Origin of the sequence: Blautia sp. DFI.3.45 (assembly GCF_020593505.1) — a bacterium.
Taxonomy (GTDB): Bacteria; Bacillota; Clostridia; order Lachnospirales; family Lachnospiraceae; genus Blautia_A; species Blautia_A wexlerae.
Genome location: NZ_JAJDMI010000009.1, coordinates 1 through 57,671 on the forward strand (window position 1 = coordinate 1; position 57,671 = coordinate 57,671).

Here is a 57,671-nt window from a genome sequence, read left to right on the forward strand (position 1 = left end):
TTCCTTGTTTTGGTTCAAGGTTACGAACGAGCACCGCGAGTTTCGCAATTACCTAAATCATAGTTAAATTTAATTAGTTCCCATATCTATCACATAAATCATATTTTTCAAAGAATTAAAAATCTCAATATTCGTAAGAAACAATAATCTTTCTGCAAAAATCACAATTATAGGCAGCTATGCGGTCTCCAGATATCCTTGCTGCCAACTCTGGATCCGTATTTAACCGCAAACTCTCAGAGCCTTCTTTCCACTCCAGTCCTGCCCCTGCACCAACCGCATGCAACTGACCCTTTCGCATTTTTCCTTCACAATATGGACATCTCATATTCACGTCATCTCCTTTAAGTAATTAAAACTCCTCTTGTTCCCGAGAATTATCCTGTTCCTAGATAGATTGTATATCTCCTTTCGCATATGTCTTTCGCCTAAATGTTCTTTTCTATTTTTCTCGTTTCTTACGTTCTTTCATCAATAAAACAAATTGAACGGTCCATATTACACACGCTGCCAGACACCCAACTCCACTATATAAAAAATCTATGGCTGCCCCGGCTACAAATGGCAGTGCCATCCACATCATCCGATTTCCATATACTCTGCACATTTCTTTTTCATCATACTGTTTTCGTTCTTCCTTAGATTTCATATTATAGCCAGACAAAAATGCAGCGGCCTTTCCATTTGATTTTACAAAGCAGATTCCGAATAAAAACATAATCACTGCCATTCCCAAATCAAAGATAACACAGATTATCATTGCAGACACCTCACTTCCCACTCTGGCTATCAAATAAAAAAAGCCAAACACAACAGTAAAACTTATTATGTTTGGCTAGGTCAACTTGTTATTTTTTTATCACTTCTTATAGTTTTATTATACTATATATTTCTCTATAGTAAAACAATTTTTTATATTATTTTTTATTTTAATATTATATTTCTACTATCATCAATTTTTCAGATATTTTCAACGCATAAACAATGCTATTAGCTATAATATTTCCATAAAATTCATCATAGGTTTGTGTAAACGCAAAGAAACGGCGGCTCTGAAATCAAAGCCGCCGTTCCAAATTGTCTGCTTTTTTCTTTTGCCGTCGTGCGGCAGATAAGCAATTCATTCTATTTTGAACTTCTTTTATGCTACCTGATGTCTGCGATAGGAATGAATCGCCAAGAATGTAAACACAAATAATTCAATTCCTGCCGAAATCAAAATAACATGCGGTGTCCAGAAACTCGTTCCACCGATATTCAGATAATTGAAATCTGCAAGCTGAGAAAGGAAATTGTTCTGCATACCAATTCCGGCAGATGGAAGTATGGTAGAGAGCCATGTTGCTCCCATCGCCACATAAGCAAAAAGCGGCATGAGAAGAACTACAATAGAGATCAGCAGAACTGTCAATGTGTCTTTACATTTTGCAGACAGGAACAACGTACAGCTAACCGTTGCTAATACAGAAAGTAAGCCCGCTGCTGCGAGAATGATCTGCAACTGCCCCAGATTGATGTTTGGCAGATTAATGATAGAGTATCGCATCTGAAACGATGTTTTTAAGCAATCCGTCCCGAACGCTGCATCTAAAATCAGAATGTGTACCGTGATCCCGACAAGGAAAGTAACAACGAAAAGTGTAAATGCCGCCAGAATTTTGGTAATTGCTAATTGTTTATGCCCGTATTTGGTGGTTCGCAGGATGCTGTCACCGCCCGTTTGATATTCTCCGGCGAAAGTAGGTGCTGCGATTGCCACACACAAAATAGCAAGGAACAAAATATAAAACTCAATGTAATCAAATGCATCTTTAGAAATTCCAGAATGAAGATAAAATGGCGTATCAAGTTCTGAATATTTTTCAAGAGCTTTCTGCTGTGCGGTTTCGTTTTCTCTTTGCTCATTCCGCATGACATCCTGTAAATGTTCTGCGCACTTTTCATAATAGGCTCCGTCAATGTCATTCGGGTCAATATCCATTAAATCAGCACCAATGCCTGTTAATGGATCAGCAAACGCTTCGGACAGACCCATCAGCAAGTGACGGAACGGGACGATTTTTTCAATATATACAGTCAGAGGAAAGCCATCTTCCTCGGGCGACCCATATTCTCGAACGCAGCTTTGATAAGTTTCCAAAGCCGATTTGATCCTATCCGGGGTCACTTCACCAGCGGATGTTTTATATAAATCTTGTTTGTACTTGATAGCTGCCAAGCCATCTAATTCTGTAACCGTGCCATCTTCAGTCGGTCATTTTTTGCGGACAGTTCATACATGCTATCCTTTTCTGTTCTCTGCTCCTGCGTTTGCTCTCGTTTGATTTCTCCCTCCGTATCTTCTTGGCACAAGCAGGACAATACCTTGATGCACCAGAGCCCGGGACATATTCAACGCCGCACACCGTACAATTTTTAGCGGGCATTGCTGCCCACCGTTTTGTAGGTATGATATGTAATTCATCGACAAAGCCGATGAATTTATAGTAAATCTTGATTTCCTGCTTCACTGTTCCGTCTGCCATCTTCTCACGCTCCGAAACAAGTATCTTGTCTATGAGTGCGTTTATAACTGTTGCATCCAGTTCTTTTAAGCCTTGATAATTTCGGATAAGGGCGAGGAAGTCACGGATTCCCCGTGATTTCTCGTAGCTTTCATTAAGAGTTTCCGTCACCTCTTTCAGCCTTGCTTCAATTTCAAGCTGCTCTTTCTGGTATTTCCCCGACATCATCTCAAAATTCCGCTCGGTAATACGCTCCATGACCTTATCCTCGTAGAGAGAGGAAAACAGCCTGTCCAGTTCCGCAAGGCGTTTGTTCAGCTTCTTACGTTCTTTCTCTAATGCTTTCGCCCTGCTCTGGTCTGTTTCCGTGAGCCGCTTTTCTATGGCCCTGACCGCCTTTTCATCATTCACTGCCATATCCGCAAAACAGTTGATGTCGGCAAGAACGGCATTGAATAAATCCCTTGCTTCTATATTGTGGGCACTACACTCGCTTCTTCCGTTTCTTGCATAATTATTACATGAATACTGTACACAGTCGATAATCTCTGGGCGTTTCCTCCTGTGTACGTTCATTGCCCGCAGAGCACATCCGCAGTCCACACACTTGATAACGCCTGCAAAAATATTTACAAATCCTCCCTTGTTCTGTGGAAGCCTACGACTTGTAATAAGCTGTTGGACAATATCAAATTCCTCCTGCGTGACTATTCCCTCATGGGTATTGGGTATCACTTCCCATTCTTCGGGCAGCTTAGAGGGGCGTTTCTTGCTTTTCATATTGGCGGCAATCCGTTTGTAGCCTACAAGATTTCCCGCATATATCGGGCTTCTTAAAATGCTCCTCACGCTGTTCCCACTCCAAATATAGCGTTTGTCCTCGTTCCCCTCAAAATGACGTTCAAAGCCTGTTTCGCCACGCTCCGCCGCATAAGCGGCAGGGCGTAGGATATGCTGTTTATTAAGATGTCTGCAAATTTTGGCAACTCCATTCCCTTTTAATGCAAGGTCGAATATCTCTTTTACAACATGTGCCACTTTATCATCTATCAGCAGATGGTTGTGGTCGGCAGGGTCTTTGATATAGCCATAAGGGGCGGTAGTTCCCATGAATTTCCCCTGTTGAAACCTCGCCCGATATGCCGATTTTATCTTAACAGATATGTCAGCGGCATACATTTCGTTTAAAATGTTGCGGAAAGGCGTGATGTCCATAGCAGATTTATTCAAGGTATCTACGCCGTCATTGACCGCTATATACCTCACGTTATGCTCTGGGAAGAAAACTTCCAGATATAACCCACAATCAAGATAGTTTCTCCCCAGACGGGATAAATCTTTCGTAATCACGCAGTTTATCAGACCGCTTTCAATGTCTTTTATCATATTCTGGAAACTTGGTCTTTGGAAATTTGTACCAGAATAACCATCGTCCACATACGTTTTTGCTATGTGCCATCCCTGCTTTTTCACATAATCCGTGAGGATGGATTTCTGTGTCGCAATGCTCGCACTCTCGTTATCCGTACCATCGTCTTTAGATAAGCGGCAATAAATGCCGACTAAATAGATTTTCTTTTCTTCTTTGATTCCTGCCATACTGTAAAACCTCCGTATCTGTCCTATCTGTTTTCATGTCCCATTGCGTACATTCTAAGCGGACAGCCCCTCATTGTCGAAGGTGTCGCCCTCGGCAATCTTCTTCCGAATATCCTCGGAGATAATCGGGACAAACGCTTCTGTAACGGTCTGTGTGCCGACATATTCACGGCTGATTATCATCTGCACTGGTGCTTTTGGCACGATACGCTTTCTCTTTTTATCTGCTTTCTTATCCTCGCCCATACTTAAATCTTCCTTTCCAGACAGGGCAGGGAAGAGTTTGGAAATGTCCCCGCCCTGCCAATCAGATACCATTAATCCTCGCTGTTTAATTCTTTCTGTAATGCTTTAAGGAGTGCCGCCGCTTCATCAGCGTTCAGCGTGATTCCCTTGCCGCACTTTTCACGGTTCGGGGAAAAGCTGCGGATGTCATACTTCGGCTCTTTCCCATTCCATGAAATGAGATTGATTTCCTTTGTGTAGCCACTGTCGCCCGTAGACAATACTGCGATTTCCTTTACGATTTCATACTGGATTTCTCTCATTCTCCATACCTCAACTCTCTGTATTTACTTCCCGAAAAAAGAAGATTAGCGGCTGTCACGGTTGCGTTTCCTCTGCAACTCACGCTCCAAAAGTTTGATGATGGTTTCCTCCATCTGCTTCGGCGTTGTGTTCTTCGGAAAGTATTTTTTCAGCTTGCTTGTGTTGATTTTCAAGGTTTCTTTCTGGTTGCCCTTTTCCTCCGTCATAATCGCAAATATCGTATCCATGTCAAGCCGCCCGCTCTGGCTTAACTGTTTCATCCGCTGTGCCTGTGAGAGTGAGGGCGTTGCTTCTTCGCTCTCCATCGTGGCAAAGAGGTTTTCCTGCTCGTCTTTCTTCAAGAAGGACAGTTCCACCGCAGGCGTGAGGGCGATTTTCCCCTCGTCCACCATCTGCAAAATCGGCGGTATCAGTTCCGTCAGGCGGATAAAACGCTGCACGGTCATCCTGCCCACGCCGAAGCCCTGTGCCACCTTGTCGTCCGTCCGCAACTTCGTCACAACTTGTGACGAGGTTAAGTCTGTGCGGAAACCCTGCCGCTTCATGGCTTCGGATTTCATCTTGTAAGCAAACGCCCGCTCCGATGGCAGGATATTCTCACGCTGCAAATTGCTGTCTACAAGGGTGATGATGGCTCGGTCACGGTCTAAGGGCAGGACAAACGCAGGCACGGTATTTATCCCTGCAAGTTCAGAAGCACGGACACGCCGCTGTCCTGCAATCACTTCATAACCGTCCCCGTCCTCTTTCGGGCGTGTGATTATCGGCGTGACAATGCCAAATTCCTTGATGCTTTCCGCTAACTCTGACAGTGTTTCATCTTCTGCCACATGAAACGGATTGTCGGGGAACGGGTACAAGTCTTTGGTCTTTAACACCTTAAAATCCTGTTTCTTCATTCACATATCTACCTTTCTTTCGCTCTGCTTCTATGATTTTTCTGCAATTCTTCCAACACTTCGGGCAGTATTTTTGACAGCAGCCGCCCCATCTGCTCGTTGGTTCTCTGCAATTCAAATATCTTCTGATTCGCTTTCTGCACCTTTAGTTCCTGCTCGTACTTTTCATCACGCATACGCCCCGCATAGTCTGATTCCTGCCCAATTCTCTCTTTCAAACTGTCGATATACGCCTGCTGTTTCCCGATTTCCTTAGAGAATTTCTCCACGTCTGGCAGCCATGCAGAGAGTAAATCTAACGCTTTATCCCTTTTCTTCCCTGCGTTAAAGGCGTTGATGTCGGATAGGGCAGACACGATTTCTTCATACTGTTTATCAAGCCTGCCGCCTAATTTATAGAGCCATGTGGGGACGTGTTTCCGCTTGGTTTCCATTGAGGACTGCCCCCGTTCAAGCTGATTCCACCGTGAGGACATCCGCTCATGGTAGGCGGTCTGCCACTCGGATAATGATTTCTGGTTGCCTAAGATAGCTTTCGCTGACAGCTTATTGTCTGGCGTAATCGGCACAAAGCAGAGGTGCATATGGGGCGTTCTCTCGTCCATATGGACGACAGCGGAGAGGATATTCTGCTTTCCAACACGCTCCGAAATGAAGTCAAGAGCCGTCTGGAAATACGCTTTTTGTTCTTCGGGCGGTAACTGGTTCATAAATTCTGGTGAAGCTGTGATGAGCGTTTCCACCATCATCACGCTGTCTTTCCTTGTCCTGCACCCCGCTTCGGCTACCATGCGGTTAATCTCTTTCTTGTAGGTGTACTTTGGTGGTGCTATGAGATGGTAATTGTTTTTAGAGCGTTCCATATCTATATCTGGGTTGCTTTTGTAGGCTTCTTTCTTCCGCTCGTTGTGGCGTTCACAAGCCGCAACGCCGCCCGCTTTTCGTTTCTGGAAACGCAGGATTGCATAAGGTATAGGCGGATTCCTCCTTTCTTTCGGCGGGTGACCGTCCTTTGGGGTGACAGCGGTGACGGTGGTGACAGCAGTTTTGGGATACCCCCTGCCGACTGCCGCAACTGTCACCCTCACCCCCTGCATGACGGTCATGTCGATGATGACGGTGTTTTTGGGATACCCCCCTCGCAAGAGCCGTCACCGTCATGCCGCCATTCTTTTATCCGAAGCCGTAAGGCGTAGGATAGCAGGGCACAGCCCTGCCTTAAGGGAGTCCAGAGGGAACGTCTGGCACACGACTTTGCAGGGCAAAGTGTAGTGTGTTACACCCTGTAAACGCAGTCGGAAAAATCGGAATGATTTTTCTGACCGCAGGGGTGGTTTTACACGACCGAAAAGGGCGAGTAAATCTCACGCCTGCATTTTGCGTTTACGGGGTGTTCTCCCGTAGGGATGACAGCGGCAGGGTATCCTAAAATCACTGTCACCACCGTCACTGCTGTCACCCGCAGGGCAGAGCCGCCAGCTTTACATGGCTTTAAGCGTCAATGACAGTAACAGGGGGGTATCCTAATATCGCTGTCACCACCATCACCGCTGTCACCCGCCCTCCTTGCAAGGGCAATCCGCCTGCCGTCTTTCCTGCGGCTGTACTGGTAGCAGATACGGTTCTCGCTTAAAAATGTGGTGCGGTATTCATTCAGCCATTTCGTAATCACCGTGGGTATGGTTTCCGTTTCCCCCATAGCGGCTAACAGTTCCGTTGCCGTGCCTATCCATTCTTCCTTATCCCTCATAAAATCCACCAACCGAAAAAGGACATCTGGTATCGTTTCTTTCGCAAGCTGCTCCTGCGTTTTCCGCTCCACAAGCTCCCAACGGCAATCACGGAAACGCAGCGTGTATTCCTGATAAGGCGTGTCCCTGCCCGTCACATACAGCTTGGCGGTGTCAGACGCACGTTTCTCCTTTTCCAGAACAAAGGTAGCGTCCGCACTCCCCGTTAATCCTGTCGTCCCAGACACCTTGTTGAACACGTCGCTGTCATTCTGCTTTCGGATGTGGTGTACGACAATGACCGCCAGAGAGTGCCTGTCGGCAAAGTCTTTGATGAGGGAGATGTCCCCATAGTCGCTTGCATAGGCATTGTCTTTTGAAGCTGTACGGACTTTCTGCAAGGTATCAATGACAATGAGCCTGCTGTCTGGGTAATCTTTCAGATAATCTTCAAGCTGCACGATAAGACCGTCTGACAGCTTGCAGCTTGCCACGGCAAAGTGGAGCCGCCCGCTTGCTTCGTCCGTCAAACGAAATAACCTGTCCTGTATGCGGCAGAACGTGTCCTCAAGGCAGAGGTAAAGCACATCGCCCTCCATTGTCGGCATATCCCATAAAGGGATTCCCTGCGACACGCATAAGCATAGCTTCAGCATGAGCCAGCTTTTGCCTATCTTCTGTGAGCCGCAGAACAGCGATAAGCCTGTCGGGATAAGGCTGTCCACCACAAAGGATGGTTTCTCAAGCGGTTCATAAAGGAGCGTTTCGGCGTTGACTGTCTGTAACTTCTGCATGGCTTTCCTCCTTTCGGGCGGTGTCTTTGTTTTCGTTGCACATAGGCGTTGACCTCCTTAAAAATAGATTTACTCCCACGGAAAAAAGTGAGAGTATGTAATGCCGCCAATCCCACACAAATAAAAAACAGATTTCTTTTTCGGGCGGTGTCGGTCACGGTTGGAGATATTTCTTCAATTTCCGCCTTTACTTTCTCCTTTGCAATCGCAACAGATTTCTGTATTGCCGAAGCGGTGCAATGCTCCATAGCGGCGATTTGGTAAAAATTGAACTCATACTCGTAGTAGAGCAGGAAACGCCGCCTTTGTATCTCTGGAAGGCTCCCAACCGCCTTATAGAGCGTTTCATTCCGTTCTTCCTCAACCATGCGTTCATCAAGGCTCTTAGGCACACGCAACGCCCGTCTGTAAAGGGTTTCGTCCCATACCTCGTTAAACTCCCTGTGCCGCTCGTCCCATTAGAAAAGATTCCTGTTCCTGCGCTCCATCTGCCGAAACTCCATAAAGAACTGTTCCGACACTTCCAACTCGTGGGATTTGCCCTGCCCGTCCTTAAAGCTGATAAAATACCTTGTGCCGCTTTCCGTGGATTCCTCCCGAAGCGTGTATGCCTTAACCCTGTATGCCATCCTGTTGTCCTCCTGCAAAAAATGAGTGAGGGGATTTCCATCCCTCACCCAGTAGCCCGCAGGATGGCAGGCTGTTTTAGAAGCTATAAAATTTTCCGCAGCTTCTTCCGCAGATGGTCTAACCTCGCATAGATGGCACCAGTCGTCAAATGCACAAGCGGGGCAATCTCCTTTGTGGAATACCCCTGCATTTTCAGCAGGACGATTTTCAAGGTACGCCCGTCCACCGTGACTAATACTTGATAGAGATTTTCGCTCTCAATCTCTTCCAGTAACTCCGCAACCGTACCCACTTCCGCCTGCCGCTCCCTGCCTGCCATGTCCTCAAGATATTCCGCAACGTCATTCGTCCATCGGTAAAACCGCCTGTTGGAATTGAAGTCTGCCCTGTCCGCCATGCGTATCTGCTCAATGGTCGCTTCATCAACGCCGCACTCACGCAGCAGCTTTTCCTCCGCTTCTTTCCAGATACGCCATTTCCTGTCCTCCCGTCCGTGGTTGTATGCCATTCTTACTTCCTCCAATCAGAATTGATTGAGAGGGCAGAGAAAAGCCCCCTCATCTTCCCAAAGGAAAAAACAAGGGGGCTGAACGCCTTAAATTTTAATTTTCTATTATCTTTCTTAGTTTTATTAGGATTCTGGCTTTGCGTTTGTTTACAACGCTCTGGGTTATGCCCAACCTCGCCCCGACTTCACGCTCGGAAAGTCCGTCAAAAAAGATTGCCTGTATCAGCTCCTGTTCACTATCCGACAGCAAAGGCAGGGCGGCTTTCAGCCTGTCCACCATGACCGCATTGACAACGGTTTCTGCAATGTCCACCGCTTCATCAGTGATAAAGTCCAGAGGATTCCCCTCGCTGTCCGTAAATCCGTCGAGAGATAGCAGTCTATTCTTTGTATCTAATTTTTGCAGATAACGCCACCGTTCCTTGTCACGGTAGAAGTCTGTGTATTGCTCCCTCACGACTTCAAGCAGACAGCCTTGAATGGGGATAAACAGCTTGTCCATATAGGTCTGGTCGGATTCCCTGCAACGGCAGAACTCCGTGTAGGATAATTCCACATAGCCGCCACTTTCTCTGATATATACCTTTCTTGGTGCATATTTCACCATAAATACCTCCCATCTGAATTTTTGAAATGTAAAAAATCCAGATGGAGAGGCGGAGAACGACACCGCATATCAGAAACAGCCCTACGGCACTTTCCAACAAAAATCGACAAAAGAAAAACCGCAAAGGCTCTGTGACCTTTACGGTTATAGGAAATAGTAATTCTATTGTATGGAGATTGTACTTCTACTTTCAAGGTGAGAAGTACCGTTGCACTGGCAGAAATTTTTTTAACTGGTTTCCTGCCGTTCTCTGATATGCTATGTATTGATAAATTTTGCTTCGTATGAGCAGATAGATAACTGCCCGAAAAAAGGACATAAAAAAATCCCTCCAAATTTAAAAACAAATTCAGAGGGTAATTTAGGGTATAACAAAATAACCCACCCGAATATCGTTTTTTTTATTTGGTGAGTTTGTTCTTTCAAATACGAAACAAAAAGAGCCGATGATTCGTGAATTGTTCCACAATTTCATCGGCTCTGCGTCTTAAGCGTCTGGCTCTTTGATGACAGTTATCTTCAAGTTGTCAACTTTAATCAATCTTTCTTGTCTGCATTTTGGACAATAAAGGGGATAATTCTCCAAAACAGTGTCCTTCCTAATTTTATTACGGGTTTTGCTCCCACAAACAGGACACAATATCCATTCGCATTTCATCATAATTAGTCTCTAATCCTTTCAAATCTCATTTTATATGACTTTTGCAAGCTGTTAAGCTAACTTGTGGAACATATGCCGAACCTTATCTATACGGCTATTCGGGCGGCGGGGTTGGCAAATAAATTTACCAATAGCTGGCTGGTATCCTTTTAACTCTGTCAAGCAGACTCCCTGCCCATTTGTGAAATAAGTTAAATCGTTCCTGTATTCTTGAATACATCTAGCAGGGATTTCTCCTTTCAGAATGACCTCGTCATTCTTTATCTGAGTACTTACAATATCTGCACAATACCTTGGAGCATCATGATACGCCCGTGAGAGATATTCCTGCGGTGCATAAATTTCAAAGTGGAGATATGGCTCTAATAGTTCTGTCCCTGCTTTTTTTAAAGCCTGCTCCAATACGATAGGGGAAAGCAGCCGAAAGTCTGCGGGGGTACTTACAGGACTATAATACAATCCATATTCAAAACAGATTTTACAGTCTGTCACTTTCCATCCATACAGCCCCTGCTCGCAGCCATAAAGAACCCCCTCCATAACCGCATTTTGGAACGATTGATTTAAATATCCAAGTGAAACTCTGCTTTCATACTGCACTCCGCTTCCAATAGGGAGCGGCTCTATGGACAACCCGACAGAAGCCCAGAAAGGATTTGGCGGGACTTCTATGTGGATGGTATATTCTGCTTTTCTAAGCGGTCTTTCCATATATATAACAGTAGGCTCTTTTATTTCTGCCTCCACATGATATTTTTCCTCAAGGATGGCACAAATGACTTCCATCTGCACATTCCCCAAAAAAGAAAGTATAATCTCATGCGTTGTAGTATCCACATAATATTTTAAAAGAGGGTCGCCATCTGAAATTTCTGTAAGTGCCCCAAGCAATATTTCCCGCTGTTCAGATTTCTTTACTGCAATCGTTGTTTGGAGCATAGGGAGAGGATTTTCAATAAATTTTCTCTGCGGCAACAGTATTTCGTTCCCCAAAATACTGTTTAGCTGCAAAACATCATTTGGTAAAATTACAATATCACCAGAGCAGGCTGTATCGGATGAATATAATTCACCGTTTGTCGGAACACACATCTCTGTGATTTTTATTTTCTCTTTTTCAGATATTCTAATAACATCCCTCAAATGCAATGTTCCGCTATATATACGCACATAAACAAAACGCCGCCTTTTCTCTGAATATTCAATCTTAAAAACCTGCCCGCATAGTTCAGATTGACCTTCAGGCGTTGATGAATAAAATTTACTGGCAATTACTTCTATAAGCTGCCGAATCCCCAGATTGTTTTTAGCGCTTCCGTGATAAACGGGAAATAACGTTCCGTTTTGGAATCTCCTGTTTTCTTCCTGTTCCAGTTCTGACATTTTAAACGGTTTCCCTGACATATATTTCTCTAATAGTTCATCGTTTCCCATAATTACCGCATCCCACTGTTCCATATCGTCATTGTCCGTTACATTTATATGGGGATGCTGCCCAACCTTTTGCTTCACTATAATTTCCGAAGAAAGCTTTGCTTTCATTTCCCGATATACCATTGGCAAATCAATCCCCTCTTGGTCAATTTTATTGATGAAAAAAATTGTCGGAATCTTCATTATCTGTAGTGCATGAAACAGTATACGGGTCTGTGCCTGTATGCCATCCTTTGCAGAAACTAATAATACTGCTCCGTCTAATACGGATAAAGAACGGTATACTTCCGCCAAAAAATCCATATGGCCTGGCGTATCTATAATGTTGACTTTTACATCCTCCCACTGAAAAGATGTCACTGCTGTCTGGATAGTGATTCCCCTTTGACGCTCCAAATTCATTGTATCTGTCCTTGTTGTGCCTTCATCTACGCTCCCTAGTTCTGCAATTGCACCACTGGTATACAATAAACTTTCCGTTAATGTTGTCTTTCCTGCGTCAACGTGAGCCAGAATGCCTAAGTTAATTATTTTCATGTGATTTTCCTCCTATCAACACCCAAAAAAGGGCATAAAAATACCCAGTGATAAATACTCCTATCACTGGGTAAATAACTCCAATAGCCCCAAAACACTTATATGTTTTCGGGCATATAAAATTACATGATAAAAGTATTCTTAAACTGGGTACAAAAAACTAAGCCCCATATTAAAAGTGAAACGGGACTGCTACTTTTTGTTCCCACTATCAAATTGACAGTTTATTTAAGAATACCTTGCCGCATATTTATTAACTCCTTGTATAATACTGAATCTAATTATATTCCTTAACCCTTTATTTGTCAAGCTGACAAACTAAAGCAGAAAAAGCGGCAGGATTTCCCCCTGCCACTAATCATCTGTTTATGCAAAAATAATTTCCTTTTCCACAATCTCCCTCGCACAAGCCCTTATGTTATTGAGGCATCCTGTCCATTCTAAGGCGTTTTCTGCCTTTAGCTGTTCCGTTATGCCCTGTGCCTGTTTCATACCCTCTATGAGCCTTTCAAAGCGTTCCTGTGCCTGTCTGTTGATGTCGGCAAGGTAGGCGTTTAGCCTGCCGCTTGTAAGAAGATTGGTGTATGTAACTTTACGGTACTGTTTTAGATAATCTAAATGCCGTTGCCCCCAGATGCCTATTGCCTGTTCTTCTTCGGCGGGTACAGTTAAGCACGGTATCAAATAATCCCCTTGCCTTTCGTATTTGCCGCCCAGTTCCTCAAATAATGATTTTGCCATTGTCTGTTACCTCCACATTCTTTTTTATTTTGAATGTCCGCAAAATCCGTCCTACATCGTTTGGACGGTTAATACCCTCATATGAAATAGGCAGGTATGCCATGGCTACGGAAAGCAAAAGTGCGATTGCAAGTAAAATCAGGGTGCGCCGTGACTTCAAAATACGTTTTAGTTCAAGTCTAAAGAGCCGCATATTATCTGTCCTCCTTTTCCAAGTCTGTCTGCGGGAACAACCACAGATACAGATCTTCCAATCGTGGCTCCGTTGTAACAGACCCATCAATTTCCGAATGTTCGGACAGATAACGAATAGAAACCTGATTGTGATCTTCGCCTCGCTGATTGATAATGCGCAGCCGCATTTCACATTCCGGCAGCTTTGAGGCCGGAATTATGCAATTCCAAACCTTGCCTTCAATCTGCTTGACAAGTTCTGCGGTAGTTCCGACATCAACAATTTCTCCGGCTTTCATAATTGCGTTGCGCGTAGAAATATATTCTATGTCAGATACGATATGGGTGGAAATCAACACGATTCGATCATGCGAAAACTCGGAAATGAAATTCCGCAGACGCACGCGCTCTCCGGGATCAAGTCCTGCTGTCGGTTCGTCCATGACAAGTATCTCTGGGTCGTTTAACATAGCCTGCGCAATACCAACACGACGCTTCATGCCGCCTGACAGATTGGAGATTTTTTTCTTTTTCACATCGGAGAGCGAAAAAATGTCCAACAAATGATTGATCTTTTGGGTGGTTGCCCTTGTAGGAATATCTTTCAGCGCAGCCACATACTCCAAATAATCTTTGACCGTAAAATCCCGGTGATACCCAAAGTCCTGCGGCAGAAAGCCAAACTTGCTTCGGTAAACTTCACCCAACTCTCGAATGTTTTTTCCGTCATAGTAAACTGCTCCGCTGGTTGGTTTCATAATATCAGCAATCATGCGCATGAGCGTGGTTTTCCCTGCGCCATTCGCCCCCAAAAGTCCCCAAACGCCGGGAGTCAATGTCAGATTGACATCATTTACTGCTGTTTTGTTTTTGAACTGCTTGCTTAAATGCTCTATTTTCAGTTCCATGCTTACACTCCTTTCTTTTGCTTCGGCTGAACAATAAAAAGCCCTTGTTCGATAATCATTGTACCGAACAAAGGCTTTTCAATCTCAAAAATCACACGCTTAAATTCCTAAGTAATTCCTAAGATCACAGTCTTATTTTCCTAAGCGGAAAGGGGTAATGTAATCACAAAGTCTATGGTTTCGTTTTGACTGGATGCAGTAATCGTTCCACCGTGTAAATGTATAATTTCTTCCGCAATAGAAAGACCAAGCCCCGCACCACCTGTATTAGAAAGCCGGGCATCATCCAAGCGATTGAATTTTTCAAATATACTGTTAAGCTGTTCCTCCGGGATTGTTTCCCCACGATTTTCAAAAGTGATCTGAATATCATGTTCTAACCGTTTAGCGGATATAGTGATCTCTGTCTGCGGGTAGCTATATGACGCTGCATTTCGTAAAAGGTTACTGAAAACTCTCGCCAGTTTTTCAGGGTCAGCGTTCACGGATAAGTTATCCTCCGCAGTAAATATCGCTGTATTGCCATTTGCGGAGAGTGTCGGATATATTTCATCTATTACCTGCGCAATCAGACAATGTAAATCCACAGGTTCTTTTTTGATAATAACCGTATGTGCATTGTACTTGGTAATTTCAAAAAGTTCATTGATGAGCTTTTCAAGGCGTTCTGCCTTATTCAACGCAACTTTTACATACTTTTCCTTTTGCTGTTCAGGCATGTCAGGGGCTTCATGGAGCAGGCTCAAATAGCCGATTACCGTTGTGAGAGGAGTGCGTATATCATGTGCCAGATACATAATAATTTCATTTTTCTTCTCTTCTGCCTGCTTTGCAGCCCGTTTGCTCAACAGAACAGACATTTTGATTTGATTAAGTTGTGCCTCCAATTCTTTCAGTGGGTCAGGCAATGATACGGTATGATTGTTCTGCTCATAGACCGTTTGGGTCGCATCAATTACTTCATCCAGATAGCCCCACGGCTTTTTCCAATAGTAATTGAAAATACATACAAAGCCGATCATCAGATACAAAATAAAAAACAGATCGAGTCGCCAGTAGAGCCATGCAAAAATACCGTTGTCAAATTTTGAAAAGATGTAGTCCAAGATAAGGGTCAAACCATATCCAACAACGGTATAAACCAGCAATGATAGGTATAAGCGCACTTTAAGGCGCTTTTCTGTTGTCATTTCTTTCTTCGACATGAGAATACACCTCCTACCGATTAGCAAACAGAAGAAGGCCAAGCAGGCCAATCACGACAACACTTACTATGCCTGCCAGAATGGAAAACAGTCTGTTTGCTTTTATTCTATTTCCGATTAACCGAGCTGCCATCGAATATACAGCAAGCCCCAAAAGACCACCTGCCGTATTTGTGAGTACATCAGTAATATCAGAACGTCCGACTGCTAAGATATACTGCATAGTTTCAAATAAAAAACTTGTTCCGGCAATCAGCATAAACTTCACATATAATTTTGTTCTTGGCAGAAGCATTTGAAGATAAATGCCCATAGGAACAAAAATCAAGAAATTTTCGAGTACCTCTGTTAAGTGAAATGCTGCGCCAACTTCTTTGTCATAGTGAAAAGGAATAAGGTTTATACTTCTTACTTTATCCAGATCACTGATTGAAAACTGTAGTTTGAACAGTATGATCCAAACCAGAAGTGCCAGATAAATTAAGAATAAAATGGTTACGAAGCAATTTGATTTTCTCTTCATAGCATACTCCTTTCGCTTAAATTTTGTAACCAACACCCCAAATCGTTTTAATATACTGCGGAGTATCGGAAGTATCTTTCAGTTTCTCACGCAGATGCCGGATATGCACAGTAATTGTGCTGCTGTTTTTAGAGTAGTATTCATCTTTCCAAACTGCATGAAACAGTTCCTCAATGCTTACAACATTCCCAGCACTTTCCAAAAGAACCTGGAGGATAGAAAATTCTGTCGGTGTCAGAGAAACCGGCTCACCGTCTAACAGACATTCATGGGTCTGCACATTCAGGCACAATTTGTTATAGGAAAATTCCGATGGAACTTTCTCTGTGATGATACCGGACGAATATTTCTTGTAACGTCTTAACTGTGCTTTCACTCTGGCAACTACTTCAAGTGGGCGAAAAGGTTTTGTCACATAATCGTCCGCTCCCAATGTCAGCCCCGTTATTTTATCCGTTTCCTCAATTTTAGCCGTTAGCATGATAATTGGATAAATGTATTTCTTTCGGATAAGCTGGCAAAGTGAAAAACCGTTCATATCCGGGAGCATAATATCCAGAATGGCAAGATCAATGTCGCCGCTTTCAATACACGACATGGCATCCGTTGCGCAGTAAAATTTATAAACGATGTAATTTTCGTTTTTCAAGTAGACCTCCAACAGATCCGCTATATCTTGCTCGTCATCTATAATCAGTATCTTTTCAGACATATTTTCAACTCTCCTTTTTACTTGTACTCGATTAAGTATAACAAATACAGCATCTAAATTCACAATGGATTGCATGCGAAATTATTAAGATTTTCCTAACTTTTTTCATGCTAATATGATAATGCACATTAGCATATTAGCATGAAAGTAATCACAAATAACACCCATGAACAAATTTAATTATAACAATGTCCCTTTGCAAATGCTTGTTTTATTGCTTTCATTATGGAATACTATCGAAAATAGACATTTTTTTGTGCAAAACCACGAACTTGTCCATTTATAAGAAAAAGAATAAATTATTAGGGATATTTTTGATTTCTGCACGTCTAATAGATGTAAAGAAAATGCTGGCTGGCAAAAAAAGAGGTGGTGTTTAAATGACAAAGGAACAACTTGGATCTCTGATCCTGGATTCAGAAAGACAATTATACTCAACTGCAAAAACAATTTTATTTAGTGACTATGACTGTGCAGATGCTATTCAGGAAACAATTGTGAAGGCTTTTTCCAACGTCGGTACATTAAAAAACGATAACTATGCCCGGACCTGGTTAATCCGTATCTTAATCAACGAATGTTACAGCCTTGTGCGTAAATCCAGTAAATTTATCCCATTGGAAAATCTGGCTGACAGACAGGAACCGGAATCAGAAAAAACAAAGAATTACAGTGAATTGTATACAGCCGTAAATTCCTTAAAAGAGGAACTGCGTTTACCCGTTATTCTATACTACATAGAAGATTTCAGTGTAAAAGAAATCGCCCAGATCCTTGAAATATCGGAAGGTGCCGTTCAAAAGAGACTTGCAAGGGCAAGAGGAAAATTAAGGCAGGAATTACAGGAGGTGTCAATATGAGATTAGAAGATATGAAAAACGATATTCCCGAAACACCGGATTTTATCCATAATATGATTCAAAATGAGGTGGCAAAGCAGCTGACGGATAATAAAGTTGCGAATCTGCGAAGAAGAAAACGATGGACAGCTCCGAAAGTTGCCGCAGTGGCAGCTGCGTGTGTGCTGGCAGTTTCCACGGCAGTATATGCAGGAGTAAATCTGTATCACTGGTTTTTGGAAAAACAGGGTTCTTATGGTGTTTCAGTCAAAATTGATGCTGGTGATGCAGCAAAGAAGACCGTACTTCCAGATGAGGTCCCAGAGGTAAATCTGTCTACTAAATATGTTCCGGAGGGCATGAGCTGGATTGACGAGTACCATCTCCAATATCCTGAGCATGGCATGACTGGCGGGTTCAGTTTTTCATTTGTCCTGTTGGATAAAAATGATCTGGGACAGGTAGTACAGGATCAGAATGTTATTGATAGTGAAGAGCGTACATTTGGGAAATACCAGGGGATATATCTCAAATATAATAGCATTACCGAAAGCGGGGCTCTTAACCAGAGAATTTATCTTGTCTGCCCGGATTTATATCGTGTGCTTATGATCTACATCGGAGATGATGTGCCAAAGGATGAAGCCATAAAAGTTGCAGAGAATCTGGCGATTGAGGGAAACACGACTATGGTAAAGACCGCCGGATTGCCTACATGGAGCGGAGAGATGATATCTGAAAAGACAGAAGCTGATAATGATGAAATAAGTACTTCTGTAAATGAGAAAAAACTGCCCATTTACCAAATTGGTGACACCTTTGATCTGGATGTGATTGGTGAAAACACAAATGGTGAATATCTGGAAAAAACGATTTCTGCAAAGGTAGATTCTGTTCAAATTTCTGATACTCTTCAGCTTCTCGATCCGGACAAAATACCACAAGAATGGGCGGAAGCCATTGATGCTGATGGAAAGCTATCTACAAACACATTGAATTATGTGAAATCGGGCGACGGAATCGATTCCCTGGATGAAATTGTGAAGTCAGAGGAAGTGAATCAGAAACTGGTCTATGTTACAGTTACCTATATCAATCATTCAAATGAGGAAATCGACCATATGCTTTATCTTGGTGCTTTACTGACCCTGACTAAGGAAAATGGAAAAGTGCAGCTTTACATTCCAACAGAACAGGCCGGCGATGGCTATGACTACATTAGTTGGACCGGTGTGGCAAAGACTGGAGAAATGGTATATTATAGTGTCTCTGAAAATTATGGCAACGGTGGAAACTATATTTCCTCTATAAAACCAGGCGAAAGTGTACAACTGAACATGGCCTGGATCGTAAATGAAAGCGACCTCAAAAATCTGTATCTGAATGTGACTGGAGACGGAGCTTCATATGAGTTCTCTGAATATATACTGAAAAAGGGACTAGTAGATATTCGCAAATAATATGCTATCGTTTATGATTCCATTTTTTTATATGTCATATATGAAAAAGCGTTTTTCGATTCCTTTTGGTTTCGAAAAACGCTTTCTTTTATTCTGTATAGATGTTCCCATTCTCATCCGTCCAGGTACCGTCACCATTGTCTGTGTATCCGACCCCATCTGCGTCACAATAATAATAATCTCCGTTTGTTGTTTCTATTACATTAACAGTACCGTTACTGCCCTGAAGTTCATGCTGTTCCAGTTGGTTTCCGAAATGATAACCTTCGTCATTCCAGGTACGATATGAATTTCCATTGGCATCTGCCCAGTTTCCATCTCCCTGATAACTGTATCGGCTCCCATAATCATCAGAATAGGTCCCATCTCCGTTATCGTAAAGAACTCTGGATTCTTCATCTCCTCCACCCGGTGCTACAATTGATGCTACACCGGAAGTAGTAGTGAATCCACTGGTATATGGTACGCCTGCTGGCAGATTTTCATAAGATGAAACAGACCCGTTGTTGTCAGAGGTAATTCCATCATCGGTCGTTTCACTTACCTGTCCGCTGTTTTCCATGGCAGGTTCATCATTTGTTTCCGCATCCGCTTTTTCCTCTTCGTCTACAGAATCCTCTGTATCTGTATTCTCTGTCACTCCTCCTTCGTCCTGTGTTTCAGCAGCTTTCTGCATAGTTACCATTTCAGAAAACGGTGCATAATCCGGTACATTATTTTTCTCTGGATCTGCATTTTTTTCAATACCAGACTTCTCCGTCTCTACTGAAACTGTATCTGTCCCGGCAGAGACATTAAATACCAGATTACCGCCTGCAAGCAGCAGCGTCACAAGAATTCCCGGAAGAATTCCTTTGCGGAGTTTCCGAATGTTCACCATATACAGAATCCGATCTTTAAACACCATTTCGCTGTCATTAAGACTTGCTGTCACATATGGAATCTGATTTTCCATGGCCACTGTCCTGAGAAGCAGCTGTCGATATAATTTATGTTCCTTTTTATTAACTCTGCGAACAACCGCTGTATCACACAGATTCTCAATATCCTTATCCGCTTCTTTCAGCATGATAAGAAGAAAGGGATTGAACCAGTATATCGATGCACAGATTCGAAGGAGCATCTTATACCAGAGATCCCGATGGCAATAATGTGTAAGTTCATGGTAAAAGATAAGTTTTCTTTCTTCTGCTGAATACCCGGTTGCTGGTAGATACAATTTTGTATGTAAAAGTCCTGCAAGAAGCGGCGTGGTAAGACCTGCGTTTTGCCTGAGCTCCGGTATTCTGCGTACGTGCTTCTTTTGACACGCTGCACGGTACATCTGAATACTCACCGTATCACTTACCTGCAGACTCATCCGTTCCAGATTCCTTATAGAAAAATAATATGCCAGCAATTCTCCTGTCAGTTTAAGTACCGCTACGCTCAGCCAGACAACAGCAAAAATCACAGCCACAATTCCCAGCCATTTATCTGATTCATACCTGACAGTTCTCTTTTGTTCCGGGATTTCTGTCAGATTTTTCATGTCATTGCTCGCAGATGATACGGTTTCTGTTACCTTCTGACTTCCCTCTGATCTGACTGCGTAATCCGTTATCTTCGGGTTTTGCGTATTCTGTTGACTGCTTTTAAGTACTTTGAAATCCACCAGTGCCAGATTCGCCGGAAGGCGCACCGGAACACAAAGGCTTATCGTAATTAACAGCCAGATAAAGTACTTCCATCTCGCTGATACACGTCCTTTAAACAGAGTCGCAAGCACTTTTACCAGTAAAATTACTACTGCTGCAATAATGTTCAGTTTCAGAATGTGCAGAACAAGAACCTCCATAATTCGCTATTCCTCCCTGTCCTCCAGGTTCTTAAGAAATTCACTGAGATCCTGGACTTCTTCCGAGCTGATTTTCTTTCCATGATAAAGTGAAGTTACAAACTTTTTTAGTGAATTCCCATAAAGTTTCTCAAGAACACTCTGGCTTTCATGTGCCTGATAATCTGACTGCGAAACCAGAGGTGTATACAGATTCATTTTTCCCTGTTTCGTCACTTCCACGAAATTTTTGTTCTCCAATCTGGTCAGCAATGACAAAATTGTTGTTGATGCAAGCTTTTTCTTCATATTGATCACTTTCTCAATCTCCGGTCTGGTCATCGGCGGAGTATTATTCCAAAGAACGAGCATAATATCCAGCTCTGATTCCGGAAGCCTCTGGTAAGTTTTTTTCACTCTTTCATACCTCCTGTTACATATTTTCTACAAATGTAGGAATAATTCTATTTTACCACGGTTCACGGAAATGGCAAGGGCTTTTGCACAATTTGCAAATACCCTTGCCATTCCTGCAGCTACTGACCACTATCAATCTATTTCTGTATAACTGTTGCCATTTTCATCACTCCATGTCCCGTCTCCGTTGTCCGTAAATCCTGTACCATTTTCGTCCTGGAAATAATAATCACCATTTGTAGTTTCCGTAACCGTCACAGTATTACCGTTTGCATCCTGAAGATCATGCTGCTCCAATGTATGTCCCAGATGATGAGTGTCATCATTCAGAGCTGAGTAGGTATTTCCATTTTCGTCGGTATAAGTTTCATCCCCATTATCGGTATAGTTCATTCCATCATCTCCACGATATTCACAAGAATAATCTTTGTGAAGAATGTAATTAATCTCAATGGTATTTCCATCACTGTCAACTAATGTCATTGGTGAAGTAGTAAGGATATCGGAATCATCATTGCTGTCCGAGGATTTTGTAGAAGCATTTTCTTCTGTATCGGAGGAATCTGAATCTCCTCCTGACTTCTGACTGTCAGTATCTGTAGTTGCCTTATCAGAAGAATCATCGGTCTGGTTTTCGTTCTCCTGTCTGGTAAGTGAAGGATTCCCAGGATAAGAAATATATTCTACGAATTTTCTGACGTCACTGATGTCATCTGCATCTTTTGCATATCCCACTGCCATATACAGGCTGTTTTCCTCTGAATAAATTGTCTGATAGCAGGCATCGTATGTGTCATTGCATTTGGCAATCCCTGTTTTGACATCCTCCAGTGAGTATTTATAGATATTTACATAATCATTTCCGTTCGTATAGCTTGCATAGGTACCTTCCGTATCTGCTTTTTCCCATTCAGATCCAGCCGGCGGCTGTGTATAGAAATCGTTATTTCCCGCTGCCATAACCGTTGCAGCTGAAAAAATCCCAAGTGTTGCTACCGTCATAAGTGTCATAAATTTTGTCTTCATCGTGGATTCTCCTAGAATTTTATTTTCTACATCTGTAGAAGTTAATTGTATTCTACAACTGTAGAATACAATTGTCAATTCTTTTTTTATATATCCTTTTATTTCTTTTATCATCTTTTATTTTAATAAATTTGCGTATAATCATTCCGGTAAGTCTCTGCTCCTCTGCATATGTTTTCAGCTTATCCTTCGTAACTTCATCCTTTGTATACGTCAGATTACGATTAACCTGCTGGGCACTTTCAATTGCACGCATTAAACCTTTTGTTTGGGATGCTTCATTATATCTGTTATAAATATAACATTGTTCTTTCACATATTTCAGAGTCTCGTCCATTTGCCTGGCAACTGCTTTTATGTCAGTTTTTACAGAATAAACTATAGTTATCAGAAACAGAATCAGTCCTGTAGTAATAATGATGATTTGAGTCTGCCCTCTGGACAGTTTAGTTATTTTCAATTTTGTCCACCTCCAGATATCCACTGGTTTCGGGAAGATATTTTTTTAGAATTTTCTCTTCACTTCCATCTTTTCTCATTTCTTTAAAGATTTCTGTGAGTTTTTCCGGAAGTTCACTATCCGTGTTTTTAGGAAAAGCTACCCCGATTCCTGTAGTCAGGATAGCTTCGTCCAGGATTCTTATCTTTGCCCCGTAATCTTTTATATACTGTTGTATGGAAGTTTCATGAGCTGCTATGGCATCAACATAACCTTTTCCAAGAGAGGTAAAAAGCAGTTTTCGGTTTTCTAAGCTATACACATCTTTTACCAATGGAATAGAAAGATTCGTCCTGTCAAGAAAGATATCCTCAGGCTTCGTGGAAGCCTGTACTGCGATTACTTTTCCCGACAGATCACTAAGCTTCTTTATATTGCTGTTTTTATTGACTGCAACGACCTGCCGGCTCACCATATATGGACCAGCCCACTTATAATCATTCTCCCGACCATCCATGGAAAAGCGCCCCCATAAACAGTCTATCTCCTTATTTTCCAGATCTTTATCTTTATCATCCCATACAATCTTTGTAAATACCGGCTTATAACCAAGGCGTCCCAGAGCTTCATTTGCAATGTCAACATCAATCCCTGCCGGTTCTCCATTTTCATCGGAATAATTAAAAGGTGGAAAATCGTCACTTCCAATGATTATCTCTAGCATATTTTCCTGTGAAGATGTACTTTTCTGTGTTGTAACTGAACATCCTGATATCAGTAATACCCCAAAAGCAAACAAAAACGGTATTACTGCCATGTATTTAGATTTCATGCTATGGTACCTCAACAATTTTCTCTGATTTTTTTTGATTTTACGTCATTATAATAACTCTGTTCATACTGAATTTACATAACAAAACATGCACAAAATTTTATATTTTTTACAAAGAACAGGTGATTTTTCAAGTGGGTCATGTTATGTAAATTTCACTCAGAGTGGTGCTCCATCACTTTCACTCTGAAACTCCATCTTCATTTTTACTTGTGCCAGTTTTATTTCCGGTACTCCTTCAGAAATGGACATAAAAAGCGCCATAGGTTTTTTCCAATGCCTATGGCGTGTAAATAATTTTCTACTCTGCGGATACCTTGTTTATGATTGTCTGCCTGAACAGGCATCTATGCCAACAGATTTCTCTATACTTTTGAAATTTTATGATACTCTTTTTTCTCTGGAAAATACAAAACTATACAATAAGTTAAATCGTCTGCGTTAACTTCCATTCGCCCATCCATCTGCTCCATCATAATAGAAATATTCTGCAACCCAATCCCTGTTTTTTGATGCTCAGAATCAAACCTAGTAATACTATTTTGAATACTGATCCCTACTTCTTCATTCCCATAACAAAGCTGTATACATACCTCATTTTCATGTTTTCCATATTTTTCAATATTAGAAATAATATTATTCATAATTCTGCCAATAAAATCTGTATTTATACATACAGATATCTGTCTCCACTCCAACCGATCTGTATTTACTTTAAATCCTTCATATTCCAGTAAAGCACACAGTTCAGAAAGATAATCTCCAAAAGCACACATAATATCTTCTGCAGGTTCCAGTTCTATGTGGTGTCGTGAATTTACAAAAAAATATTCAAACATCTGCTCCGACAAATCTCTGATCTGAAGTACACGATCAAAGGCTTTATTTATATATTCCTGAGTAACCGCACCTTCTTTTTGCTGCTTTTTTAGAATCTCAAGATATGCCATCAAACCAGTCAGAGGAGTACGCAGATCATGTGACATTCCTAACACCAGCTTCTCCTGTGCACTCTTCAGGTCATACTCTATCTGCTCTTTTTTCACCAATGTTTGTCTCATATGTTCCAGTCCACTGGCTAACTGTGCAATTTCATCTGTTCCCTGAACAGTTACATTCCCCTGCAAATTTCCTCTGCTGATTATATTTACCTCTTTCATAAGGCATTGTATATATTTTACATTCTCATACATTCCGGATACAACAATTCCAATACACGCCGCGACTCCAAGTACAACAGAAAAGACCATCAATATGTTAAAATATTTATCCGCTGTTCCTTCATATATATATACATCTGCCGTTCCATCCTTAAATGAAATTCTGTGGTACATTCTCCATGTCAGATTTGGTATTTCTCTGCTGCCATACATAATTTTTCCGTTGTAGGAAATATCAAACAACAGCCATTTTCCCCTTGAAATCGTGAAGTCATCAATATTTCGTTCTGTACCCCATTTTTTTAACATTTTATAATCAGATGCACTCAACTTATTTTGTGTGACATATTCCTGAAGTTCTTCTGCACGTTCTGTCTCTTCAGCATAAACATATCCTGTACGAAAGAAAAAGCGTTGCAGTAACCCCTTTCCCCCGAAATATGTCACGCTTAACACTAATAAACCTGCTAATAACCCCTGCATAAGATAGCAAATTATCTTGCCTGTCAAACTATTTCCGCAAATTTTATCCAAGGCGATATCCCTTTCCCCATACGGTTTGAATCATCTTTGGCTTTTGTGGATCATCTTCGATTTTCATTCGTAATCTTCGGATATGCACCATAACAGTATTTCCAGATGAATATAAGAACGGCTCCTCCCACAAACTCTCATAAAGATTTTTTACCGAGAATACCTTTTTCGGGTTTTCCATCATAAGCAATAAGATTCTGTATTCCATTTCTCTGAGACTGATTTCCTTTTCATTGCGGAATACCTCATTACATTGAGTATTCACTTTTACTTTTCCATATTCAATCCAATGTTCTTTTGTCTTCTCACCTTGTAATGTCTGACTATATACATGATATCTTCGTAGTAACGCTTTAACCCGGGCAAGAAGTTCCGCATACGAAAATGGTTTCACGAGATAGTCATCACCTCCTGCCATAAGTCCGAGTAATTTATCAGATTCCTGACTTTTGGCTGTCAGAAACAACACTGGAACATGTGAGATTTTTCGAATTTCTTCACAAGTTTTTATCCCGGATATTCCCGGCATCATAATATCAAGAATAACAAGGTCAATATCATCTGATACTTTTTTCAAACACTGATATCCATCCTCTGCTTCCTGAACAATATATCCCTCACCTTCAAGAAGTATCCTCACTCCTTCTCTAATTGCTGCATCATCTTCTACAACCAAAATATGATTATCCATTTTCATCCTTTCGTCTTCTAAACTGCATATACCCATATTTGCTGACATTGAGAAATCAGGGTCGTATATTCCCATTTTTTTGAACTGTTTGTATAGCTGAATGGATCGTTTACAGAAAATTTCTTTCTGGAATAATCATAAATAACAATAAAATGCCCTGAATTTGTAAAATCTCCGGGACCCATAGCACAGATTATCAGATTTCCATCTTTAAGTCTGTCGGCCATTTCCTGTTCTCCCAGCATATCAAATTGCGAAGCAATTACACCGTAATCCAAAGCAGCTTCTCTCATGAATTTCCAGGATGTTCCAATACCATCCACATAATATCCCTCGTTCATGGATTTTTGCGCAAGCACAGGTGGTATTGCCTCTGTATTTCTGGTTAAACTGTATATTACCATTGCCATGCACGTCGGACCACATCCGGAAATTCCTATATCACTTGTTCCATAAGGTTCATATCCCCATCTTTTATCCCATTGAATAAATAAAGGAACTTTTTTCTTCTGTTCCTCAAATGTAAGTCCTTCAGAAGACTTCTTGTGTACATCATTGTATCCTTCGACAAATTCCAGCATTTCCGGATTCCTTTTTAAATCCTCTAAAAGAATATCCGGATAATTTTCTGTATGTAAAAATATCTTCTTCCACTCTGCACTTTCCATTATCTGTTTTTTGTAAGCGTCTGTCAATATAATACCCTCTTCAGTTTTTTTCGCTCTTACTGTCACAACTATCCATGCTGCCAGAATTAAAATCAGAAGAATAATTTTACTACAACTTTTTCCCATATGTTTTTTTCTTTTTTTCATCATAAATCACCATTAATATGATCCCGGTAAATCCTGCCATTGTTGGAATTGAAGCTGTAAACCCTACCGAACCATTAATTCCTGTAAGCAACATATTTTTACTGTTTACTGTATACATCCATATTGCAGGAAAGTTCTGTGCCACATCAATATGAAAAATCTGGCTTTCTCCTGATAGAATATTATACAGACAATGAATCATAACCGAAGACCATATAGAACCTGTCTGCTCTGTAACAAGTGCCAATGCAATTCCTGCAATTTCAACAGAAATAATCATCATAATTACTTTTTTTATATCAGAAGTATCAATCCCATCAAAATGATAAACAGCGAATAAAAAACTTGAAACAAACACTGCACATTTCTTTCCAAAAGTATTCTGAAGCAATCTTAAAATCATACCACGAAAGACAATTTCTTCTGTTACTGCCGCTTTAATACCTGATGATAAAATAGAAATTGTAACTACATCTATGATTTCTTTATATGTAAGGTTTCCTTTTTCAAGTGTTCCCTTTGTAAAAAATATATAAAAAAGGCATATTAATACCGGCATTAATACCGCTGTTATACACCACTTTTTTTTCGGAAGCGGCATTCCTAAAAACAAATCCTGCATTTGAATTCTTATAATATACTTCGTATATAAATATATCATGGTCAGCAGGCTCAAAATCGCAAATGTCACATATAGAATTCTCACATATGGATTCTTCTCACATATCCCATATGCAAATGCTATACTAAATTCATCCGTAAGCTGAATAAGAATGAATGCTATTGCAATATGGAACGTACATTTTATTTTCATAAATGCTCCTTTACTTTTCTCCTCATGTATTATTTTCTAAGAGTTATCTCTTAGAATGTACTTATACAATAACATTTAATTCTTACCTGTTCATTTAACTGTACCTTAACTATTCTTAACTATCTTCAAGCAGATGCAAGGCCTATGACGAAAGCTTTGCCTTAGAAGCTATAGCATCATCCATGGTCATGTTCCCCATAAAATTTGTTTTTCATGTCTACCATCCGAATGCGTCCCGGATCAAAGCCCCGGTTTCTCCGTCTATATAAAACAATTCCTGTTCTTCTGGTGAATCCTTCCATTGGTAGGGACAGCAAAAACTCCATACAGGTCTGTAAACAATTCCATCTGCAGTTTCATCAATATAATATTTCAGGCGGATTTTCGTAACTGGAATCGTGATTGGTTCTGTTTTCTCCGTCGTGTCCTCTTCCGTAAAAAATCCGATTTTTCCTTCTTTTACATATTGTTCCACCGATTTCATAATTTCTTCCATGGGAAGCATAGTAACTGTTTCTTTCTCTTTCACCTGAAGCGGGATTGGTATTTTGAAATAGCAGTCTTCAGGCTTGAGACCAAATCCTGTGCTTCCCTGATAATGATACTGAGAAAGTCCACCTGCCGGTATTCCATTCAACAGAACTTCTATGTCGTAATAATCATATCCTTCCGTCATGTCGCTAATTGGTTTTCTTACAGAAGTTCCAGATAAATCAGCTTTGGAAAACAGTTGATTTATAATATTTAATTTCTCATCTTCCGTATTCTCGCCTAAAAATCCCAGATCTTTTTCACTTAATCCATCACACTCTATCATCCCATCCGAAATAAATAACTGCAGTCCTTTTTCTTTATTTTCCCAGACCGTTTCATCTGTTACAGATTTTTCCCATCCATCTTTCCCGCCAAACCAGGAGCAGATGTCTTTCTCTGATATATTGCATTTTTTCAGAACTCCCTTTGAAACGTCATCAGTATTTCCGGTAATATCAGCTTCTATTGTAAGGGTTCCTGATTTCCCTGGCAGAGAAGCTGTTACATGGTTTTCCTTTACCTGCAACATTGTTTTCTCCGGATCATATTTTTCATTTACACTCGTAGTATTTGACGAACTTTCCAAATCTGTTGTGTTCTGCGTACTCTCACCCGAAGATGGTTCTACTCCGGTGTCAGCAGCCTGCAATTTCCCTTCTTTTCTATATTTTTCAATGATATCCTTTACTTCATCCTTTAATGGAAGGGTTAACGTAAGAGTCTGAGGCGTATATCCTCTGTAAACGTCCTCCGCAGGAAGTGCATAAGAAACCTTTCCTTCTGAATCTGTAAAAGAACCAATTTTAAAAATCTTTTCGTAAGCTTCAGTGTCTTTCCAGGTATAATAAATCTTACCGTCATAAACAGGATATGCCTGAATAGTCATGGAAAGTTCTACTTCAGAATCTTCTTTTAATATTTTCTCAATCAAAGCGTCATCATACAAAGTAATATGCCCATAATAAAGATCTTCTCCTTCTATTTTATTTAAAGAAGCCAGTGCATCTTTTCCATTCACCGTTGCATGATCACGGCAAGTGATCATATAATTCTTTGCCTCATTGGAAGGTTCTCCGAGAAAACTTAAACCGCCGCCATCAAAATACGCTTCTTTAACAGTCAGCATGGACTGATTCCAATCGACCGTCTCGGGAGTTATTGGATAAGAAGTAATATTTTCCACATTTTCTGCAGTTGACTCAGGTTCTGTGACAACCATTTGAGCTGCCTCCTGTTCAGCGACCCCCTGTTGTTCAAGTTCTTTATACAGTCGTCCGATATTTGTTGCAAGTACGCCAGTACTAACTCCTAATATAGCAGCTACCGGAAGAAGAATCCGAATTATTTTTTTCTTATTTCCTGAATTTTTCGTTCTTTCTCCATTTGTTTTTTTACTTAAAGCCCCCGTTGTTTTCTCGTCTGGGGAATTTAAAATTCCGCTCAGAACATCTTCCATGGCTTTATCAATATTTTCCGGTATTGCAGTTTCTTCTTTTAAAATCCTTCTGATTTCTTTCATATAGTCTCACCTCCTGATCACCTTTTTTAATTTTGCTCTTGCCCGGGAAAGTTTGGTTGATACGGTATTGCTGTTCATTTCAAGAAGGGCACTGATTTCCTTAACTGAAAACTCATCAAAATAATAGAGTTCCACGATTTTCCTACTTTCTTCATCCAGGCATAAAAGCAATTGTTTCCATTCACAGAGATTCAGTTCTTCACAATGTACACCTTCTGCAAAATCATCCAGTTCTGCTGCATGGTTCTTTTGGCGGAGAATGTCCTTGCACTCATTTATAAGGATCCGCATCAGCCAGGTTTTAAAATACTTCGATTCTCTCAGTCTCTGTATATTTTCATAGCAGGATAGGATTGTATTTTGCAGGGCATCTGCAATGTCCTGCTCATCCCGAAGATAAATCCAGGCAGTCTTATACAGGCTCTGCTTATTCATCCGGATTAATCTGACAAATGCTTCTTTATCTCCATTTTTAGCCTCTGTTATTAAAGCATCCATAAAGTACCTCCTTTTCTTCTTATAATTATTAGACTTGAAAAACAGCCATTTGCTTTCAAGAAAAAATTTTTATAAAAAACGCCATAGGTTTTCGATACCTATGGCGTGTAGATATAGGGAAAAGCTGCCTTTTTTATCGGCAGTGGAGTGTTTTCTGTTATTGCATATTGTTGAATTGGTATAATTACTATTCCTCTTCTTCCACATCAGTAATAACATCTAATTTTTCTCAAAAAAGCCCCAAAATAGAACGTATAGTTTGTTTCTATACACTCTATCTCAAATTTGCTATTAAATGCAGCTCTGTTTTGTCTTCATAGTCTGCAAGTACATATTTCTCCTACAAGGGCCGCTTTTGCATCATTTCCCAATTTAAACGGCATTTCAAAAGTTTCCATTCGTTTTTCCTTAAAAAATAAAATAAAAAGCACTACCGTTTTTAGCGATAATGCTTTCCATATTCTTATCCGAGAAAGAATAACACAATTGAAAGAACAAGAGGGATTATCCAAGCTAAAACGGAAATTGCTACCTTCCAAAACGTCTTTCTTTTAAGTTTTATTAGATGACGATATGAATTTTCGATAATCTCATACACTCTATGATATTGATTATACGCCGCCTCAAATTCGTTGTATGCGTCTTCCACATCTTCAACCATACCTTCCTTTTGCTTAGCAAGTATTAACTGCTTTTTTGCTTTAGATACGGTTTCACAAAGATCTGACCAAAATTCTCCATTATCTACAACAGTTAAATCTGTAAAGCGATATTTATGTACAAAATTTTCATAATAATCACTGTACGCAAGGCACAGATACTTATAGCAATCCAGTACACAACGCTTCATATGACTCTTGGCTTTTCCTATATTCTTTTGAATTAGTTCCTCATTTGTAATTTCATAGCATTTTGCTATATGACTCATAATAGCCCTGACTTCATTTAAGATTTCTATCGGAAATTCATTTTCCATTACCTCCAATTGAGCTACATAAGGTTTTACCGTTTGTTGGTACTGTTTATAAATATCAGCTATTTGTTTTTGATATTCTTCCTTAAACACTGGTGTACTATTGGTACTTTCTGACATTATTTAATCCTCGACAATCCTGCATTTACTTTATCCATTGTTTTAATACGTCTTCTGGACAATAAAGGATTTCCACGTCCCACTTTCCTGTGATCCACCTTATTAGAAAATACCAATTTTCTGTTGTTCTTTTTTTGGATATACGAAATCTCGTCATCATAGTCCATATCTACAATTTCCCGATATTTCTTTCCCAGCATCTTTTCAAGTATTTTTTGTGATGAACTGTTAATCTTATACATATCAATCTCCACACTTCTTTACAAATTTTACTTTCCTGTTTCTATATTTATGTCCATACACGTATCTAAGTGTCTAAAACCAATAGATTGGTTTCATTATAGGAGTTCTTGGTATTACTGTCAAGAAACTTTCCTGTTTCACAGAGATTTCACTTTTAGTTTTTTGGTTCATGCATTTTTATAAAAAATTTATCGTGTATATGGTTCGGTGTCTTTTCCGTCATATACAAATACTTTTATATCCGTATTTTCACCAACATCAGCATGAATACCTACCGTGTGTTCTTTATCTGTAACGTTCAGAAAAGAATAGCAGCCACCCGCAGGAATACTGCCAGATACGAGTTCCTGTTTTCCTTCGCAGAGCAGATGCACAATAATGTTAAAATCGTTTCTGTTCTGAACCGTCAACACGCCTGTTTTGGATAAAATTTTTGCATCGGAATATGTAATTACATAAGAATCAGGCGTTGACTCTTCCGCACAGGTTACAGAACAATCCCACTGTATCGCGGCATTTGCTTTTCGACAGGCTTCTGAAGAGTTATATCTTGAAAACATAATCATTGTACTTATAGCAACAATACTAATAATGCCCAACACTATTGTCACTTTTTTCTTCACAACCATCACCTCCACACAAAATTCAATTTGTTGCCCATATAATATCATATCTTCTCTTCAATTACATTACCTAATTTTAATACACGGCATAATTTCCTCCGGCAGATTATAAACATATTAATTAAAGCTGTCTGGCAAAACACAAAGGACAATGAAGAACAGGAGCCAACAGCATTACAACTTAGCTCCTGTCCTGTACATCTTGAATATAGAATTAGTAAAAACAAATTATCGGGACATCATACTGAATAAGGCTGTAAAGCTGTCCGGCATTTTCCGGGGGAAGATTGATGCATCCATGAGAACCACCTGTAAGATATCTGTCACCACCAAAGTACGGCTGCCAGTCTGCATCATGAAATCCAATTCCTCCATTGAATGGCATCCAGTACGTTACCGGCTGTTCATAAGAATATGTTCCATTTGCTGTCATTTCACCTCGCAGCACAGACGGACTGCTCTTTGAATCCAGTGTGAATATTCCAGGGGGTGTTTTTCTATCCGGATCACCTGGCAGTCCGGATACGATTTCTGATTGAAAAATAATATTTCCATTCTGATAATACCACATATACTGCTCTGTAAGATCTACCTCTATATATGTATCTCCGAGATCATTGATCCCATGTGCATTTGCTCTCATAGAATATACCGGTTCCCTGGTTGTCTGGGTTCCTGATTGAATTTCCTGCATGAGCTGTGCTGCTTCCTTGTCCTGATCAATCTTCCATCCATAGGCTGAGCCATATACATACACAATCCTTCCGCTTGTGGTCTCAAATTGTCTTTCAGTGCCAACTGTATCATGATCTGCTGCAAGCTGTGCCACATAATCCACTACATGCTGCCTGAAGGCTCCATCATCCGGAAGCAGCTGCCCTTTCTCGTCAAACTGCAGCCAGTTTTTGATGGTATTCCCGTCAAGTGTTACCGTTTCATCTCCAAATGTATATGTGATATTTGCTTTTGCCAGGCTATTATACATATTTACCATATTCTGAAGTTCTGAACTATCTCTCGTCACATCTGCTTCCTTATAAGCCTTTGGATTGCTTCCCAGATCTACATCTGCCGCCTCATTATCAATTGCTCCGCTTATCATCTGATAAGCTTCCCTGGCATTTAATTCACTGCCTTCTGTCTCTGGCACAATAGTAAATTCTGAATTAGAAAAACTTACATACGCATTTTCCGGTGCTATCTGATTCTCTTTTTTGGCACAATTTAGTAAACTTACCTGTTCCTCCAGCTTTTCCCGACTGAAAACAGTCTCTTCTTGAACCATATAATTTTTCGTTTCAAAAAAACCTCTGATCCATTCCCATGGTTTCTGAGTCTTCAGCAGCTGAAGGATTTCCCCGCTGGATACATATTGATAATCAATGTCTTTACCTGTAATAGTCTGAGGTTCCTGCATCCTTGCACTTACCTGAATAACATAGTTATCCTTTTTCCCTGCAATCTCCTGCTCAACTTCATAAGCTGTCTTATTTGAACTGTCAATTCCATTGATAGTCGTACCCAAAAAGAAGTGATATGAGTAATAATAAGATATACCTGCATACACACAACAGCTCATAACCAAAATCGTCACTATAAGCATTACAACTATTTTCATCATTTTGTTTTTCTTTTTGTCTGAAGATACAGTAGATCTGAATTCAGACTTGTCTATCGGCACATAAGTAATTGTTCCGGGTCTTGCCGATTTTGAAGTTCTTATTGATTGCCCCATCACTTCTTTTTGTCTCATATCTTATTCATCTTTCTTTTATATCAACTAGTTTTTTACATTGTCATTGTCAAAATGCAATGTCTTATGGTACTTCGCATTCTCCTCCAGAAGTTTTTTCCATTTTTGTCCATCCTCTTTCGTAGGATTATCAAAATTCTGCTGGCCTTTCAGCTCATCCATATACTGGACATAATCCAGAAAATAAATGTCTACCGTAGAAATATCTCTGTCCTGAATTGCGAAGTTATTACAGTTTCCAGTAGACTCATTGTACGGAAGTGTGTTTCCATTGGCATCAAGAGCTACCATAAAGCAATCACTGTTGGAACCTTCCTTATAAAGTTCATTTACCGTCAATTCATATGGAGTACGAATCACCGATTTAAGTCCAATACCTGCATCGTTTGTATCATTGAGTTCCAATACTTCTGTCTGGGAATCATCTACCGTAACCGGGATATCGAAGCTCCAGTCACCTTCATATTTGTAGTAACCGGCATCCCTTCCATATTTTTTCTCATCCTCTTCTGACCACTGATAGTTTGCTTCCAGTCCTCTTACCTTCGTAATATCCAGATGCAGGTTAAAGGTATCTGGAATATCAATATCTTTAATGTACTTCTGATATTCTCCACCACGTTCAGACAATTTATTGATAAACTCTTCCAGCAGCGCATAACCTTCATCCGTCTGATCATCTAAGTCCGCCTGAGTTATTCCCATCTCATCCATTACCTGCTGTGTCATTTCATTGTATTTCTCATTATATTCCGTATAATCTTTTGCGGCTTCAGCCAAATCATAACGGAAAATACATGCATAGGTGTTATCATCCAAAAATTTTCCTTCCACTTGACCGTCAATTACCGGGCTAGCCTCTGAATTAAAGTCCACACCCCCTGTCATATCCAGATCAATGACTGGTGTTCCACTTTCCGCCCCAGTTTCTGTTTCTGGGAACGGTTTATCACTTTTAAACTGCATAGTCACATAAATTGCCTGGCTGTTTGCATATACCTCAGAACATGTAATTGTCAGCCCATCTGCTGTCTTAGTGTAAATAGCATCATTATTGGCATGATCTGTCTTGGCTCCGTCTGTTTCACTGCTATCTGTCTTCGTTCCATCAACAGCTTCCAAAGTTGTTGCATAATCTGAAAAGTCACCAAAGAAACTCACATTATCCTGTAAAATTTCAAAGAGTCCTCCTACAACCGGGATATTTTTTGCCATTACCGGATTGATTGCACAGAATACAAATCCTACTGCCAGTACCGCTGCCATCCCTCCTGCTATCCTGCCTCCACTTTTCATCCAATGATATGGATCCTTTGATGCTTTTTTCTGTAAAACAGCGTTATTTTCAATCAAACGATATGCCTGATTAATATGTTCATGCACGATTTCCGGCATTTCTATGTCCTTTTGAAGTTTTTTCTGGAAGTCTTTCTCATTATAATTTAAAGTCATCATTAGGCACGTCCCTCCTTAACCTTATATCCATACATCTCTGCAATCTGTTTTCTGCCACGATAAAGACGAGATTTTACAGTGCTTTCCTTCATATCCAGAATGTCACTGATTTCCCGGATACCAAATCCTTCCATATAGTATAGAAGAACAACCAAGCGGTATTTACTGTCCAATGGCTCTAAGGCCTGGATCCATTCCATTGCTGCATATTTTTCTTCGTGAAAAGGCGTTTCCGGCATCTGATCCGTATAAGTAACCAGCTTTTTCTTCTGTATCATGTCCTTGCACTTATTGATCAGAATTCGGATCATCCATGTCTTGAAATATCTGTTCTGTTTCAGACTTTTCAAATTTTCATAGCAGGAAAGAATCGTATCCTGTATTGCATCCGCAACATCTTCATCATTTTTCAGATATGCCGCTGCAACCTTGTACATACTCTGTACATTCTCATCTATAAGCCGACAAAAAGCATCTTTATCGCCTTTCTTTGCTTTTCGTATCAAAATCTCATTCATTGTCGTCTCCCTTCTCCTATATCAGACCGGTCATCAGGAAATATTGTATAAAAGCTTTTCTTTATGTGCTTCTACTTATTAGACGTGCAAACTCCCAAAAAAGTTGCAATTTATTTTAACAATCTCAGAAAATCCCCAAAAGATTAGTTTGAACGCTTCCATGCTTTTCATGATTATCAGTCAAGGTGCTATAAAATATTCCAGGTACTAAAAACAGCCGTACCATGTGTTTTTACATGATACGGCTGTCAATAATTTTCAGCCCCTCAGGACAGATCAATCAAAAATCATGTCCTCTGTCCCATCAGATTTTAAAAATACTGTTTTCGAAATTCCATTGCATTCCAGCGTTACTTTCTGCTCACGGGAAGAACAGAGGCGAACCCTGTGTATCCTGCCCTCTCTCCATTCAAAATCAACTGTGATGTCACCCTGTGCCTTCATTCCCCGGACTTTTCCATCCTTCCATTCATCCGGAAGTGCCGGAAGCAACAGGATATGCCCTTTCCTGCTCTGGATAAGCATCTCTGCAACTGCAAAGCCAAAATTCCCATCAATCTGGAACGGAGGGTGTGCACACAGCATGTTGGGATAAATGCCGCCTCCCACACAGGAGATATTTTCCTCCCTGGTATAACGGAGCTGGTTTTTCAAAAGCCCCAGTGCATGTTCCCCGTCCCGTAAAGAAGAGGAGGAACAGACAATGAAAAAATTTAAAGCTTATATCGAATATGTAATGAACTTTTATGCCAACTATTACAGATTTTACCGGTAAGTGCAAAATATGGCTTCCGGATATAACCCGGAATCTGTATTTGCAGTTCATGTAGACCTTGTAATCAATAATTTCAGTATACGCTAGAATCCGTTTCCTGTACATGAACAGGATGCGTTAATATATAAACAAAATTTTACAGTTGGCAGACTTAGCCAAAAAAGACCGATATCAGTCTTGCAAAGACCTTGTATCGGTTCTTTTTGTATTTTCTCATTATCTAATTATGGGAGGATTTTTCTATATCACCGAAAAAACTATTATTCCCGCACTTCAAGCCACTGGTCAATGTTCCCAAAATGTACCGCCTGCAGGTTATCTACATCAACCAGTTGCGGGAAACTGTTTCTGATGATCATGACACCATTTTCCTTATCCTGTTTTTCTCCACCGCCAGCGATGCCTCCCATGGTCAGATCGAGTGTTAAAACCGTTCCATCTTTATAACGCACCTGGTCAATATTAGCTCTGCCATAAAGATCCATGCCATAATCTGTACCTGTGTACTCAAACTTGTTTTTCTCATCTTCATACACCTTCATAGCTTCATCATAATCAAGATATAATGACCATAAAAGGGGCGTTACTTCCATTTTTTTCACTGTGATTTCATAACCTCTAAAATCACATTTCCGGTTCACTTCCAGAGTTGTCGGAGGCTTTACTGCACCCAGAGTCCATTTAAAATCCCATGTTCCATCTGTAATAACAGTCGTATCATAATCTCCTTCCTCCGTAAGATTCTTTAATGTGATTTCTACTGTTTTATTACTCAGATCATAATCACCGTCATAAGATATCCCGGCGTTAAAATATTTAAGATGTGCAGAATTTTGATCTGTTTTCAGTAATTCATCCTGTCCTACCCCAGTGTTGAAGCTTCCAAATCTGTTATCGTCCACTGCATATACTTCTTTTCCATCGATCTTAAAATGTGTCATCTCCTCAAAAGAAGTATGATCAGTCATAGAAATACTGTCCTCTGTTTTCACTTCAAAAAAAGCATACAGGAATCCCTGATCCTGAATAGAATCTGTCAGGGTAACCGTCACACCATTTTGTGTTACAGACTGATCTATATTCTGAATATAGTTTGATTCCTGCATCGTTTCCTGCTGTTCCTCAGAGGGTTCCAGTCTTTTTAACAAATGGTCATTCCATTTAAAGAACTCTTTTGCCGCCACTGTTACTCCCATGCCTGTACAGATCACTGCTGCTGCAATCAGTAATCGGCCACTGAATCTTTTTCTTTTGTATTTTTTATCAACTGCATCTGCCTGCTCAATATGTCTCAGTGTCTCTTCAAATTTATCATGAAAATCCTGTGGTACTTCCGGTGCTATATTATTCCATTTGTTCTCTAACATGACATTTTCCCCTTTCCTGTTATTCTCTTTGATAGTTTGCTGTTTTTCCTAGGCATCGGTCTTTTCTCTTCTTCATCGGATAACTGTGCTTTCAAAAAATCTCTTGCACGGGAAAGTCTGCTTTTAATCGTTCCTTCCGGAATATCCAGAGCCTCACTGATCTCTTTCTGTGAGAATCCTTCTAAATAATACAATGTTACCAAAATCCTCAGATCCTCCGGAAGTTCCATAATCGCCATATACAGATGACTGTATCTGTCCTCCTCAGTCAGCCTCATATTGTCCATATATTCTTCATATGGAATAACATTTTTTCTTTTCCGAAAAATCCCATTGCATTCATTGATCAATATCTTTGTGATCCATGTTCGAAAATACTTTTCTTTCTTTAAGGTGGGAAGTTTCTCATATGCCTTAAGAATTGTTTCCTGCACAGCATCCCCACAATCAGAGTCATTCTTCAGAATGGACTTTGATATATGATACAGCATGGCTTCTGCATCCCGAACCTCCTTAATAAATACATCTTTTGTCATAACTTTGTCTTCTCCTTTTGTCCAGCCGGATTACTACACGTGTTTACTTTTTACTTTTACACTAATTAGATGCATCGGGAAGAGGATTGGTTCTCATAAAATTATCTCAGGATTTTGTAACTTAAAAAATACAATTTGCACATATACAATGATACAATAAAAATATAAAAATTATAGCAATTCCTACACGAAAGGGGTCATGTTTTATGAGAAAAAGAATTAGTTTTATTTCTGTGCTTACCATGTTTCTGGCAATTGGTTTTGCAATTATCTTCTCCATACCCGTAAAAGCAACGGCAAATGGGGTCCAATTAAAAGCAAATCGGACATACACAGCATATGATGTTACCGGTGATGGAACGAAAGATAAAATCAGAATCAGAGCAGCCAATCAAACCGACGATGAAGCATATTCGTCACTTACTGTATCGGTTAATGGAAAAACAGCTTACAGATTAAAAAATACACGTTTTTATAATGTTATAGCAAATATTTATACATTGAAAAACGGACAGCCGTTTTTATATCTCTATGCACCAGCCGAGAATGGTGACGGACCTGTATGTGCATTATTAAAATACACAAACGGAAAGTTCAGAAAGGCCCTTGATTTCACTGAGATTATGGCAGGATACGGAGACCATCGCATAGGTGAAGTTACCAACTTAAATGGAAATAAGATTGTAATTACAGAGAGCATCGTTTCTTATTCTCTTGGTATCAATGCAATTAATTTCACCTACGAATATGTCAATGGAAGATTTGTTCCGACAAGCAGATATGGATCTTACAAAGAAATATATTCCGCAGATGGAAGCAGCCGATATTTCACAGTAAACAGTGATCTTCCGGTGTATACCAGACCAGGCGCTACTGCGGTGAACACAACACTGAAAACTGGATCATTAACAAAAATCATTAAATGCGCACTCATAAACGAAAAGATGTATATTCAGTTAGAATGCGATGGAGAAATCTACTGGATTAAAGCGCTGGAAAATCCACCGATTTCTGATAACGAAAGACAATTTATGGAAGTTAGATATGCAGGATGATATCATGAGGTCTGGGTTATAAACTCAGACCTTTTGTTCTTACTTTATGTGGTTAACCACATAAACAGTCAATCAACATATAATCGTATTTATCCTTCATATGATCCAGATATGACTTCAATACAAATTCACGACTCATCACCCCAACCAGTGCAGTTTCCAATCCTGCTAATTCGATATTGGCCGGAATAAAATCAACGCCCTCTTCGTGATGCATAATTTCCTCATTATCATCTATACTTTCATCATTGATTACTTTTTCCATGATACTTTAACTGCTTCCCAAAATATTTAGCATGATCACAACAGAAGATCTGCTCTACGGAATATCCCTTACATTCATTGATCTTTGATTCACTATTTTCATGCTCTTTACCTGCAAACTCTAAACTCTTCATTGCACCTAGCGCTGTATTACTCATTTGCAATCACCCGCTTCCTTTCTATACTGAAATCATCTTTCTTATTTTCTGGGTTCTACTTCCGTATAAATTCTTCCATATTTACTTGTACCTTTGTTCATATAAAAATCTGACGTTTCTATGACTTGCACGTCCTCAATCTGATAAATTCTTTTTATCATCGCGTGCATATCTTCTTTCTTTCCCAGCAATCTGATTTTGACCATTTTTCTCCTTCTTATAGTTCAAAGTTTTATAATTTGAAGTTTGAAAATTATAGTAATCTAATAAAATCGCTGATAACTTGAGTAAACTTCGTTGAAGATTACATGCCTATACTTTTACTCATTTTTTACTCAACTAATTGCATTTTTTGACAATTTTCAGTGATGCCTGAAGATAATTTAGACTTTTTAGAAAAAATTAGAGAAAAAAGCCCTGAAAATCTTATAATCACTTCTAAAACGTAGTGTTTATAAGACTCTCAGGGCCTATAAATACTGAAATTTAAATAGAAAATTAATCTTTACAGATTATTTACCCATCTGCTTTGCAACTTCTTCTGCAAAGTTCTCTTCTTTCTTTTCGATACCATCACCTGTCTCGTAACGTACGAAACCTTTAACAGTAATCTTAGCACCGTTTTCTTTAGCAACCTGCTCTACGTATTTAGCTACAGACTGTTTTCCGTCTTCAGCTTTAACGTATGTCTGGTCAAGAAGGCAGATTTCTTTAAGCTCTTTTTTGATACGTCCTGTGATCATTCCTTCGATAACCTTAGCCGGTTTCTGGGATTCTTTCGGATCGTTCTGAATCTGAGCCATAAGGATTTCTTTCTCATGCTCAATGTATTCTGCGCTTACTTCGCTGTCGCTTGTGTACTGTGGTTTCAGAGCTGCAATCTGCATTGCTACGTTCTTAGCCATTTCTTTAACAGCATCGTTAACTACGTCTGTTTCAACGTCTACAAGAACACCAATCTTACCGCCCATATGTGTGTAGGAAGCAACGAAACCGTTCTCTTCTGTAACCTGAGCAAATCTTCTGATGTTCATGTTCTCGCCGATAACTGCGATCTGAGCTGCAAGAGCTTCTTTAACAGTCTTAGTTGTATCAAGTGCCCATGCTTCTGCAAGGAAAGCATCGATATCTGCTGCTGTTGTGTTCATAGCCTGAGCTGCTACGTCTGCAACGTAGTTCTGGAATTTTTCATTCTTAGCTACGAAGTCTGTCTCAGCATTAACTTCTACAACAACTGCTTTCTTTCCGTCTTCGGAAACTAAAGTTTTGCAAAGACCTTCTGCTGCTACACGGCTTGCTTTCTTCTGTGCTGTAGCAAGACCTTTTTCGCGAAGGAATTCTACTGCTTTATCCATATCACCTTCTGTAGCTGTAAGAGCTTTCTTACAATCCATCATTCCGGCGCCGGTCATTTCTCTTAATTCTTTTACCTGTGCTGCTGTGATAGCCATTTCATTTTCCTCCTGAATAATATTCGTAAATCGCCCGGAGGGGCTTTTCCTTTTTCAATGACAGGAAAGCCTGTCGGCTTTCCTGTACTGGTTCAAAAAATTATTCTTCTGTAGCTGCGAACTCTTCAGATTCAGCTTCGATTTCACCGTCTACATCTGCAGTACCCTGTTTTGCTTCGATAACAGCGTCTGCCATTTTGGAAACGATTAATTTTACTGCACGGATTGCATCATCGTTACCAGGAATTACATAATCCAGTTCTTCCGGATCACAGTTTGTATCGCAGATACCGATAAGCGGGATTCCTAATGTATGAGCTTCCTGTACGCAGATTCTTTCTTTCTTAGGATCTACGATGAAGATTGCATCTGGAAGTCTCTTCATTTCTTTGATACCACCAATGTTTTTCTGTAATTTGGCAAGTTCTTTTTTCAGCTCAATAACTTCTTTCTTAGGAAGAACGTCAAATGTTCCATCAGCTTCCATAGCTTCGATCTGTTTCAGTCTTGCAATACGGCTCTGGATAGTTTTGAAGTTTGTAAGCATACCACCTAACCATCTCTCGTTTACATAGAACTGTCCGCAACGCTCTGCTTCTGTTTTGATAGCATCCTGAGCCTGTTTCTTTGTTCCTACGAATAAGATGCTTCCACCGTCTGCTACGATATCAGCGATTGCATTGTAAGCATCGTCAACCATACCTACAGACTGCTGTAAGTCGATAATGTAGATACCGTTTCTCTCTGTGTAGATGTATGGAGCCATTTTAGGGTTCCATCTTCTTGTCTGATGTCCGAAATGTACGCCTGCTTCTAAAAGCTGTTTCATTGAAATAACGCTCATGTTTGTTCTCCTTTTTGGTTAATTTCTTCCGCCCGGTTCTTTTTCCTGGGGACCCAGCCTCACACCGCAGGGCACCATCCGCGGGAATCTCCGAACGTGTATATTTTTGCACGCGCAATAGATGCGCATGACTCGCAACTTCTGTAGTATAGCATACAAAAACCCTCCATGTAAAGAGGGTTTTTTGCAAATTTTTTATTATTTTTACAGTTTCTTCCAGGTTCTGATCTGCTTCTGACAAACTCAGTTTCCTGCACTTTACCGACACATGTTATAATGTCCATTATATCAGCGGACAATCAACCATGTATTCTTACAATTTTACTTATTTTGTGACAACACTTTCTTTTAATCTCTTTTCTTCTTCTGCAGTCAACTGTCGGCATTCGCCTTTTTTGAGATCATCCGGCAATGTCAATACTCCCATGGAAATTCGTTTCAGATAGACGACTTTCTTTCCTACTGCTTCTGTCATTCGCTTGACCTGATGGAATTTCCCCTCTTTGATCGTAAGCTGAATTTCTGATGACCATCCTGACGGGTACTGTTCCAGTTCTGTCTCTTCAACTTTTCTTGTACTGAGGATCTCCAGTTTTGCCGGCATTGTGGGATTTTTTTCTCCGATTTCCAGACCATCTGCGAAGCGCTGCACATCCTCTTTGGTCATACATCCGTCTGTAACCGCATAATAGGTCTTGTCCACATGTTTCTTTGGAGAAAGCAATTCATGCGCCAGTGCTCCGTCGTCTGTGATCAGAAGCAGTCCTTCCGTATCTTTGTCCAGTCTTCCCACCGGAAACAGGCCTTTTCTGTCTGATGCTACAAGTTCCATCACTGTTTTGTCCCGCTTATCTTCTGTGGCACTAACATACCCTGCCGGTTTGTGCAGAAGATAATAGACAAATTCCGGTGCCTGGGAAATTCTATTTCCATCCAGAACCACTTCATCTTCTTCACTGACCTTGATCTCCGATTTCTTTGCAGGCACACCGTTGACCTGGACTTTTCCTTTTTGAATAAATTTTTTTACCTCACTTCTGGTTCCTGCTCCTGCATCTGCCAGGAACTTGTCCAGACGAACTGCTTTCTTCATTCTTCTTCCTCGCCAGTTTCTACTATTTTCTTTATAAATTCCGGCTCTTTCGCTTTCAGTACAGCAAACTCTATTCCGTTTAGCGATTCTCCGGCAGACTCTGTACTGTTCAGAGCCACTTTCACACTCACACCCGCCTCCGTTTCCAGCCATGCCGGACACTCCCATTCACGGATCAGGCTCTGGGCTAATTCTTCTTTCTGTTCAGGATCTGTGACATCCATTTCTTCTGCATTATATGTCACTGAATAATCGTACTGTTTCAGATTTTCTTTTTCCATAACAAAAGCATAACCTTTTTCTTTCAGGAAAACAAGTGTCCGCTTAAATGTCGGGAAAATATATCTTCCTACTTCTGCATAGGATTCCGGTGCAATATGCTCATCCATATCTGCATAGGAAGTAGCGTAAAGCTCCATCTGTCCACACGGGATTCCTATAAGTTCCTGCGGTGAGGCTTCTGCTATATCCTGTTTCAGCAGATCCAGCAGCTTCTGACTGTCAGATTTTTCCAATGTTACAGAGTACTGATCATCTAATTCATTTAAAGGATCTACTGTTATAAAAGACACTTTCTGTCTGTACTTTTCCAGAATATCATATTTATTATCTTTTAATGTTCCCTGCTCATAGCATGCTTCCAGCAGTCTGCCAAGCTGCTCCGCTGTCACTATATATTGTCTGGTAATATCGAAACCGCTCTTCTTTTTAAACTGAACTCCTATTTCTGTTCCGCTGCACTCCTTACTGTTCTGATAAGACGCAATTTCTTTTAACACTTCATAGATTTTATCTGACATTCCCGCATCTGTCCATCTGCCATAATTTCCGCCCATAAAATAAAAGAGTCTGTCCAGTTTATATGAACCAGAACTCACTTCCATCTGCGGTTCATTCACACTCTCAGTTCCTATCCACTCCAGATTCAGACTGATTCCCTCAGTTTTTGCCATTGTCGGAATTCTTGTATCATATCCGATGGCATCTGTGTGTAATATCCAGGCACTGACAGCTACACATATTCCCAAAAGCAGAAGCTGCAGCTTATGTGCTGCCATTTTACGGAAATCCATTGCAAAAATAACCTGCAAAATTCCATAAAATACAACTGTCCCCAGCACAAGCCCGAATATCCACCAGCCAGTCCTGTTCTCTTCCGGTCCGATCAGCGCAAACATCGTTCCAATTGCCAGAGCAGCAGGGATTACGACCATAAACAAAAGGATTGGTTCCAGAAATCCGTAAACAAAAGATTTTCCTGTTTTCTCAGCTGGACGCTTTGTATATGCCAGATATGCACATACTGCCAGAACAATCAGAAGCAGTATCCCGCCCACTATAATGATCCAGAAATTCTTTTGTCCTGAATAAGTCCGCAATGCCACGGAAATAGATACAGGTGAAAGAAAAACAGATATCTTTTCTGCCATTCCCTCTTTAAGTCCCATATTCGTTCTGAAATACATCATTTCCAGCACCCATAAAAGAATGCCCAGTACCGGTCCGTAAAGGTAAACACAGCATAATGACAGAATACCTGCCAGAATATTTCCCGCAATTGCCAGTGCCAACACTGCTCCGAAATACAGCAGCAGATACATAAGCAAATGTTCCAGAAACATTTTCCCCGCTGCCGTGATCAGATGACTACCATGTCCTTTGCTGACTGCGATCGCCATTGTGATCAGTTCCATGATCACATATGGAACCAGATACAGCACCAGACCTCTGATTGCTTTTTCCCAAAAGAACCTGCTTCTTGTTACCGGAAGACTGTGATAAAAATCAATCTTATCTCTGGAAAAAAGATACCAGAATTCATTCAGGGCATTTACAACGGCCGCAAGCATTGTAACCAAAAAGCCTGGAACTATCAGATAGGAACAGATCATGGCAAAAGTCATCCTGTGGATTTCATCCGTCTGATTTCCGATCAGCATCAGTTCTGCTACCGGAAATGCAACCATAAACCCCAGTAACAACAGCACCAGAATCCAGGTACTGCCTTTTAAGCTGCTTCTTAATGATCTACCAGAAAATGTTTTTGACTTCATAGCCTGCCACCTCCGTTTCGCTGATAAATATCTCCTCCAGTGTCAATGGAATCACTTCGCAGAATATTGGATTCTGTGTCTGTACTTTCTGAAGTATTTCTTCTCTGGTCCCTCTTGCAGTAAGTATCAGAAGTGATCCCTGATGTTCTTTCTTTAAAACGTCCAATTCTTTCAAAAGTGCTTCTTCTTTTGTCTGATCCGGCAGTACACACTGGATCTTATGGATATGGAATTTCATGTCTTCCAGTTCTCTGGATAAAAGAATTCCTCCTTTGTGCAGGAATCCTACATGGTCACACACGTCCTCCAGTTCTCTCATATTATGAGATGCGATCACCGGGGTAAAATCCCGATTCATGATTTCAGACACAAACAGACTCTTTACTGCCTGACGCATGACCGGATCAAGTCCATCGAACGTTTCATCGCATAACAGATATTTTGTCCCTGCACTGATTCCCATAATGACCAGAAGCTGTTTCTTCATTCCCTTGCTGTAGGAACTGATCCTGCGTTTCTCATCCAGATGAAACTGGTCCATTAATTTACTGTAACGGTCAGTCATAAAGTCCGGATAATATTCTCTGTAGAAATCTTTCAGATCTGCTGCCGTATATCCCTGTGGAAAATATCCACCGTCTGAAATGTAAAATATCTGCTGTTTTATCTTTTCATTCTCATAGACCGGTTCCTGATCCACCAGGATTTCTCCTTCGTCCGGCTTTATCACTCCGGCAGCCATTCGAAGCAGCGTGCTCTTTCCTGCACCGTTGGTCCCTACCAGTCCGAAAATCTGGCGTTCACCGATTTCCATTAATACATGGTCAATGGCATGGATCTCTCCGAAAGCTTTACTGCAGTTTCTAATCTCTATCATGATTCGTCCTCCTTTTCAAAGATTTCCGCAAGCATTTTCTCCAGTTCCTCTCTGTTGAATCCTGTGTTTCTGCCTTTCTGTATCAGTGCTGTGAATTCTTTTCGGTAGCTCTCTCTGTTTATCTTCTGTACCTGAGAGCTGTCTGCTACGAAATTTCCTCTGCCTTTTACAGGATAGATCAGTCCCAGTTTCTCCAGCTCCATATATGCACGCTGGATCGTGTTGGGATTGACGGACAGTTCTGTGGCAAGCTGCCTTACTGACGGCATCTGCGATCCCGGCGGCAGGACACCGTTCAGGATTAGGATCTGAAATTTATCTGTAACCTGTTCATAGATTGGACGCCTGTCCTGATAATCCAAAACAATCACTGGTAATTCCTCCTTTCTGTTACGTGTTTCATGATGTGTTGTTTTATTTTATGTGTGTACTTAGTGTATTAGTTGTATTGATACATTCATAATACAGAATACTGTTGTATCTGTCAAGTACTTAATAGCTAAATACTTATTTGTCAAACAGATATTCTCTGTTTAATTCAGTAAAAGGTTATTTCCGAATCCTAATCAAACTGTTAGGTTTTACTCTTTCCAGTACATCTAAATTTCCGTATACTGATTATTTTCTTTTTGCCTTAACATAATCTTTTTTCTAATAACAAAGACACCTGCATGTGTACTGTCATTCCACAATTGCAGATGTCTTTATCTTGTCTCTATTTTTATATCATTCTTTTCTTTTTTCTTATACTGCACATCTTTTCGAAATGGGTAAGGCAATATACCACACTGATCAACAGAATCAGATAGATTAATATGAGAATCTGTACCCCATATTTCATGGAATACAAATCCAGTGCATATTCTGAGATAAGCAGTGACCAGATGTTTGCTCCCATATGGAGCAGCATACTGCTGTAAATATTTCCACTCATTTCCAGTATCCATGCAAATGCAGTTCCGAGGATACTTGCGTAAATTCCCTGTACGATATTTCCGTGATAGATACCAAATATCAGCCCGGAAATCACTGCTGCCACCGGCAGCTTCAGCCAGTCACGCAGACGCAGATAGATTAACCAGCGGAAGATCATTTCCTCCGCCGCAGGTGCAATAATTCCCATCCAGATAATCATCATAAGAAGTGATTTTCCTTCTGTAATTCTGGTCATGCTCTCCTGATAGGTGCTGCTGTTGATAAATGACTGAAGTATTGCCATCAGGAAGTTTCCATATTGTGCAAATCCGGCTCCTGCCAGAAGTAAAAGAACTGTTTCCGATATAGAAAGCGGTACTTTTTTCTGCGCCGGGATCAGACCGCTGGCAATTCTTCTAACTTTATCTCTTCGATAAAAATACAATGCCGGGATCATAGCCAGGATTCCTGTTAAGCCTGTGAGAAAAATCGTGTAATTATAGTATGTCTCTGCCGAATTTTCTGCTGTTCTTGCAAATACTGCCAACGCAGTCCCTGCAACGATCTGCGAAATCACAAAATGGATTCCTGCCGGATATCCTGCCCTCCAGATTTTAGAAACAATATTTTGTTTTCGCAGAGGGCTCAGGCGAAAAAATCTACGATTCCTTCTGCAGAATCAACGATTTTCAGAGGTTTTGCCTGTTTAAGCTCTTCTTCAGTTCCATATCCGAAAGAAACTGCAATACATTCCAGGCCAGCTTTGCGTGCTCCGTATACATCATGTTCTTTATCTCCAACCATAATAACCTGATCTCTGTGTTTGTCCATATTCAGATGTTTCAGAACATCTTCGATCACTTCTGTCTTGTTTGTTCTTCGACCATTCAATTCGCTTCCGCCGATTTCTGTGAAGTACCGGGTAAGTCCAAAATGATCCAGGATCTGTCTCACATATACTTCCGGTTTAGAGGATGCTACTGCGAGAATATATCCTTTCTTCTCCAACTGTGCCAGCATGTTCTCAATTCCCGGATATACGGCATTTTCAAAGATTCCTGTCACAGAATAGCGTTCTCTGTAAATTTCCACCGCCTGTTTTGCGGTTGCCTCATCAATCTGTGCATATTGCATAAACATCTCCATAAGCGGCGGTCCTATGAAAACCTTCAGTTTCTCAAGGTCCGGTTCAGGCTTTCCAATTCTCTCCAGTGCATACTGAACAGATTTCGTGATACCCTCTCCGGATTCTGTTAATGTTCCATCTAAATCAAACAAAATTACTTTGTACATAGGTTCCTCCTGTCTCAGAAAAATTGATATAATATGATAAATTATAGCATTGTTTTCCTGAAGCGTCTATGAGGAAAAAATCCGGGGATTCATTTTTATCAGCTTTCCGCCTTGAGAGATAACCAACAATTCTATTTCTTTTACATTTTCATCTTCCGTATCCGGTATGATCCAGTCTCCTTCCCAATGCCAGGGACATTCTGTTTTGTTAAGCCGAAAAGAAAGAATCTGAACAGAGCCCCGGGATATTATCTGAATTCGCGGGGTATGGAAACTATCTGTATTTTGTGTGCAATGAAACTTAACAGCTTCATCTTTTACATGCGTGTATTCAACAGTATCCCCCTGGTTTTCTTTATTCTGAAACACTTTGGAATTACCTGTATTCTTGTTTTCTTTTTCTGTTTTCTTTGCTTTATTTTGTTTCTTCTTATTTTTCTTTTTTGACGGCTTAGGAGTTGGGGGCTGAGTTGATTTGGGTGTTTTTGTCGGCTTCGGATTTTTCGCAGGTTTAGGTGTTGGTACAGGTATTGATGTTGGGGTGGGTTTTTCTGATATCTTAACAGCGGATTCATTATCCGTCCGGGATGTTATCTGCATATTGTTATCTGTCTGAGGTTGAGCGTTCCATGCAGAATTATTATTCCGGGCATTATTACTCTGAACGTTATTATTCTGGGCATTATTATTCTGGACATTATTATTCTGAGAATTATTGTTCCATTGACTGCTGTTATTCCAGTCAGTGTTATTCTGCTGTACACCATTCCATTGCTGTATATTATCCTGTGTTCCGTTTCCTGTATCAGAATCATACTGATATCCATTGTCCTGCGTCTGATCGTTCTGTGCAGGAGTTTCTGATGTGTTGTCTCCAGTCTGCCGGTTATTTTCCCACGTATTCTCCCAACTGCTCTGATTCCACTGCTGTTCCTCATGCCATTGCCAGCTGCTGTTTTCTCCATTTCCTACATCAATATCAAAACCTCCCATCTGCATGGCAGAGATAGTCGAAGTCAGACACAGACATAAACATACAGATATCACAATCCAGAGTCTGTTATGATTTTTCTTCACTCTTAGTCATCTCCTTTTCCCACAATCTCAGATTTCTGCTGACTGTATCGTCTAACATTGTTTCTTTCGACTTATATTCTGTCCATAGTGCCTGACCGGCTTCCTTTTGCCCGGTACGGAACAGGAACATTCCATATTCACCGTATCCGGCTCTGTAAGTTTCATCATAAAGAAGCATTTGCTCATAGTAGAATCCTGCATTTTCATAATTTTCCTGGTACTCACTGTTTACTGCCAGAATCTGTAATATCTTTCTGGACTCCTCTTTTTCAGTGCATTGTTTTTGTAATTTCCGCAGTCCGGTATCTGCCTGTTCACAAATTTTTTCCCTGTCCGCTTTACTGCCGTTTTGAAATTCTTCCTGATAATAAAGGTCTGTAATATCAGTTAGCTCTTCATAAAAATCAAATGTTTTGGAGCCGGATACCAGATTAGAACTAAACAGAAGAAAAACAGTTATTACTGCAAAAGCAATACTGCTCCCTGCCAAAACCAACATGTTTTTAATTTTACTCTGATTTTGTCTCTTCTGGATTCTGCTTAGTTTTTTCTGTACAGTCTTCATATTTTGATAACGCATTTCCGGTTTCTTCATGCAGCATCTGAAAATAAGCCAGAATAATGACATGTTCCGGATGAATAACAGACAATCTGTTTTTCCACATAAGGCAGATAATGTTTTTCCAAATGTATAAATATCTGTTGCTGCATTTATCTTTCCCTCATATTGTTCCGGCGCAGCAAAACCGGCAGTGCCTGTACATACTTTATGGTGATATTTATATCCGTTTACAGCACCGCCCAGATCGATCAGATATAATCTTCCATTCTCACCCAGCATCAGATTGTCAGGCTTCAGATCTCCATAATAAACCGGTGGTTTCCGACCATGAAAATAGGAGAATACATCTGAAATCTCCATTCCATATTTAACGATTTCATTTATGGAAAAATGTTTTCCGCCTCTTAAATACTCACCCAGAGATTTTCCCCTGACATATTCCATAACAAGGTAACATTTCCGGTTATCCTCTATATAATCTATCATCTTTGGCAGAGACGGATGTGAAAGCTTCAAAAGCATACGTGCTTCACTTTTGCCGGATACCGGTATTTCTTTTACCGCCCACAAAACGCCCAGTTCCAGATCTCTGGCAAGGTAAACTTTCCCTCCACCGCCTTTTCCAACAGGCTCCAGAATACAGTAACGCCCTTTTAATACAGTTCCAGATAAATTCACTGGTTCACCTCCTGTTCAATTGTCAAACAGATAAAATCATCAGATTCGCTACTTGCTCATAACCGAATAACTGCTCCGCAGTTTATCTGAGCCAAGCAGATATTCACAATTCGTTTAAAACAAAAATGGAAAATGTGATGAAAGAATTTCATCACGTATAGATTAGATAAACACATGATAGCACATTTCGTTCTTTTTGAAAAGCCCCATTTACAATATATGTAAACAGGGCTTAGGATACCAACAAGTTGATTTATTGATGAATCTTATTTTTACATTCTGTCCGGTGCAGAAAATCCAAGAAGATCGATACATGTCTCCAGAACTTTCTTAGTGAGTTTCAGCAACTGGATGAAGGAAGCTTTCTGTGCTTCGTTCTCTTCGCTGAGGATCTTTGTCTCATGATAGAAGCTGTTGAATGCATTGGATACTTCGTAAATATATGCACAGATCTTATGCGGTGCTTTTTCTTCAAAGGCGTTCTCTACGGTTGCACCAAAACCTGTCAGCTGAAGCATCAGGTTCTTCTGGCTGTCGTTTACAGGATCAAGGATTGTACCTGCTTCAAGGTTGCCGCCCTCTTCTGCAAAACGGTTCAGAATAGATTTGATACGAACGATCGTATAAAGGATATACGGACCTGTATTACCTTCAAATGATGTAAATCTGTCAATATCAAAAATGTAATCCTTGGTAGCCTGATTGGAAAGGTCACCGTATTTGATTGCGGAAAGCCCTACGATCTCTGCAGTTTCTTTCGCATCTTTATCTTTCACGCTGCGATTCTCAACAATCTTGGTAAACATCTCTTCGTTGATGTCTTTAATGAGAGTTTCCAGACGCATAACGCCGCCCTCTCTTGTCTTGAACGGTTTTCCGTCTTTTCCGTTCATGGTTCCGAATCCAAGGAAAGAAAGCTTTGTATCATCTTTTACAAGCCCGGTCTTTCTTGCACAGCGGAATACTTGGATAAAGTGAAGTTCCTGACGTTTGTCTACCACATACAAGATCTCATCCGGGTTAAATAATTTCATTCGCTCTACGATTGTTGCAAGGTCTGTAGTTGTATAAAGAGAAGCTCCGTCTGATTTCAGAAGCATACATGGAGGAATCTCTTTTGTGTCGTTCTCTTCTTTTACATCTACTACAAGTGCACCCTGGTCTACATAAGCGAATCCTTTTTCTTTCATCTCCTCAACCATTCCAGGAATATATGGCTGTGCATCGGATTCCTTTTTCCAGAGATCAAAAGACACATTTAATTTGTCATAGTTGCGCTTCAGGTCTGTAACGGATACGTTCATAATATGGTTCCAGAGAGCCATGTATCCCGGTTTGCCCTGCTGAAGAAGATGAGTTGCTTCCAGAGCTTCGTTTCTGTACGCTTCATCCTCTTTGGACTTGCCGCTTGCACATGGATAGATCTCTTCCAGCTCGCTGATCGTAAATGGTGCTTCCTCCGGATACTCTCCTGTGTAAGAATCATCAAAATAAACCAGCTCCGGTTTTCTGTGTTTCAGTTCTGTAATGATCAGTCCCATCTGAAGACCCCAGTCTCCCAGATGAACATCACCGATCACTTTATGTCCTACAAAGCGACCGATTCTCTTAATACTTTCTCCAATGATTGCAGAACGAAGGTGTCCTACATGAAGAGGTTTCGCAACATTTGGTCCGCCATAATCGATGATGATCGTCTTCGGCTCTTTTGCTGCAGATACGGAAAGTTTCTCGTCTGCTGCCATTTCCTTTAAGTAATCTGCAAGGAATTCACCTTTTACTTTTAAATTGATAAATCCCGGTTTTACTACTTCTGCCATGGAGAAAACCTGGCTGTCTTTTAAGTATGCTACTACATCATCAGCGATCATAAACGGTGCCTTCTTGTATGCTTTGGCTCCTGCCATAGCACCGTTACACTGAAATTCGCAAAGATCCGGTCTGTTGGATACGGTTACTTTTCCGTAGGATGGGTCGTATCCGGATTTTTCAAATGCTGCGGAAAGTTCTTCCGCCATCTGTTCCATAAGTTTCTTCATTCTTTCCTAACTCCTCAGATTGTTTTATTCTACTACCACTTTTCTTGAACATGCAACTGCAATAGCACCATGTCCGATATGGCATGCAACACTTAATGATAACGGATTCTGCACAATCTCAATTTCGGGGAATACTTCGGCAATTTCTTTCTTAAATTCCTCTGCTTCCTCCTGATTTCCTGTATAAGCAGACTGCAGGCACATTTCGCCACGTTTTACGTATTCTGCGAAACGGTTCTCCCAGTCATTCTGCATAGCCTTGAGCATGACACGTTTTGCCTGCTTCTTGCCTCTTGTTTTGGAATATGCATCCAGCTTCTCACCCTGGATCTGAAGCACAGGTTTCAGGTTCAGAACTGTTCCGATTGCTGCTGCTGCAGGAGTAATCCTTCCACCTTTCTTAAGGTATTTCAAAGTTTCCAGAGTAATATAGATACTGGAATCCAGCTTCTGCTCTTCCAGAACCTGTTTGATCTGTGTCGCATTTCTGCCCGCATCTCTTAATGTGAGGGCATCCAGTACAGATTGTCTCTGTGTAACAGAAATTCTCTGATTGTCTACTACATGTACTCTTCCGTCATATTCCTGAGCCAGTCCCATTGCTGTATCGCAGGATGCACTCAGTCCGCTTGACATTGGAATGTGCACTACTTCATCATACTTTTCCAGTAATGTATTCCAGAGTCCGCATACATCTGCCGGCCCCGGCTGTGAAGTAGAAATAGCCTCATCATTCTTAAGTCTCTCATAAAACTCTTCCTGTGAAAGAGTGATTCCTTCAAGATAAAGCTTCTCGTTAATATAAAAAGGCATTGGAATTACGCTGATTCCAAGTTCTCTTGCCTGGTCCTGTGTTATGCCGCTGTTACTGTCTGTGACAATGGCAATTTTTCCCATATTCATATCTCCTTTGCTTCTGATCCACTTCAGATTTTTTATGTATCAATTATCTTTTCATAAAATTACAGACTATGTTCAGTTTATCATATTTTTTTATGTATCACAATCAGGAACCGCTAATTTATCGCAAAAAAATCCCGCATAGATTGACCCATGCGGAATTTTGACTGCCTGTTTCTATTCTTTTGCGATATTTATGCCAGAATCAGTCCAGTTCCCTTACGATCTTACGTACCGGCAGAACAAATGTAGGTGATACAGATAATTCATCAATCCCCATCTGTATAAAGCGTTCTGTCAATGTAGTATCTGCTCCGAGCTCTCCGCAGATTCCTGCCCAGATTCCCTCTTTATGTGCATTATCAATGACCATCTGGATCATACGAAGTACAGCTTCATGATGAGAATCATAAATATTATCCAGTTTTGCATTCTGACGGTCGATTGCCAGTGTATACTGTGTTAAATCGTTAGTTCCGATGCTGAAGAAATCAACTTCTTTTGCAAGAAGATCACTGATCATAACTGCAGCCGGTGTCTCGATCATTACACCCTGCTCTACGTCATCTTTAAACGGAATGCCCTGCTCTGTCAGCTCTTTCTTAACCTCTGCAACAATAGCCTTGATCTGTTTTACTTCTGTTACAGAGATGATCATCGGATACATAATGGAGATATTTCCGAACATACTTGCTCTGAACAGTGCACGAAGCTGTGTCTTAAATACTTCCGGTCTGTCCAGGCAGATACGGATTGCACGATAACCCATTGCCGGATTCTCCTCGTGTGCCATATCAAAGTAATCAATCTGCTTGTCTGCGCCGATATCCAGTGTACGGATGATTACTTTCTTTCCTGCCATATTCTGTGCTACTGCTTTATAAATCTGGAACTGCTCTTCCTCTGTCGGATAATTATCTTTTTCCAGATAAATGAATTCACTTCTGAAAAGACCAATACCTTCTGCATCATTAGCCAGTACACTGGCTACATCGCCTGTGCTTCCGATGTTTGCGTACAGATGAATCTTATGTCCACTCTTTGTCTCTGTAGTTTTGCCTTTTAATTCTTTGAGCATTGCTCTCTGGCGCAACTCCTCGTCTTTCTGATCCTGATATTTCTTCAGGGTATCTGCATCCGGTTCCACAATAAGAGAACCGGTCTTGCCGTCTACAACTGCCATTTTTCCATCCATGCTGTCATCATATTCAATATTGATCAGCGCCGGGATATTCATAGTTCTTGCAAGGATTGCTGTATGGGAATTGGAAGAACCTTTCCTTGTAACAAATGCAAGAACTTTGCTCTTGTCCATCTGTACAGTTTCACTTGGAGCCAGATCCTCAGCAACGATAATAGATGGTTCTGCAGCATCCATATCTCCCTCATCGTGTCCTGATAATACACGTACCAGACGATCTGAAATATCCTTTACATCTGCCGCTCTTGCTTTCATGTAGTCATCATCCATCTGCGCAAACATGTCTGCAAAATTATCACCTGTTGTTGCTACTGCATACTCTGCATTTACATTCTCCGTACGGATAATGTTATCAATAGAATCCAGATAGTCCTCATCATCCAACATCATCTGATGCACTTCAAAAATAGCAGCACCTGATTCTCCTACTTCCCGGAGTGCCTTATCATACAGTTTCTGAAGCTGTTCAACTGCTTTCTCTTTTGCTTCCTGCACACGTGTAATCTCTGCCTCCGGATTTTCTACCTTCGTACGCTTTACACTTGTGTCTGCTTTCTGCAAAATAGAAATCTTTCCAATTGCGATTCCTGAAAATACGGACTTACCTTCTAATACTCTCATTACTCCAATTCTCCTTATTAAAGATTATGGCATAACTGTCTGACATCTTCACAGTTACAGATTATTTTTCAAAAACTCTCTCATTACTTCGGCATCTGCCTCTTCATTCTCGCCTTCCACATGTACTGTTATCTGATCTCCCTGTTTTACTGCAAGATTCATAACACAGAACATCCGCTTCGCATCACCACTGTCTGTTCCTTTAAAAATAGTGATATTGCTCGTAAGCTTTCCGGCTTCCTGCACAAGAAGCAGTCCGGGCCTTGCATGTATTCCAAATTTATCTTTGATGATATAGGTAAATGATACCATCCGCGAACTTCCTCCTGTATAAATAATTCTTTTTGAGATACTTCATTATAGCACAACCTGTATTTGTACTTCCATATTTTTTTATTTTTTGTACAAATTTTAGCACATTTCTTGACATCTATACAAATTTGATTGTTTTTCTGTTTAAAATCCACAGAAAAATGGTTATTGTTCACTTCGTTTTCAATAACACGCTTTGCAAGATATTACCAGTAAACAGTAACTAAAAATGTTACAGAAAAACAGACTCAATATACAAAGGTATTGTACATCAAGTCTGTTTTATCTGTGCAGTGTTTATTCACTTCTCAACGCATCAATAGGATTTAAATTTGCTGCTTTCACAGAAGGAAGCAGTCCAAATACCACGCCTATCACTGTAGAAAACAATACTGCGATCACAATTGATGGCACACTGATCGCAGTAGGCGAACCGGTAACCTTTCCCACCACTTTCGACAGCCCGATTCCTGTTATTACTCCGATAATACCGCCAATACTGGTAAGTACGGAAGCCTCTGTCAGAAACTGTCCCAGAATCGTCTTCTTACGTGCCCCGATAGCCTTTTTCAATCCAATCTCTTTGGTACGCTCTGTAACAGAAACCAACATGATATTCATGACACCAATACCGCCTACAAGAAGAGAAATACTTGCAATCCAGATCAGCTGATTATTCGTACTCTCACTGAGTTTCTGCATATTCTTGACCTGCTCCATAATATTATCGGCTTTGTATTTCATGGTTGTATTTCCGTCTGTATTTAAGGCTGCAATTAAATTATTCAGCACATCTGCTGCTGCATTTCCCACCGAACTCATGGTATCTGTGCTGTCTGCTTTCACAATTACATTCTGAGGAACATCAAATTTAAAGGAAATCGGCCAGCAGCTGTCCGGAATCATTACACTTCCTACAATCGACTGATAATAAGTGTAGTATTCGTCAATACTGTTGATCGTCGGCTGATAATTCTCATCCTGCCGGATCACTCCCACAATCGTATATGGTTCCTGATTGATCTCCACAGTCTGCCCTACTGGGTTCTGTGACGGGAACAGATTCTGTGCCGCATTATCATCGATCAGCGCAACTTTATTGTAATTTTTGTAGTCATCTTTTACAAATCCCCGTCCTGACTGAATTATATATCCGCAGGTAGCCAGATAGTTCACATCAATCCCGTAAACACTTCCACCCTCCAGACTGTTATTGTTATTATAAATAGATGCGCTGGTACTGTTATAATAAAAGGTCGCATTCTCAACATGATCCAAATCTTTTACTTCTTCTTTTACATCATCTGTCAAAATCGGTGTTTTTGAAGAATTTCCATATTCCGCATCATACTGGTTATCTCCATCATACAGATAAATCTTTACCGTATTGGAACCTGCACCTATCAGATCTTCCTTAATCTGTTCACTGGTTCCCTTGATGGTAGAAACAATTGCAATAATAGATGCAATACCAATAATGATACCCAGCATGGTCAGGAAGGATCTCATCATATGTGACCATATTCCCTGAAAAGCCAGGCGTATATTTTCAAGCATAAAATGTCTCCTTTCTCAATTAATATCCATACATCTGATCCAGAGTAACTTCTTTTGTCTTTGCGCCCTCTTTCACATCTTTTCCATAAGGAAATGCGATCAGATCATCTTCACTGAGCCCACCTTTGACAATCACACTGTAACCGCTGTCTACAGCTGCACCCACTGAAATCTCCTGTTTCTTCAGGATACCATTATCATCTTTATACACATAGTTTTTATTATTGTCATTTCTGACAAAAGCTTTC

59 protein-coding genes and 3 pseudogenes (1 of these 62 running past the window's edge) are annotated in these 57,671 nt (G+C 40.5%); 3 read left to right on the top strand and 59 right to left on the bottom strand.

Going from position 1 to position 57,671, the window contains the following annotated elements; genetic code table 11:
- Nucleotides 1-124 precede the first annotated feature (124 nt).
- The 20 genes and pseudogenes from LJE09_RS05050 to vanR form a co-directional block, all read right to left on the bottom strand.
- Complete coding sequence (locus LJE09_RS05050) at nt 125-328, bottom strand: PF20097 family protein (RefSeq protein WP_015524992.1); 204 nt, start codon at nt 326-328, stop codon at nt 125-127.
- A gap of 114 nt (nt 329-442) precedes the next feature.
- Nucleotides 443-760 carry a DUF3784 domain-containing protein gene (locus LJE09_RS05055; protein ID WP_244995444.1) on the bottom strand — a complete coding sequence of 106 codons (318 nt, stop codon included), beginning with the start codon at nt 758-760 and terminating at the stop codon, nt 443-445.
- Between the two features lie 381 nt (nt 761-1,141).
- Nucleotides 1,142-2,140, bottom strand: coding sequence for an ABC transporter permease (locus tag LJE09_RS05060; RefSeq protein ID WP_227311027.1), 999 nt, complete (start codon nt 2,138-2,140; stop codon nt 1,142-1,144).
- A 106-nt stretch (nt 2,141-2,246) separates the two neighbouring features.
- Nucleotides 2,247-4,103 (bottom strand): recombinase family protein, encoded by a 1,857-nt coding sequence (locus LJE09_RS05065; protein WP_001820670.1) that lies wholly within the window; start codon nt 4,101-4,103, stop codon nt 2,247-2,249.
- Between the two features lie 54 nt (nt 4,104-4,157).
- Nucleotides 4,158-4,349, bottom strand: a complete 192-nt coding sequence (locus tag LJE09_RS05070; RefSeq protein ID WP_001820669.1) for a hypothetical protein — start codon at nt 4,347-4,349, stop codon at nt 4,158-4,160.
- A gap of 71 nt (nt 4,350-4,420) precedes the next feature.
- On the bottom strand, nt 4,421-4,651 hold the full coding sequence (locus LJE09_RS05075) for a YdbC family protein (protein WP_001206986.1): 231 nt from the start codon (nt 4,649-4,651) through the stop codon (nt 4,421-4,423).
- Between the two features lie 45 nt (nt 4,652-4,696).
- A complete protein-coding gene (locus LJE09_RS05080; protein ID WP_000743700.1) occupies nt 4,697-5,551 on the bottom strand; it encodes a ParB/RepB/Spo0J family partition protein in 855 nt (284 codons plus the stop codon).
- An 8-nt stretch (nt 5,552-5,559) separates the two neighbouring features.
- Nucleotides 5,560-6,525, bottom strand: a complete 966-nt coding sequence (gene mobV, locus LJE09_RS05085; protein WP_227311036.1) for a MobV family relaxase — start codon at nt 6,523-6,525, stop codon at nt 5,560-5,562.
- Between the two features lie 517 nt (nt 6,526-7,042).
- Nucleotides 7,043-8,075, bottom strand: a pseudogene (locus LJE09_RS05090) (AAA family ATPase).
- A gap of 154 nt (nt 8,076-8,229) precedes the next feature.
- Nucleotides 8,230-8,704 (bottom strand): annotated as a pseudogene (locus LJE09_RS05095) (RNA polymerase sigma factor).
- A gap of 83 nt (nt 8,705-8,787) precedes the next feature.
- Nucleotides 8,788-9,213, bottom strand: a complete 426-nt coding sequence (locus tag LJE09_RS05100; protein WP_000323895.1) for a sigma-70 family RNA polymerase sigma factor — start codon at nt 9,211-9,213, stop codon at nt 8,788-8,790.
- 94 nt (nt 9,214-9,307) lie between these two features.
- On the bottom strand, nt 9,308-9,817 hold the full coding sequence (locus LJE09_RS05105; RefSeq protein ID WP_105116765.1) for a sigma-70 family RNA polymerase sigma factor: 510 nt from the start codon (nt 9,815-9,817) through the stop codon (nt 9,308-9,310).
- A 490-nt stretch (nt 9,818-10,307) separates the two neighbouring features.
- Entirely contained in the window at nt 10,308-10,481 is a 174-nt protein-coding gene (locus tag LJE09_RS05110) for a cysteine-rich KTR domain-containing protein (protein WP_002779755.1), read from the bottom strand.
- A gap of 51 nt (nt 10,482-10,532) precedes the next feature.
- Entirely contained in the window at nt 10,533-12,452 is a 1,920-nt protein-coding gene (gene tet(O) / locus LJE09_RS05115) for a tetracycline resistance ribosomal protection protein Tet(O) (RefSeq protein WP_000691758.1), read from the bottom strand.
- A gap of 366 nt (nt 12,453-12,818) precedes the next feature.
- Complete coding sequence (locus LJE09_RS05120) at nt 12,819-13,193, bottom strand: TnpV protein (protein WP_001129922.1); 375 nt, start codon at nt 13,191-13,193, stop codon at nt 12,819-12,821.
- Nucleotides 13,174-13,386 carry a hypothetical protein gene (locus LJE09_RS05125; RefSeq protein WP_331466566.1) on the bottom strand — a complete coding sequence of 71 codons (213 nt, stop codon included), beginning with the start codon at nt 13,384-13,386 and terminating at the stop codon, nt 13,174-13,176. The genes LJE09_RS05120 and LJE09_RS05125 overlap by 20 nt, the downstream gene beginning before the upstream one ends.
- 1 nt (nt 13,387) lies before the next feature.
- Nucleotides 13,388-14,275, bottom strand: coding sequence for an ABC transporter ATP-binding protein (locus tag LJE09_RS05130; RefSeq protein WP_118614209.1), 888 nt, complete (start codon nt 14,273-14,275; stop codon nt 13,388-13,390).
- A gap of 140 nt (nt 14,276-14,415) precedes the next feature.
- Nucleotides 14,416-15,480: a sensor histidine kinase gene (locus tag LJE09_RS05135; RefSeq protein WP_118411178.1), complete on the bottom strand. Its 1,065-nt coding sequence runs from the start codon at nt 15,478-15,480 to the stop codon at nt 14,416-14,418.
- Between the two features lie 13 nt (nt 15,481-15,493).
- Nucleotides 15,494-16,003, bottom strand: coding sequence for a VanZ family protein (locus LJE09_RS05140; protein ID WP_118411179.1), 510 nt, complete (start codon nt 16,001-16,003; stop codon nt 15,494-15,496).
- 16 nt (nt 16,004-16,019) lie between these two features.
- On the bottom strand, nt 16,020-16,715 hold the full coding sequence (gene vanR / locus LJE09_RS05145; RefSeq protein ID WP_118411180.1) for a VanR-ABDEGLN family response regulator transcription factor: 696 nt from the start codon (nt 16,713-16,715) through the stop codon (nt 16,020-16,022).
- A gap of 380 nt (nt 16,716-17,095) precedes the next feature.
- Here vanR and LJE09_RS05150 point away from each other — a divergent pair, with 380 nt between their 5' ends.
- On the top strand, nt 17,096-17,575 hold the full coding sequence (locus tag LJE09_RS05150; protein ID WP_059085784.1) for a sigma-70 family RNA polymerase sigma factor: 480 nt from the start codon (nt 17,096-17,098) through the stop codon (nt 17,573-17,575).
- Complete coding sequence (locus LJE09_RS05155; protein WP_118614207.1) at nt 17,572-19,014, top strand: DUF4367 domain-containing protein; 1,443 nt, start codon at nt 17,572-17,574, stop codon at nt 19,012-19,014. Before LJE09_RS05150 ends, LJE09_RS05155 begins: the two co-directional genes overlap by 4 nt.
- A gap of 88 nt (nt 19,015-19,102) precedes the next feature.
- Here the strand turns inward: LJE09_RS05155 and LJE09_RS05160 are convergent, their stop codons facing one another.
- The 20 genes from LJE09_RS05160 to LJE09_RS05255 form a co-directional block, all read right to left on the bottom strand.
- Nucleotides 19,103-20,851 (bottom strand): M56 family metallopeptidase, encoded by a 1,749-nt coding sequence (locus LJE09_RS05160; protein WP_118592831.1) that lies wholly within the window; start codon nt 20,849-20,851, stop codon nt 19,103-19,105.
- Between the two features lie 6 nt (nt 20,852-20,857).
- Nucleotides 20,858-21,247 (bottom strand): BlaI/MecI/CopY family transcriptional regulator, encoded by a 390-nt coding sequence (locus LJE09_RS05165; protein WP_026649345.1) that lies wholly within the window; start codon nt 21,245-21,247, stop codon nt 20,858-20,860.
- Nucleotides 21,248-21,379: 132 nt separating this feature from the next.
- A complete protein-coding gene (locus tag LJE09_RS05170; protein WP_118614205.1) occupies nt 21,380-22,273 on the bottom strand; it encodes a hypothetical protein in 894 nt (297 codons plus the stop codon).
- A gap of 52 nt (nt 22,274-22,325) precedes the next feature.
- Complete coding sequence (locus LJE09_RS05175; RefSeq protein WP_118614203.1) at nt 22,326-22,733, bottom strand: hypothetical protein; 408 nt, start codon at nt 22,731-22,733, stop codon at nt 22,326-22,328.
- On the bottom strand, nt 22,720-23,544 hold the full coding sequence (locus LJE09_RS05180) for a substrate-binding periplasmic protein (RefSeq protein ID WP_118614201.1): 825 nt from the start codon (nt 23,542-23,544) through the stop codon (nt 22,720-22,722). The genes LJE09_RS05175 and LJE09_RS05180 overlap by 14 nt, the downstream gene beginning before the upstream one ends.
- A 365-nt stretch (nt 23,545-23,909) precedes the next feature.
- A complete protein-coding gene (locus tag LJE09_RS05185; RefSeq protein ID WP_226852753.1) occupies nt 23,910-25,160 on the bottom strand; it encodes a HAMP domain-containing sensor histidine kinase in 1,251 nt (416 codons plus the stop codon).
- 70 nt (nt 25,161-25,230) lie between these two features.
- Nucleotides 25,231-25,935 carry a response regulator transcription factor gene (locus LJE09_RS05190; protein ID WP_008703658.1) on the bottom strand — a complete coding sequence of 235 codons (705 nt, stop codon included), beginning with the start codon at nt 25,933-25,935 and terminating at the stop codon, nt 25,231-25,233.
- A gap of 11 nt (nt 25,936-25,946) precedes the next feature.
- A complete protein-coding gene (locus tag LJE09_RS05195; protein WP_173744737.1) occupies nt 25,947-26,723 on the bottom strand; it encodes a C39 family peptidase in 777 nt (258 codons plus the stop codon).
- Nucleotides 26,707-27,435, bottom strand: a complete 729-nt coding sequence (locus LJE09_RS05200) for a CPBP family intramembrane glutamic endopeptidase (protein WP_182438129.1) — start codon at nt 27,433-27,435, stop codon at nt 26,707-26,709. The genes LJE09_RS05195 and LJE09_RS05200 overlap by 17 nt, the downstream gene beginning before the upstream one ends.
- A 340-nt stretch (nt 27,436-27,775) precedes the next feature.
- Nucleotides 27,776-29,611 (bottom strand): hypothetical protein, encoded by a 1,836-nt coding sequence (locus LJE09_RS05205; protein WP_118575747.1) that lies wholly within the window; start codon nt 29,609-29,611, stop codon nt 27,776-27,778.
- 6 nt (nt 29,612-29,617) lie between these two features.
- Nucleotides 29,618-30,109 (bottom strand): sigma-70 family RNA polymerase sigma factor, encoded by a 492-nt coding sequence (locus tag LJE09_RS05210; protein WP_019162103.1) that lies wholly within the window; start codon nt 30,107-30,109, stop codon nt 29,618-29,620.
- A gap of 463 nt (nt 30,110-30,572) precedes the next feature.
- Entirely contained in the window at nt 30,573-31,202 is a 630-nt protein-coding gene (locus LJE09_RS05215; protein WP_008703665.1) for a hypothetical protein, read from the bottom strand.
- Nucleotides 31,202-31,444 carry a hypothetical protein gene (locus LJE09_RS05220; RefSeq protein ID WP_020994008.1) on the bottom strand — a complete coding sequence of 81 codons (243 nt, stop codon included), beginning with the start codon at nt 31,442-31,444 and terminating at the stop codon, nt 31,202-31,204. The genes LJE09_RS05215 and LJE09_RS05220 overlap by 1 nt, the downstream gene beginning before the upstream one ends.
- 189 nt (nt 31,445-31,633) lie before the next feature.
- Entirely contained in the window at nt 31,634-32,074 is a 441-nt protein-coding gene (locus LJE09_RS05225) for a hypothetical protein (protein ID WP_118614197.1), read from the bottom strand.
- Between the two features lie 208 nt (nt 32,075-32,282).
- Nucleotides 32,283-33,821, bottom strand: coding sequence for a L,D-transpeptidase family protein (locus LJE09_RS05230; RefSeq protein ID WP_118614196.1), 1,539 nt, complete (start codon nt 33,819-33,821; stop codon nt 32,283-32,285).
- Nucleotides 33,822-33,848: 27 nt separating this feature from the next.
- The gene (locus LJE09_RS05235) at nt 33,849-35,276 is read right to left on the bottom strand and encodes a DUF4179 domain-containing protein (RefSeq protein ID WP_118614194.1); all 1,428 of its coding nucleotides are present in this window, start codon (nt 35,274-35,276) and stop codon (nt 33,849-33,851) included.
- Complete coding sequence (locus tag LJE09_RS05240) at nt 35,276-35,794, bottom strand: RNA polymerase sigma factor (RefSeq protein WP_008703676.1); 519 nt, start codon at nt 35,792-35,794, stop codon at nt 35,276-35,278. The genes LJE09_RS05235 and LJE09_RS05240 overlap by 1 nt, the downstream gene beginning before the upstream one ends.
- Before the next feature lie 276 nt (nt 35,795-36,070).
- A complete protein-coding gene (locus LJE09_RS05245) occupies nt 36,071-36,448 on the bottom strand; it encodes a glycoside hydrolase family 95-like protein (protein ID WP_118614192.1) in 378 nt (125 codons plus the stop codon).
- A 381-nt stretch (nt 36,449-36,829) separates the two neighbouring features.
- Nucleotides 36,830-37,936 (bottom strand): DUF4179 domain-containing protein, encoded by a 1,107-nt coding sequence (locus LJE09_RS05250; RefSeq protein ID WP_227311029.1) that lies wholly within the window; start codon nt 37,934-37,936, stop codon nt 36,830-36,832.
- Nucleotides 37,930-38,472, bottom strand: a complete 543-nt coding sequence (locus tag LJE09_RS05255; RefSeq protein WP_118614188.1) for an RNA polymerase sigma factor — start codon at nt 38,470-38,472, stop codon at nt 37,930-37,932. Before LJE09_RS05255 ends, LJE09_RS05250 begins: the two co-directional genes overlap by 7 nt.
- Before the next feature lie 206 nt (nt 38,473-38,678).
- Here LJE09_RS05255 and LJE09_RS05260 point away from each other — a divergent pair, with 206 nt between their 5' ends.
- Entirely contained in the window at nt 38,679-39,527 is an 849-nt protein-coding gene (locus LJE09_RS05260) for a hypothetical protein (RefSeq protein ID WP_227311030.1), read from the top strand.
- 61 nt (nt 39,528-39,588) lie between these two features.
- Here the strand turns inward: LJE09_RS05260 and LJE09_RS05265 are convergent.
- The 19 genes and pseudogenes from LJE09_RS05265 to LJE09_RS05355 all read right to left on the bottom strand — a co-directional run.
- Nucleotides 39,589-39,798 (bottom strand): annotated as a pseudogene (locus tag LJE09_RS05265) (ParA family protein); the annotation flags it as partial.
- A complete protein-coding gene (locus LJE09_RS05270) occupies nt 39,773-39,949 on the bottom strand; it encodes a hypothetical protein (protein ID WP_161233939.1) in 177 nt (58 codons plus the stop codon). The gene LJE09_RS05270 and the pseudogene LJE09_RS05265, both read right to left, overlap by 26 nt.
- A 41-nt stretch (nt 39,950-39,990) precedes the next feature.
- Nucleotides 39,991-40,155 (bottom strand): hypothetical protein, encoded by a 165-nt coding sequence (locus LJE09_RS05275; protein WP_161233940.1) that lies wholly within the window; start codon nt 40,153-40,155, stop codon nt 39,991-39,993.
- A gap of 306 nt (nt 40,156-40,461) precedes the next feature.
- Nucleotides 40,462-41,400 carry a translation elongation factor Ts gene (gene tsf, locus LJE09_RS05280; protein ID WP_019162109.1) on the bottom strand — a complete coding sequence of 313 codons (939 nt, stop codon included), beginning with the start codon at nt 41,398-41,400 and terminating at the stop codon, nt 40,462-40,464.
- A gap of 100 nt (nt 41,401-41,500) precedes the next feature.
- Nucleotides 41,501-42,244 carry a 30S ribosomal protein S2 gene (gene rpsB / locus LJE09_RS05285; protein ID WP_019162110.1) on the bottom strand — a complete coding sequence of 248 codons (744 nt, stop codon included), beginning with the start codon at nt 42,242-42,244 and terminating at the stop codon, nt 41,501-41,503.
- A gap of 325 nt (nt 42,245-42,569) precedes the next feature.
- Nucleotides 42,570-43,337 (bottom strand): pseudouridine synthase, encoded by a 768-nt coding sequence (locus tag LJE09_RS05290; RefSeq protein ID WP_118331111.1) that lies wholly within the window; start codon nt 43,335-43,337, stop codon nt 42,570-42,572.
- Nucleotides 43,334-45,391 carry a DUF6449 domain-containing protein gene (locus LJE09_RS05295; RefSeq protein WP_055058425.1) on the bottom strand — a complete coding sequence of 686 codons (2,058 nt, stop codon included), beginning with the start codon at nt 45,389-45,391 and terminating at the stop codon, nt 43,334-43,336. Before LJE09_RS05295 ends, LJE09_RS05290 begins: the two co-directional genes overlap by 4 nt.
- The gene (locus LJE09_RS05300) at nt 45,366-46,268 is read right to left on the bottom strand and encodes an ABC transporter ATP-binding protein (RefSeq protein ID WP_055058424.1); all 903 of its coding nucleotides are present in this window, start codon (nt 46,266-46,268) and stop codon (nt 45,366-45,368) included. The genes LJE09_RS05295 and LJE09_RS05300 overlap by 26 nt, the downstream gene beginning before the upstream one ends.
- Nucleotides 46,265-46,639, bottom strand: coding sequence for a GntR family transcriptional regulator (locus tag LJE09_RS05305; RefSeq protein WP_019162114.1), 375 nt, complete (start codon nt 46,637-46,639; stop codon nt 46,265-46,267). Before LJE09_RS05305 ends, LJE09_RS05300 begins: the two co-directional genes overlap by 4 nt.
- Nucleotides 46,640-46,989: 350 nt before the next feature.
- Nucleotides 46,990-47,760, bottom strand: coding sequence for a CPBP family intramembrane glutamic endopeptidase (locus LJE09_RS05310; RefSeq protein ID WP_227311032.1), 771 nt, complete (start codon nt 47,758-47,760; stop codon nt 46,990-46,992).
- A gap of 68 nt (nt 47,761-47,828) precedes the next feature.
- On the bottom strand, nt 47,829-48,476 hold the full coding sequence (locus LJE09_RS05315; RefSeq protein WP_227311033.1) for an HAD-IA family hydrolase: 648 nt from the start codon (nt 48,474-48,476) through the stop codon (nt 47,829-47,831).
- A gap of 66 nt (nt 48,477-48,542) precedes the next feature.
- A complete protein-coding gene (locus LJE09_RS05320) occupies nt 48,543-49,553 on the bottom strand; it encodes a hypothetical protein (protein ID WP_161275907.1) in 1,011 nt (336 codons plus the stop codon).
- On the bottom strand, nt 49,537-50,793 hold the full coding sequence (locus LJE09_RS05325; RefSeq protein ID WP_055058421.1) for a serine/threonine protein kinase: 1,257 nt from the start codon (nt 50,791-50,793) through the stop codon (nt 49,537-49,539). The genes LJE09_RS05320 and LJE09_RS05325 overlap by 17 nt, the downstream gene beginning before the upstream one ends.
- Before the next feature lie 272 nt (nt 50,794-51,065).
- Nucleotides 51,066-52,832, bottom strand: coding sequence for an arginine--tRNA ligase (gene argS / locus LJE09_RS05330; RefSeq protein WP_026648788.1), 1,767 nt, complete (start codon nt 52,830-52,832; stop codon nt 51,066-51,068).
- A 24-nt stretch (nt 52,833-52,856) separates the two neighbouring features.
- Nucleotides 52,857-53,729, bottom strand: a complete 873-nt coding sequence (locus LJE09_RS05335) for a DegV family protein (protein ID WP_008703701.1) — start codon at nt 53,727-53,729, stop codon at nt 52,857-52,859.
- A gap of 208 nt (nt 53,730-53,937) precedes the next feature.
- The gene (ptsP, locus tag LJE09_RS05340; protein WP_008703702.1) at nt 53,938-55,554 is read right to left on the bottom strand and encodes a phosphoenolpyruvate--protein phosphotransferase; all 1,617 of its coding nucleotides are present in this window, start codon (nt 55,552-55,554) and stop codon (nt 53,938-53,940) included.
- Nucleotides 55,555-55,608: 54 nt separating this feature from the next.
- Entirely contained in the window at nt 55,609-55,866 is a 258-nt protein-coding gene (locus LJE09_RS05345; RefSeq protein WP_008703704.1) for an HPr family phosphocarrier protein, read from the bottom strand.
- 297 nt (nt 55,867-56,163) lie between these two features.
- Nucleotides 56,164-57,423, bottom strand: coding sequence for an ABC transporter permease (locus tag LJE09_RS05350; RefSeq protein WP_008703706.1), 1,260 nt, complete (start codon nt 57,421-57,423; stop codon nt 56,164-56,166).
- Nucleotides 57,424-57,442: 19 nt separating this feature from the next.
- Nucleotides 57,443-57,671, bottom strand: partial view of a hypothetical protein gene (locus LJE09_RS05355; RefSeq protein WP_227311035.1) — the 3' end only. Its footprint extends 1,793 nt past the window's final position; the window shows 229 of its 2,022 coding nt (coding positions 1,794-2,022); the start codon falls outside the window, past its right edge — the gene reads right to left on this strand; the stop codon is at nt 57,443-57,445.

Bases quoted from the DNA above. Each gene is read 5' to 3' on its own strand.
- LJE09_RS05050 (WP_015524992.1), bottom strand. From the start codon at position 328: ATGAGATGTCCATATTGTGAAGGAAAAATGCGAAAGGGTCAGTTGCAT.
- LJE09_RS05055 (WP_244995444.1), bottom strand. From the start codon at position 760: ATGATAATCTGTGTTATCTTTGATTTGGGAATGGCAGTGATTATGTTT.
- LJE09_RS05065 (WP_001820670.1), bottom strand. From the start codon at position 4,103: ATGGCAGGAATCAAAGAAGAAAAGAAAATCTATTTAGTCGGCATTTAT.
- LJE09_RS05070 (WP_001820669.1), bottom strand. From the start codon at position 4,349: ATGGGCGAGGATAAGAAAGCAGATAAAAAGAGAAAGCGTATCGTGCCA.
- LJE09_RS05075 (WP_001206986.1), bottom strand. From the start codon at position 4,651: ATGAGAGAAATCCAGTATGAAATCGTAAAGGAAATCGCAGTATTGTCT.
- LJE09_RS05080 (WP_000743700.1), bottom strand. From the start codon at position 5,551: ATGAAGAAACAGGATTTTAAGGTGTTAAAGACCAAAGACTTGTACCCG.
- LJE09_RS05100 (WP_000323895.1), bottom strand. From the start codon at position 9,213: ATGGCATACAACCACGGACGGGAGGACAGGAAATGGCGTATCTGGAAA.
- LJE09_RS05110 (WP_002779755.1), bottom strand. From the start codon at position 10,481: ATGATGAAATGCGAATGGATATTGTGTCCTGTTTGTGGGAGCAAAACC.
- LJE09_RS05120 (WP_001129922.1), bottom strand. From the start codon at position 13,193: ATGGCAAAATCATTATTTGAGGAACTGGGCGGCAAATACGAAAGGCAA.
- LJE09_RS05125 (WP_331466566.1), bottom strand. From the start codon at position 13,386: ATGCGGCTCTTTAGACTTGAACTAAAACGTATTTTGAAGTCACGGCGC.
- LJE09_RS05130 (WP_118614209.1), bottom strand. From the start codon at position 14,275: ATGGAACTGAAAATAGAGCATTTAAGCAAGCAGTTCAAAAACAAAACA.
- LJE09_RS05135 (WP_118411178.1), bottom strand. From the start codon at position 15,480: ATGTCGAAGAAAGAAATGACAACAGAAAAGCGCCTTAAAGTGCGCTTA.
- LJE09_RS05140 (WP_118411179.1), bottom strand. From the start codon at position 16,003: ATGAAGAGAAAATCAAATTGCTTCGTAACCATTTTATTCTTAATTTAT.
- vanR (WP_118411180.1), bottom strand. From the start codon at position 16,715: ATGTCTGAAAAGATACTGATTATAGATGACGAGCAAGATATAGCGGAT.
- LJE09_RS05150 (WP_059085784.1), top strand. From the start codon at position 17,096: ATGACAAAGGAACAACTTGGATCTCTGATCCTGGATTCAGAAAGACAA.
- LJE09_RS05155 (WP_118614207.1), top strand. From the start codon at position 17,572: ATGAGATTAGAAGATATGAAAAACGATATTCCCGAAACACCGGATTTT.
- LJE09_RS05160 (WP_118592831.1), bottom strand. From the start codon at position 20,851: ATGGAGGTTCTTGTTCTGCACATTCTGAAACTGAACATTATTGCAGCA.
- LJE09_RS05170 (WP_118614205.1), bottom strand. From the start codon at position 22,273: ATGAAGACAAAATTTATGACACTTATGACGGTAGCAACACTTGGGATT.
- LJE09_RS05180 (WP_118614201.1), bottom strand. From the start codon at position 23,544: ATGAAATCTAAATACATGGCAGTAATACCGTTTTTGTTTGCTTTTGGG.
- LJE09_RS05190 (WP_008703658.1), bottom strand. From the start codon at position 25,935: ATGAAAATGGATAATCATATTTTGGTTGTAGAAGATGATGCAGCAATT.
- LJE09_RS05195 (WP_173744737.1), bottom strand. From the start codon at position 26,723: ATGGGAAAAAGTTGTAGTAAAATTATTCTTCTGATTTTAATTCTGGCA.
- LJE09_RS05205 (WP_118575747.1), bottom strand. From the start codon at position 29,611: ATGAAAGAAATCAGAAGGATTTTAAAAGAAGAAACTGCAATACCGGAA.
- LJE09_RS05210 (WP_019162103.1), bottom strand. From the start codon at position 30,109: ATGGATGCTTTAATAACAGAGGCTAAAAATGGAGATAAAGAAGCATTT.
- LJE09_RS05215 (WP_008703665.1), bottom strand. From the start codon at position 31,202: ATGTCAGAAAGTACCAATAGTACACCAGTGTTTAAGGAAGAATATCAA.
- LJE09_RS05220 (WP_020994008.1), bottom strand. From the start codon at position 31,444: ATGTATAAGATTAACAGTTCATCACAAAAAATACTTGAAAAGATGCTG.
- LJE09_RS05225 (WP_118614197.1), bottom strand. From the start codon at position 32,074: ATGGTTGTGAAGAAAAAAGTGACAATAGTGTTGGGCATTATTAGTATT.
- LJE09_RS05230 (WP_118614196.1), bottom strand. From the start codon at position 33,821: ATGAGACAAAAAGAAGTGATGGGGCAATCAATAAGAACTTCAAAATCG.
- LJE09_RS05235 (WP_118614194.1), bottom strand. From the start codon at position 35,276: ATGATGACTTTAAATTATAATGAGAAAGACTTCCAGAAAAAACTTCAA.
- LJE09_RS05240 (WP_008703676.1), bottom strand. From the start codon at position 35,794: ATGAATGAGATTTTGATACGAAAAGCAAAGAAAGGCGATAAAGATGCT.
- LJE09_RS05250 (WP_227311029.1), bottom strand. From the start codon at position 37,936: ATGTTAGAGAACAAATGGAATAATATAGCACCGGAAGTACCACAGGAT.
- LJE09_RS05255 (WP_118614188.1), bottom strand. From the start codon at position 38,472: ATGACAAAAGATGTATTTATTAAGGAGGTTCGGGATGCAGAAGCCATG.
- LJE09_RS05260 (WP_227311030.1), top strand. From the start codon at position 38,679: ATGAGAAAAAGAATTAGTTTTATTTCTGTGCTTACCATGTTTCTGGCA.
- LJE09_RS05270 (WP_161233939.1), bottom strand. From the start codon at position 39,949: ATGAGTAATACAGCGCTAGGTGCAATGAAGAGTTTAGAGTTTGCAGGT.
- LJE09_RS05275 (WP_161233940.1), bottom strand. From the start codon at position 40,155: ATGGTCAAAATCAGATTGCTGGGAAAGAAAGAAGATATGCACGCGATG.
- tsf (WP_019162109.1), bottom strand. From the start codon at position 41,400: ATGGCTATCACAGCAGCACAGGTAAAAGAATTAAGAGAAATGACCGGC.
- rpsB (WP_019162110.1), bottom strand. From the start codon at position 42,244: ATGAGCGTTATTTCAATGAAACAGCTTTTAGAAGCAGGCGTACATTTC.
- LJE09_RS05290 (WP_118331111.1), bottom strand. From the start codon at position 43,337: ATGAAGAAAGCAGTTCGTCTGGACAAGTTCCTGGCAGATGCAGGAGCA.
- LJE09_RS05295 (WP_055058425.1), bottom strand. From the start codon at position 45,391: ATGAAGTCAAAAACATTTTCTGGTAGATCATTAAGAAGCAGCTTAAAA.
- LJE09_RS05300 (WP_055058424.1), bottom strand. From the start codon at position 46,268: ATGATAGAGATTAGAAACTGCAGTAAAGCTTTCGGAGAGATCCATGCC.
- LJE09_RS05315 (WP_227311033.1), bottom strand. From the start codon at position 48,476: ATGTACAAAGTAATTTTGTTTGATTTAGATGGAACATTAACAGAATCC.
- argS (WP_026648788.1), bottom strand. From the start codon at position 52,832: ATGAAGAAACTTATGGAACAGATGGCGGAAGAACTTTCCGCAGCATTT.
- LJE09_RS05335 (WP_008703701.1), bottom strand. From the start codon at position 53,729: ATGGGAAAAATTGCCATTGTCACAGACAGTAACAGCGGCATAACACAG.
- ptsP (WP_008703702.1), bottom strand. From the start codon at position 55,554: ATGAGAGTATTAGAAGGTAAGTCCGTATTTTCAGGAATCGCAATTGGA.
- LJE09_RS05345 (WP_008703704.1), bottom strand. From the start codon at position 55,866: ATGGTATCATTTACCTATATCATCAAAGATAAATTTGGAATACATGCA.
- LJE09_RS05350 (WP_008703706.1), bottom strand. From the start codon at position 57,423: ATGCTTGAAAATATACGCCTGGCTTTTCAGGGAATATGGTCACATATG.